The organism is Chitinimonas sp. JJ19, from assembly GCF_036961565.1.
Taxonomy (GTDB): Bacteria; Pseudomonadota; Gammaproteobacteria; order Burkholderiales; family Chitinimonadaceae; genus Chitinimonas.
In genome coordinates, this window is the sequence record NZ_JBAMDD010000001.1 from 397,364 (window position 1) to 453,646 (window position 56,283).

General features: G+C 60.5%; 55 protein-coding genes and 1 other RNA gene (2 of these 56 only partly in view). 29 read left to right on the plus strand and 27 right to left on the minus strand.

The window, feature by feature from the left end; all coding sequences use genetic code 11:
- A protein-coding gene (locus V7714_RS01705) for a hypothetical protein (protein ID WP_335387527.1) crosses the window boundary here: on the plus strand, positions 1-830 show its 3' portion. The gene continues 28 nt to the left of window position 1, outside the view; the window shows 830 of its 858 coding nt (coding positions 29-858); its start codon lies beyond the left edge, outside the window; it ends in the stop codon at positions 828-830.
- 240 nt (positions 831-1,070) lie between these two features.
- Here V7714_RS01705 and V7714_RS01710 read toward each other — a convergent pair whose 3' ends face one another.
- Positions 1,071-3,350, minus strand: coding sequence for an NADP-dependent malic enzyme (locus V7714_RS01710; RefSeq protein WP_284196521.1), 2,280 nt, complete (start codon positions 3,348-3,350; stop codon positions 1,071-1,073).
- A 501-nt stretch (positions 3,351-3,851) separates the two neighbouring features.
- On the opposite strand from V7714_RS01710, the gene V7714_RS01715 reads away from it, so the two are divergent.
- Positions 3,852-5,183, plus strand: coding sequence for a hypothetical protein (locus V7714_RS01715; RefSeq protein ID WP_335387528.1), 1,332 nt, complete (start codon positions 3,852-3,854; stop codon positions 5,181-5,183).
- 81 nt (positions 5,184-5,264) lie between these two features.
- Here the strand turns inward: V7714_RS01715 and V7714_RS01720 are convergent, their stop codons facing one another.
- The 5 genes from V7714_RS01720 to V7714_RS01740 form a co-directional block, all read right to left on the minus strand.
- Entirely contained in the window at positions 5,265-5,747 is a 483-nt protein-coding gene (locus tag V7714_RS01720) for a nuclear transport factor 2 family protein (RefSeq protein ID WP_335387530.1), read from the minus strand.
- Positions 5,748-5,767: 20 nt separating this feature from the next.
- Positions 5,768-6,097 (minus strand): YacL family protein, encoded by a 330-nt coding sequence (locus V7714_RS01725; protein WP_335387532.1) that lies wholly within the window; start codon positions 6,095-6,097, stop codon positions 5,768-5,770.
- 207 nt (positions 6,098-6,304) lie between these two features.
- Positions 6,305-6,826, minus strand: coding sequence for an EndoU domain-containing protein (locus tag V7714_RS01730; RefSeq protein ID WP_335387533.1), 522 nt, complete (start codon positions 6,824-6,826; stop codon positions 6,305-6,307).
- Between the two features lie 27 nt (positions 6,827-6,853).
- Positions 6,854-7,687: a hypothetical protein gene (locus V7714_RS01735; protein ID WP_335387535.1), complete on the minus strand. Its 834-nt coding sequence runs from the start codon at positions 7,685-7,687 to the stop codon at positions 6,854-6,856.
- A gap of 32 nt (positions 7,688-7,719) precedes the next feature.
- The gene (locus V7714_RS01740) at positions 7,720-8,373 is read right to left on the minus strand and encodes a hypothetical protein (protein WP_335387536.1); all 654 of its coding nucleotides are present in this window, start codon (positions 8,371-8,373) and stop codon (positions 7,720-7,722) included.
- 446 nt (positions 8,374-8,819) lie between these two features.
- On the opposite strand from V7714_RS01740, the gene V7714_RS01745 reads away from it, so the two are divergent.
- Together V7714_RS01745 and V7714_RS01750 are read left to right on the plus strand one after the other, a co-directional pair.
- A complete protein-coding gene (locus tag V7714_RS01745; RefSeq protein ID WP_335387752.1) occupies positions 8,820-10,460 on the plus strand; it encodes an electron transfer flavoprotein-ubiquinone oxidoreductase in 1,641 nt (546 codons plus the stop codon).
- Between the two features lie 154 nt (positions 10,461-10,614).
- Entirely contained in the window at positions 10,615-11,211 is a 597-nt protein-coding gene (locus V7714_RS01750) for a hypothetical protein (RefSeq protein ID WP_335387538.1), read from the plus strand.
- A 95-nt stretch (positions 11,212-11,306) separates the two neighbouring features.
- On the opposite strand, the gene V7714_RS01755 is transcribed toward V7714_RS01750, so the two are convergent.
- The 6 genes from V7714_RS01755 to V7714_RS01780 all read right to left on the minus strand — a co-directional run bounded on the left by V7714_RS01755 (position 11,307) and on the right by V7714_RS01780 (position 18,013).
- Positions 11,307-11,939 (minus strand): hypothetical protein, encoded by a 633-nt coding sequence (locus tag V7714_RS01755; protein ID WP_335387539.1) that lies wholly within the window; start codon positions 11,937-11,939, stop codon positions 11,307-11,309.
- A gap of 99 nt (positions 11,940-12,038) precedes the next feature.
- Complete coding sequence (locus tag V7714_RS01760) at positions 12,039-12,665, minus strand: hypothetical protein (RefSeq protein ID WP_290332697.1); 627 nt, start codon at positions 12,663-12,665, stop codon at positions 12,039-12,041.
- A gap of 187 nt (positions 12,666-12,852) precedes the next feature.
- On the minus strand, positions 12,853-13,482 hold the full coding sequence (locus V7714_RS01765) for a hypothetical protein (RefSeq protein ID WP_335387541.1): 630 nt from the start codon (positions 13,480-13,482) through the stop codon (positions 12,853-12,855).
- Between the two features lie 78 nt (positions 13,483-13,560).
- Entirely contained in the window at positions 13,561-14,184 is a 624-nt protein-coding gene (locus tag V7714_RS01770; RefSeq protein ID WP_335387542.1) for a phage tail protein, read from the minus strand.
- On the minus strand, positions 14,184-17,315 hold the full coding sequence (locus V7714_RS01775) for a hypothetical protein (RefSeq protein WP_335387544.1): 3,132 nt from the start codon (positions 17,313-17,315) through the stop codon (positions 14,184-14,186). Before V7714_RS01775 ends, V7714_RS01770 begins: the two co-directional genes overlap by 1 nt.
- On the minus strand, positions 17,312-18,013 hold the full coding sequence (locus tag V7714_RS01780) for an RNA polymerase sigma factor (RefSeq protein ID WP_335387545.1): 702 nt from the start codon (positions 18,011-18,013) through the stop codon (positions 17,312-17,314). The genes V7714_RS01775 and V7714_RS01780 overlap by 4 nt, the downstream gene beginning before the upstream one ends.
- Before the next feature lie 533 nt (positions 18,014-18,546).
- On the opposite strand from V7714_RS01780, the gene V7714_RS01785 reads away from it, so the two are divergent.
- Together V7714_RS01785 and V7714_RS01790 are read left to right on the plus strand one after the other, a co-directional pair.
- On the plus strand, positions 18,547-19,197 hold the full coding sequence (locus V7714_RS01785) for a L,D-transpeptidase family protein (protein ID WP_335387546.1): 651 nt from the start codon (positions 18,547-18,549) through the stop codon (positions 19,195-19,197).
- 75 nt (positions 19,198-19,272) lie between these two features.
- Positions 19,273-20,388 carry a serine hydrolase domain-containing protein gene (locus tag V7714_RS01790; protein ID WP_335387547.1) on the plus strand — a complete coding sequence of 372 codons (1,116 nt, stop codon included), beginning with the start codon at positions 19,273-19,275 and terminating at the stop codon, positions 20,386-20,388.
- Between the two features lie 35 nt (positions 20,389-20,423).
- Here V7714_RS01790 and V7714_RS01795 read toward each other — a convergent pair whose 3' ends face one another.
- Positions 20,424-21,341 (minus strand): LysR family transcriptional regulator, encoded by a 918-nt coding sequence (locus tag V7714_RS01795; RefSeq protein WP_335387548.1) that lies wholly within the window; start codon positions 21,339-21,341, stop codon positions 20,424-20,426.
- Between the two features lie 97 nt (positions 21,342-21,438).
- Between V7714_RS01795 and V7714_RS01800 the strand changes: the two genes are divergently transcribed.
- Positions 21,439-22,050: a GNAT family N-acetyltransferase gene (locus V7714_RS01800; protein WP_335387549.1), complete on the plus strand. Its 612-nt coding sequence runs from the start codon at positions 21,439-21,441 to the stop codon at positions 22,048-22,050.
- Positions 22,051-22,064: 14 nt separating this feature from the next.
- Here the strand turns inward: V7714_RS01800 and V7714_RS01805 are convergent, their stop codons facing one another.
- A complete protein-coding gene (locus V7714_RS01805) occupies positions 22,065-22,547 on the minus strand; it encodes an Lrp/AsnC family transcriptional regulator (RefSeq protein ID WP_284196503.1) in 483 nt (160 codons plus the stop codon).
- A gap of 170 nt (positions 22,548-22,717) precedes the next feature.
- On the opposite strand from V7714_RS01805, the gene hppD reads away from it, so the two are divergent.
- The 6 genes from hppD to V7714_RS01835 all read left to right on the plus strand — a co-directional run bounded on the left by hppD (position 22,718) and on the right by V7714_RS01835 (position 28,537).
- Positions 22,718-23,794: a 4-hydroxyphenylpyruvate dioxygenase gene (hppD, locus tag V7714_RS01810; protein WP_290332706.1), complete on the plus strand. Its 1,077-nt coding sequence runs from the start codon at positions 22,718-22,720 to the stop codon at positions 23,792-23,794.
- A 1-nt stretch (position 23,795) separates the two neighbouring features.
- A complete protein-coding gene (locus V7714_RS01815) occupies positions 23,796-24,335 on the plus strand; it encodes a VOC family protein (RefSeq protein ID WP_335387550.1) in 540 nt (179 codons plus the stop codon).
- 7 nt (positions 24,336-24,342) lie between these two features.
- The gene (gene phhA / locus V7714_RS01820; protein ID WP_335387552.1) at positions 24,343-25,245 is read left to right on the plus strand and encodes a phenylalanine 4-monooxygenase; all 903 of its coding nucleotides are present in this window, start codon (positions 24,343-24,345) and stop codon (positions 25,243-25,245) included.
- 168 nt (positions 25,246-25,413) lie between these two features.
- A complete protein-coding gene (locus V7714_RS01825) occupies positions 25,414-26,394 on the plus strand; it encodes a fumarylacetoacetate hydrolase family protein (protein ID WP_335387554.1) in 981 nt (326 codons plus the stop codon).
- Between the two features lie 225 nt (positions 26,395-26,619).
- On the plus strand, positions 26,620-27,267 hold the full coding sequence (gene maiA / locus V7714_RS01830; RefSeq protein WP_442890288.1) for a maleylacetoacetate isomerase: 648 nt from the start codon (positions 26,620-26,622) through the stop codon (positions 27,265-27,267).
- An 82-nt stretch (positions 27,268-27,349) separates the two neighbouring features.
- The gene (locus tag V7714_RS01835) at positions 27,350-28,537 is read left to right on the plus strand and encodes an acyltransferase family protein (protein ID WP_335387558.1); all 1,188 of its coding nucleotides are present in this window, start codon (positions 27,350-27,352) and stop codon (positions 28,535-28,537) included.
- 21 nt (positions 28,538-28,558) lie between these two features.
- On the opposite strand, the gene clsB is transcribed toward V7714_RS01835, so the two are convergent.
- The 3 genes from clsB to V7714_RS01850 are packed head-to-tail and all read right to left on the minus strand — an operon-like array spanning position 28,559 to position 30,755.
- Positions 28,559-29,719, minus strand: coding sequence for a cardiolipin synthase ClsB (clsB, locus tag V7714_RS01840; RefSeq protein WP_335387560.1), 1,161 nt, complete (start codon positions 29,717-29,719; stop codon positions 28,559-28,561).
- A complete protein-coding gene (locus V7714_RS01845) occupies positions 29,719-29,961 on the minus strand; it encodes a hypothetical protein (protein WP_335387562.1) in 243 nt (80 codons plus the stop codon). Before V7714_RS01845 ends, clsB begins: the two co-directional genes overlap by 1 nt.
- On the minus strand, positions 29,961-30,755 hold the full coding sequence (locus V7714_RS01850; protein WP_335387563.1) for an endonuclease/exonuclease/phosphatase family protein: 795 nt from the start codon (positions 30,753-30,755) through the stop codon (positions 29,961-29,963). The genes V7714_RS01845 and V7714_RS01850 overlap by 1 nt, the downstream gene beginning before the upstream one ends.
- A gap of 265 nt (positions 30,756-31,020) precedes the next feature.
- Here V7714_RS01850 and V7714_RS01855 point away from each other — a divergent pair, with 265 nt between their 5' ends.
- From V7714_RS01855 to V7714_RS01865, 3 genes are all read left to right on the plus strand, one after another.
- Positions 31,021-31,377, plus strand: a complete 357-nt coding sequence (locus tag V7714_RS01855; protein WP_335387564.1) for a hypothetical protein — start codon at positions 31,021-31,023, stop codon at positions 31,375-31,377.
- The gene (locus tag V7714_RS01860) at positions 31,374-31,877 is read left to right on the plus strand and encodes a GNAT family N-acetyltransferase (protein ID WP_335387565.1); all 504 of its coding nucleotides are present in this window, start codon (positions 31,374-31,376) and stop codon (positions 31,875-31,877) included. The genes V7714_RS01855 and V7714_RS01860 overlap by 4 nt, the downstream gene beginning before the upstream one ends.
- A gap of 112 nt (positions 31,878-31,989) precedes the next feature.
- Positions 31,990-32,391 (plus strand): hypothetical protein, encoded by a 402-nt coding sequence (locus V7714_RS01865; protein WP_335387566.1) that lies wholly within the window; start codon positions 31,990-31,992, stop codon positions 32,389-32,391.
- 64 nt (positions 32,392-32,455) lie between these two features.
- Here V7714_RS01865 and nudB read toward each other — a convergent pair whose 3' ends face one another.
- Complete coding sequence (nudB, locus tag V7714_RS01870) at positions 32,456-32,938, minus strand: dihydroneopterin triphosphate diphosphatase (protein ID WP_335387567.1); 483 nt, start codon at positions 32,936-32,938, stop codon at positions 32,456-32,458.
- Between the two features lie 176 nt (positions 32,939-33,114).
- On the minus strand, positions 33,115-33,867 hold the full coding sequence (locus V7714_RS01875) for an NUDIX hydrolase (protein WP_335387568.1): 753 nt from the start codon (positions 33,865-33,867) through the stop codon (positions 33,115-33,117).
- A 63-nt stretch (positions 33,868-33,930) separates the two neighbouring features.
- On the opposite strand from V7714_RS01875, the gene V7714_RS01880 reads away from it, so the two are divergent.
- Positions 33,931-34,881, plus strand: coding sequence for a TIGR02452 family protein (locus V7714_RS01880; RefSeq protein WP_335387569.1), 951 nt, complete (start codon positions 33,931-33,933; stop codon positions 34,879-34,881).
- A gap of 42 nt (positions 34,882-34,923) precedes the next feature.
- Here the strand turns inward: V7714_RS01880 and V7714_RS01885 are convergent, their stop codons facing one another.
- The 5 genes from V7714_RS01885 to V7714_RS01905 form a co-directional block, all read right to left on the minus strand.
- Entirely contained in the window at positions 34,924-35,115 is a 192-nt protein-coding gene (locus V7714_RS01885) for a YqaE/Pmp3 family membrane protein (RefSeq protein ID WP_335387570.1), read from the minus strand.
- A gap of 14 nt (positions 35,116-35,129) precedes the next feature.
- Positions 35,130-35,762, minus strand: coding sequence for a TetR/AcrR family transcriptional regulator (locus V7714_RS01890; protein ID WP_290332719.1), 633 nt, complete (start codon positions 35,760-35,762; stop codon positions 35,130-35,132).
- 131 nt (positions 35,763-35,893) lie between these two features.
- Positions 35,894-35,991: signal recognition particle sRNA small type (ffs, locus tag V7714_RS01895), an RNA gene on the minus strand.
- 43 nt (positions 35,992-36,034) lie between these two features.
- Positions 36,035-37,339 (minus strand): sensor domain-containing phosphodiesterase, encoded by a 1,305-nt coding sequence (locus V7714_RS01900; protein ID WP_335387572.1) that lies wholly within the window; start codon positions 37,337-37,339, stop codon positions 36,035-36,037.
- 23 nt (positions 37,340-37,362) lie between these two features.
- Entirely contained in the window at positions 37,363-38,382 is a 1,020-nt protein-coding gene (locus V7714_RS01905) for an asparaginase domain-containing protein (protein ID WP_335387573.1), read from the minus strand.
- A gap of 113 nt (positions 38,383-38,495) precedes the next feature.
- On the opposite strand from V7714_RS01905, the gene smpB reads away from it, so the two are divergent.
- From smpB to V7714_RS01930, 5 genes are all read left to right on the plus strand, one after another.
- Complete coding sequence (gene smpB / locus V7714_RS01910) at positions 38,496-38,945, plus strand: SsrA-binding protein SmpB (RefSeq protein WP_284196487.1); 450 nt, start codon at positions 38,496-38,498, stop codon at positions 38,943-38,945.
- Between the two features lie 561 nt (positions 38,946-39,506).
- Positions 39,507-40,820 (plus strand): IS1380 family transposase, encoded by a 1,314-nt coding sequence (locus tag V7714_RS01915; protein WP_335387574.1) that lies wholly within the window; start codon positions 39,507-39,509, stop codon positions 40,818-40,820.
- Positions 40,821-41,125: 305 nt separating this feature from the next.
- Complete coding sequence (locus tag V7714_RS01920) at positions 41,126-42,289, plus strand: GGDEF domain-containing protein (protein ID WP_335387575.1); 1,164 nt, start codon at positions 41,126-41,128, stop codon at positions 42,287-42,289.
- A 166-nt stretch (positions 42,290-42,455) separates the two neighbouring features.
- Positions 42,456-44,033 carry a glutamine-hydrolyzing GMP synthase gene (gene guaA / locus V7714_RS01925; protein ID WP_284196485.1) on the plus strand — a complete coding sequence of 526 codons (1,578 nt, stop codon included), beginning with the start codon at positions 42,456-42,458 and terminating at the stop codon, positions 44,031-44,033.
- Between the two features lie 75 nt (positions 44,034-44,108).
- Positions 44,109-45,377: a DUF6445 family protein gene (locus tag V7714_RS01930; protein WP_335387577.1), complete on the plus strand. Its 1,269-nt coding sequence runs from the start codon at positions 44,109-44,111 to the stop codon at positions 45,375-45,377.
- 30 nt (positions 45,378-45,407) lie between these two features.
- On the opposite strand, the gene V7714_RS01935 is transcribed toward V7714_RS01930, so the two are convergent.
- The 3 genes from V7714_RS01935 to amaB form a co-directional block, all read right to left on the minus strand.
- On the minus strand, positions 45,408-45,875 hold the full coding sequence (locus tag V7714_RS01935; protein ID WP_335387578.1) for a ribosomal protein L7/L12: 468 nt from the start codon (positions 45,873-45,875) through the stop codon (positions 45,408-45,410).
- A 190-nt stretch (positions 45,876-46,065) separates the two neighbouring features.
- Positions 46,066-47,460, minus strand: a complete 1,395-nt coding sequence (locus tag V7714_RS01940; protein WP_335387579.1) for a CoA transferase — start codon at positions 47,458-47,460, stop codon at positions 46,066-46,068.
- 49 nt (positions 47,461-47,509) lie between these two features.
- Positions 47,510-49,066, minus strand: coding sequence for an L-piperidine-6-carboxylate dehydrogenase (gene amaB / locus V7714_RS01945; RefSeq protein ID WP_335387580.1), 1,557 nt, complete (start codon positions 49,064-49,066; stop codon positions 47,510-47,512).
- A gap of 490 nt (positions 49,067-49,556) precedes the next feature.
- On the opposite strand from amaB, the gene V7714_RS01950 reads away from it, so the two are divergent.
- The 7 genes from V7714_RS01950 to V7714_RS01980 all read left to right on the plus strand — a co-directional run.
- Positions 49,557-50,234: a response regulator transcription factor gene (locus V7714_RS01950; protein ID WP_335387581.1), complete on the plus strand. Its 678-nt coding sequence runs from the start codon at positions 49,557-49,559 to the stop codon at positions 50,232-50,234.
- Entirely contained in the window at positions 50,231-51,562 is a 1,332-nt protein-coding gene (locus tag V7714_RS01955; RefSeq protein WP_335387582.1) for an ATP-binding protein, read from the plus strand. Before V7714_RS01950 ends, V7714_RS01955 begins: the two co-directional genes overlap by 4 nt.
- Before the next feature lie 169 nt (positions 51,563-51,731).
- Positions 51,732-52,394, plus strand: a complete 663-nt coding sequence (locus V7714_RS01960; RefSeq protein ID WP_335387583.1) for a MarC family protein — start codon at positions 51,732-51,734, stop codon at positions 52,392-52,394.
- 267 nt (positions 52,395-52,661) lie between these two features.
- Positions 52,662-53,981: a hemolysin family protein gene (locus V7714_RS01965; protein ID WP_335387585.1), complete on the plus strand. Its 1,320-nt coding sequence runs from the start codon at positions 52,662-52,664 to the stop codon at positions 53,979-53,981.
- Positions 53,981-54,787 carry a segregation and condensation protein A gene (locus tag V7714_RS01970; RefSeq protein WP_335387587.1) on the plus strand — a complete coding sequence of 269 codons (807 nt, stop codon included), beginning with the start codon at positions 53,981-53,983 and terminating at the stop codon, positions 54,785-54,787. The genes V7714_RS01965 and V7714_RS01970 overlap by 1 nt, the downstream gene beginning before the upstream one ends.
- Positions 54,780-55,358 (plus strand): SMC-Scp complex subunit ScpB, encoded by a 579-nt coding sequence (gene scpB / locus V7714_RS01975; protein ID WP_335387589.1) that lies wholly within the window; start codon positions 54,780-54,782, stop codon positions 55,356-55,358. Before V7714_RS01970 ends, scpB begins: the two co-directional genes overlap by 8 nt.
- A 65-nt stretch (positions 55,359-55,423) precedes the next feature.
- Positions 55,424-56,283 carry the 5' end (the start) of an HDOD domain-containing protein gene (locus V7714_RS01980; protein ID WP_335387590.1) on the plus strand. 1,378 nt of this gene lie beyond the right edge of the window, so 860 of the gene's 2,238 nt are visible here — the first part of the coding sequence; its start codon is at positions 55,424-55,426; its stop codon lies off the right edge, out of view.

Consider the following 56,283-nt stretch of genomic DNA (forward strand, 5'->3'; position numbering starts at 1 on the left):
CGATGAAAATTAATTTAAAGCTATCCATTTTATTACTTTCTCTAGGTGTTGCAGCAACGGTCTGGTGGGTCAATCGCCCCCGTCCTCCCGAGACGACTTGGGTCGTTTCACCCACGACACCTTACGAGAGTGATTCCGTCCCAATGGGGACATTCGACCCTGCACAATGCCGCGATGGGGGAGATGGCAATCTGTATTTCGCATTTGGGCGCTTGGTCATGAAGGCAAAGGCTAGCGAGATCTTGGAAGATCATGTGGCTTTTAGTCGGCTGAATGAGAAATTTCATAGCCAGGGGCTTCCCACTGCACCAGACCCAAGCCAGCCCAAAGGATGTTATGATAATCCCATGCAGGCATATGGATTCGGCCTTCTGTTCGAGTTTGATGGTGTGAATAAGTCCAACTATCCCGAAGATGATCGCCTCCAGGGTTTTGGCATGCGGAAAATCACACAGGGATTCACTGGCCTAGTCGAAGTCAATCAGACCACATATGCAACTTATCGGAACGGCGCAAAAAGTGTCTGTACCGAATCCTATGAGCTCATAGTCTGTGGCACGCCCGGCGCAAGTCAATCCGCCATGATGGCTCGACAGGACAGATATACTGCCCCCGACGGCCGCCCCTTCGTGACGATCTGCCTAGATCCCATCCTATGCCAGTATTCCTACGTGACCGAAGGTCACGAAGCCGTCGTCAGCAGAAGATTCTCAATGGTACATGTGCCATTGAACATGGTGATTCCTTCCGACAGGAAACTTCGACAACTGCTCGCATCCAGGCTGGTCGAAAATTATCCATGGCCAGAAAATAAGGAAAGCATTCACTAGGTATGATTCACGTACGTCGAAAACCAAGGGGGCGTTATGTAGATTTCCCCTTGTCAGGTTAAAGTGGTTTTTACCAACCTCTCCCTTGCTGTAATACCGGTGTTGCCAGCGATTAATCGACAAGGTGAGGGCGCTGGACGGTTACTGTGAACCGCTGCACGCCCTGCGGTGTTGCTTGTGAGGCGATACAAAACGGCGCCCCGTTGCGGAGGCGCCGTCTGCTTGCGACGGAACGACAGGTCAGGCTTGCTGGCCGGCCTCAACCACCGCCAGGGCCGTCATATTGACGATGCGGCGTACCGAGGCGGTGGGGGTGAGGATATGCACGGGCTGGTTCACGCCCAGCAGCATGGGGCCGATGGTGACGCCGTCGGCTGCGCTGGCCTTGAGCAGGTTGAAAGCGATGTTGGCAGCATCCAGGGTGGGCATGACCAGCAGGTTGGCATCGCCCTTGAGGGTCGAGTCTGGCATCACCATATCGCGTATCTGGCCCGATAGCGCTGCATCGCCGTGCATCTCACCATCCACTTCCAGCTCGGGGGCGCGTTGGCGCAACAGCTCCAGCACCTTGCGCATCTTCAGCGAGGTCGGTGATTCCACCGAGCCGAAGCTGGAGTGCGACAGCAGGGCGACCTTGGGGGCGATGCCGAAGTTGCGGACGGTCTGGGCTGCCATCAAGGTGATCTCGGCCAACTGCTCGGCGGTCGGGTCCTGGTTCACATAGGTGTCGGTGATGAAGACATTGCCCTTGGGTAGCATCAGGGCATTCATGGCGCCATAGGTGTGGCTGTCAGCCTTGCGGCCGATGACCTGGCAGACAAAGTCCAGATGATCCTGATAATGGCCGTAGGTGCCGCAGATCATGGCATCGGCTTCGCCACGACGCATCATCAGCGCGCCGATGAGGGTGGTCTTGCGACGGACTTCGCGCTTGGCGAATTCCTGGCTGACCCCATTGCGCTTGCGCAACTGGTAGTACTCGTTCCAGTACTCGCGATAGCGTGGGTCGTTCTCGTTGTTGACCAGTTCGAAATCCACTCCGGGGCGAATGCGCAGGCCCAGCTTCTCGATGCGCATATCGATGACATTGGGGCGGCCGATCAGGATGGGGCGGGCCAGGCCCTGATCGACGATCTCCTGTACCGCATGCAGTACCCGTTCATCCTCGCCTTCGGCGTAGACCACCCGTTTGGCGGCCTTCTTGGCGGCCGTAAAGACGGGTTTCATGAACAGGTTGGACTTGTACACGAACTGCATCAGCGATTCGTGGTAGGCAGCGATGTCGGCAATGGGGCGGGTTGCCACGCCGGATTCCATGGCGGCACGGGCCACGGCCGGCGCAATCTTGACGATCAGGCGCGGGTCGAACGGCTTGGGGATGATGTAGTCTGGGCCGAAGGTCAGCGACTGGCCGCTATAGGCGTCGGCCACCACATCGTTCTGCTCGGCCATGGCGAGGTCGGCAATGGCGCGTACGCAGGCCAGCTTCATCTCATCGTTGATGGTGGTGGCGCCAACGTCGAGCGCACCACGGAAGATGAAGGGGAAGCAGAGTACGTTGTTGACCTGGTTGGGGTAGTCCGACCGGCCGGTGCAGATGATGGCATCGGGGCGGGCTTCCTTGGCCAGCGGCGGCAGGATTTCTGGCTCGGGGTTGGCCAGGGCCAGGATGAGCGGGTGGGCCGCCATGCTGCGGACCATGTCCTGGCTTACCAGTTTGGGGCCGGACAAGCCCAGGAAGATGTCGGCACCGACCATGGCATCCTTGAGGGTGCGATGGGGGGTGTCCTGGGCGTAGCGTTTTTTCGATTCGTCCAGCTTGTCCCAGTCTTCTCGCGCCTTGTGCACCACGCCCTTGGAGTCGCAGGCAATGATGTTGGCCGGGTTGAGGCCCAACTGCACCAGCAGGTTGAGGCAGGCAATGGCGGCAGCGCCAGCGCCAGACACCACCAAGCGCACTCGGCCGATGTCTTTGTCGACTATGCGCAGGCCATTCAGTACGGCAGAGGCGGTAATGATGGCGGTGCCGTGCTGGTCGTCATGGAACACCGGAATCTTCATGCGCTCGCGGCACTTTTGCTCCACGTAGAAGCATTCGGGTGCCTTGATGTCTTCCAGGTTGATGCCGCCGAAGGTGGGCTCCAGCGCACAGATGATATCAACCAGCTTGTCGGGGTCGTTCTGGTCTACTTCGATATCGAACACGTCGATACCGGCGAACTTCTTGAACAGCACGCCCTTGCCCTCCATCACTGGCTTGCCGGCCAGCGGGCCGATATTGCCCAGGCCCAGCACGGCCGTGCCATTGGAGATCACGGCGACCAGGTTGCCGCGAGCAGTATATTTGTAGGCGTTCAGCGGGTCTTCGACGATGGCGTCGCAGGCGGCGGCGACACCCGGAGAGTAGGCCAGGGCCAGATCACGCTGGCTGGACAGCGGTTTGGTCGGGGCGACCTGAATCTTGCCGGGTTTGGGGAACTGGTGGTATTCGAGTGCGCTCTTGCGCAGTTCTTCATCCATCGTGGGGCTCCAACATCGTCGTTTTGTTATGCGGGTAGCTCACGATTATAGGCCTGCCGGGCCGAGAGGCCGAGGGGGAAATCCCGATTGGGCGCATGCACGCAATGCGATGCCGCTGGGGTGGAAATTCAAGCCCTTGATTCCTCGTTGGAAACAGGTGGCGGCCTAGCCTTGCCCCAGCCGGGGAAAGCAGTGTTGCACTTGTGGCAGGGCGGTGGACGGCGCTGTTTTGTGCAACTTATCTGATTCCCCGCACCTAAACCACTTGCGCGTACCGTGCCGCGCAGCCAGACTACAGCCCCATTTAGGCAGGCTGGGGTAGGCGGAGGCGTGCTTCGCGTACTTGGCTGATAGTAAAATTGCCGCTCCCCTCGGATGAGGGCTGCCACTTGCGCCGAACCTGGGTACACCAGGTGTACGGCAGTATCGAGTTGGATGTTTTCTGGCAACCCTAGCGGGCTGCCAAGGTGTCCCGGTAGTTTGTCAGGAAAGGATTCTGCAGTGCTTCAACCCTTCTATAAGACCCTTGCGCGCCTCGCGCTAATCCTGCCCTTGCTGGCCTTGGCGGCCTGCGGCGGAGAATCGGCCCCTACCGAGGCGCCGCAAGCGTTTACGGCGGTTGCAGGCGACGGGCGGGTTACGCTTACCTGGAACCAGGACCCCAATATGACCTACTGGGTATTTGCCGCTCAGGCAGATAGCGTGACACCCGACAATTACAACAAATTCCCTGAGTCCGTACTTCAGCGCGGCGCTTCATCGCCGTTTACCCTGACCGGCCTGACCAACGGCAAGACTTACTCGTTTACTATCAATGCTACCCGGAACGGTAGCCCTGCTGGCCCGGCTGCGCCCTCGCAGGCGATAGTGCCTAGGCCTGCAGGCACGACCTGGACGCCAGGCGCCCCCTTGGGTTCGGCAGACTTGAACAAGATAGGTGCGGGCTCCAGCCAGTATGTTGCTGTTGGCAATGCGGGCAGCATCTACACCGTCGGCACCGGTAGTGTGGGGTTGTGGGTAAAGCAGAATGCCAAGACCACGGCTGATCTGTACGCCTACCTTTTCAATGGCACCAACCACATGGCCATGGGTAGTGCTGGCACGCTGATATACAGCACCGATGCCAGCACCTGGACTGTGGTTGATACAGGCGCCGCTGCAAAGGCTGAGCGCTTCAATGCATTGGCAACTGGCGGCAACATTTACTTGGCAGTTGGCCAAGGAGGAGCGATCTATACCGGTGCGACAGATGCCTTGTCTGCGCCTAAGCCTTGGGTCAAACAGGTTTCAAATACCACAGCCAACCTCAATGCCTCGATATACAACGCGCAATGGAAGCTGGAAAACTCGGTGGCCATACCGCGCTATGTGGTTGTCGGCGACAGCGGCACCATCTTGGTGGGAGAGGTAATTGCGACCACTACAGGCAGCACGGTGAGCTACTCCACGGCTTGGACGCAGAAAACCTCAGGCACCGATGCCAATCTGTATGGCATTACCTACAACAGCGCGCTCGGCAGCTATTTCGTGGTGGGTAGCGGCGGCACCTTGTTGATGAGCACCGATACTGAAACCTGGACCAAGGTAGCCTTGCCGACCACGCAGAACCTGCATGCGATCACCATTGGTAGCCGTATCCTGGCTGTGGGTGCCAACGGCACTACCGTCTTGGGTGCCTACACCTCTAGCAAGGGCACAGACGGTAAGACTGTCTGGAGTTATGCCTGGTCGGTTGGCAGCGCTGGCGCGATCAGCAAGCTCAACGATGTGATCGCCGGCGATGGCAGCTATCTGGCCGTGGGTGCATCGGGTACCAATACCCGTTCCTTCTGATCCAGACAGACTGCTTGCTCATAAATGAACAAAGGCCCCCGATGGGGCCTTTGTCTTTGGTGCTATGCGATGCAATGCAGGTCATTCCTTGATGGCGGCGTCCCAGTGCTCCGCGATCTTGCCCTGCTCGATGCGGAACATGTCGAACCAGGTGGTGGTGTACCGCTTGCCAGCTTCCTTGGGGTCGACCAGGGTACGGACAAAGCTCAATATCACCTTGTCCCCCTCGGCGCTGATGGCCACCAGCGGAGCTTTGATCCTGGCTTCTACCGGCTTGGCCTTGCTGATTTTGCTGAAGAATTCGACAAAGGCGGCACGGCCGGTCGCTACATTGGGGTTGTGCTGGATATAGTCTTCGGCCAGGTATTTGTCGGCTTGATCCAGCCTGCCGGCTTCCAGTACCTCGCGCCAGAAGTCGTATACCAGCCGCTTGTTGCTGGCCAGCTTGGGGTCGGCACTGGCAAGCAGGCTGTCATGATCGGTTGCCGCCGTGACGGGAACCTGGGCGTGTACCGGATAGGACAGTAACAAGGCGCCCGTTAGGGCAAGGGTCTGCAGCTTCATGGTGCTCCGATAGAGAGTGGCTAGCCTGCAATCAGGCTGTGCCAGTCTCGCACGAGTATCGCCAGTTCTTCCAGCGTCAGTTCGGCGGGTGGGATGGTTTCGTCGTACACATTGGCGATGGCGGCACAGCGTGTGGACAGGCTCAGTTCGTAGAGATTGCCGGTGCAGGCCCAGACCGGTGTGGTGCCCTGTCGTATATCGGCAATGGCGGACAATATTTCCTCGCATCGCTCACTACTGCGGCGTATATCGGTGTTCAGGAAGTCTGCCACCTGGTCGATCTGGCCTGCGAGACTGGCGTGCGGCTGGCCTGTGTCATCCAGTTCGAATTGGTAGTTTGGTCGTGTCATCTTGCTGCTCCTTGTCGAGATTGCAGGCGCGGGCGGCAACCCACCGGCAAGTCTGGTGCTCGCGGTATTGCGTGTCTGTCGGTACCGATGAGCCTAGTCTACACATCGGTGTATTCCCCTAGGCATCAGGAGAAAAACCCATGCACCTTGCGGCACATGGGCAAAGCGCTCCCACAGGGTGGTGGCGCCAGGGAGTCGAGAATGGGTTCAGTAGGGGAAGGCGGTATTCACCGCGCTACCCAGCAGGCCCATCCGTATCTTGAAATGCTTGCCATCACTGTCCATGCATTTCCCGCTGTCGCCATCCGTGCCCGACCAGCCCCACACCCCCCACGGCTGCGCGGCGCCCTGCTGGTTGTTGGCGGCATAGACGATGGAGGCCAGTATCTGGTCATAGGTACAGCTGTCGGGAAAGAAGGTCGACATCTTTTTCTTGCCGTTGTCGAAGGTGACCGTTGCGTCGTAGACGCCCTTGCGCAGATTGGTGATGCCGCTGATGCTGGTGATGGGGGCACTGTCCTTTTTCTGGACGGAGTGGAAGCCCACAACTTTTTTGCTGCCCTTGATCTCGCCGCAGAACACATGCTGGATATTGACTGGGGGCGTGGTGGTGCTCCAGTCAAAGTCTATGCTGTTGCAGTCTGCAGCCCATGCGTGCTGTGACAGGCTGGCCATCGTGCCGAGCAGGGCGAGCGCGAGGTAACGGTAATGTTGTATCAGGCATGACATGATGTTTTCCTCCGGGCATAAACCGATTTATTGAATGGAGATGCTGCGCACCCAGGCACGGCGGTTCTCGTCGTACAGGCTGATCCGGCCGGTGAGGGGAAAGTTGGCAGGGGTAGCTGTGATGCCTTTGCGCAAGGCGGGAGTCCGCATGCTTCCTAGTGGGGCCGCCATGATCTGCGCTATCCAGTAGCGCGAGCCTGGGGGGAGCAAGGGGCGCCGGGTGGAGGCCTGCATGGGCAGGGCCGGTGCGGCACTCAGTGGTTTGATGAACCACAATCCCTGGCTGCCAGGTTCTAGGTCGCTGTCGGCCCATAAGCTGTTTAGCAGCCGTGTCAGGCCACCGTTGGAGTCGTCGGACACATTGGCAGGCCGGCTGAGATTCCAGCCATCCCGCGCGGCTGCCTGCATCAGGGCTTTCGACTGCTGGTTCAGTGCATCGCTTGGGGGGAGTAAGCTGCCCAGGATATAGGCGCCTGCCAAACCCATGGCTCCATCCACGTCCTTGCCATGGATGAACAAGCTGACATCCACGTTGGTTGACGACCCACTTGGATTGTTAAGGGTGACGTTGTAAACATCGATCTTCCAGGCGGAGTACACCGTACTCTTGACGTTGCCGTTCGGTGTACTGTCGGTCACCTGGACAAAGCGCGCACCCACTGTGGGCACGCCTATAGGTATGCCCAGGTAGTCGGCTGCCTTGCCTATGGCGACGGTGCTGCTGAAGGTAGGCGGGACGCCAGCATCGCGCCAGGTCAGGGTGCCGGCAGAGAACAGTGGGTCGGTGGCGGCCAGGGCCAGGCAGCTTAGCAAGCAGACCAGGCTATGGCGCACATAGTGATGCCATTGATATCGGTGCATGGTGGGATTTCCTCTGAGGTAGATGGCTGGAGCTAGTCTTCGGCGTACCAGGTACGCAGGGTGTTGGCTTCATCGCCCTTCTCTACGTGGCCGTTGGTGGCTTCCGGCAGCGACTGGATGGCCAGGGGGGCATCGGCATAGGCCACGCCGCGCCTGACCTGGGCCGCAGATACCTGGTTTTTGCTGGCGAGCGTGCCGGGGATATGGTCCGCAGGCGGGTCGTTGGCTTCTGCGGTGAATTGCGCTTTCATGAAGTTCACGGTGTTGAACTGGCTCCAGGGCACGGTTTTGTAGATCACGCCATCCCTTAGCCATTCCACCTGGTCGCCATTGCGCTGCTGCACATAGAGCGCCTCGGCTGCCGGCGCGATGTCTTCGCCCAGCTCCCACTGGCCATCTTTGTCCCGATATTCCCAATAGACCTTGGCGCTGGCATTGCCGCGCTTGCCCCAGCCACCCTGTATCCAGGCAATGTCGTCACCACGGCCGTCATCTATGCCGCTCCAGACGGCCACATCCACTACCACCACCGTGTCCTGATACTGTATGCGTGCGCGGCTGCCGTCATACCAGGGTGCATTCCCCAGTTCGTCCTGGTAGCCCTCGTAGCCTCGTGCCAGGGCTGGGGGGCTGCACAGCAGCAGCAATAAGCCACAGGCGCTGGCGCGCCGTTTCCAGATGTTCATGTTTTCCTCCTGCAATCACATTGACGTTATGGGGGCGGGCCTTGCCGGCTGGAGCACCTTGGGGTGCCGGTGCGGCCAGGCATGCCATCGGGCCAGCGCCTGGTCTGCTGTCGGGCAGGCAGGCCTATGCGCTGGTGGCAGGTAGAAGACGAGGCAGTGGGCTAACTTGTGAATTGCATGTCAGGCCTTGAACAGGCGCTAACACTCAGGGCAGGGGGCAAAGACGTACGGTGATGGTGCTTGGGGGATGCCGGTTGCAGGAAAGCGGTGTGCATTGCAGGCAACGCAATTTTGTAGAGCAAGCGCTTGGTATTTTGACGTAACCCCCTCCAGTCCCGCATCATTCGGAAATTCTTCTTCCCGCGGCACCTGGCAGAGTCGGGGTACACCGTCCCAGCGCCAGTCCGATAACAATAGCGAGGTCACACCCCGTGGAACGCGAATTCATGGAATACGACGTGGTAATCGTCGGCGCTGGCCCTTCGGGCCTGAGCGCAGCGATACGCCTCAAGCAACTGGCAGCAGAAAAAGGCTCGGACATCAGCGTCTGTGTGCTGGAGAAGGGCTCGGAAGTCGGTGCCCACATTCTCTCGGGCGCGGTGATTGATCCGATCGCCATGAATGAGTTGTTCCCGGACTGGAAGGAGCGGGGCGCACCGCTCAATGTGCCGGTTACCGAAGACCGCTTCCTGATACTGGAGGAAGACGAGAGCTACCGTATTCCCAATTTCCTGTTGCCGCCCTTGATGAACAATCACGGTAACTTCATCGTCAGCCTGGGCAATGTCTGTCGCTGGCTGGCCAGCCAGGCAGAAGAGCTGGGTGTGGAAATCTACCCGGGCTTTGCTGCCGCAGAGGTGCTCTACCACAGCGATGGTTCGGTCAAGGGCGTGGCCACCGGCGATATGGGCGTGGCCAAGGATGGCAGCCACAAGCCGGAGTACGCACGCGGCATGGAGCTGCATGCGAAGTACACCCTGATCGCCGAGGGGGTGCGTGGTTCGCTGTCCAAGGAGTTGCAAGCGCGCTTCCATCTTCGCGATGGGATAGATCCGCAGAAATTCGGCATAGGCATTAAGGAGCTGTGGAAGGTCGACCCCAAGCAACATCAGCCTGGCCTGGTCATGCATTCGCAGGGCTGGCCGCTCAACAGCAATGCGGGCGGTGGTTCATTCCTCTATCACCTTGACGATAATCAGGTGGTGGTGGGCTTTGTGGTCCACCTCAACTACGAGAACCCCCATCTCAGCCCTTACGATGAGTTCCAGCGCTTCAAGACCCACCCAGCCATCCGTGGCTTTTTTGAAGGTGGCAAGCGTATTGCCTACGGTGCCCGTGCCATCAATGAAGGCGGATTGCAGTCCATTCCCAAGCTGACCTTCCCCGGCGGCGCGCTGATAGGGTGTTCGGCCGGCTTCGTGAACGTGCCCCGTATCAAGGGTAGCCACAATGCCATGAAGAGCGGCATGCTGGCCGCCGAGGCCGCATTTGATGCCATCGCTGGCGGCAGCAATGGGTCGGATGAGCTGGTGGCCTATCCGCAAAAGGTGCGCAGCAGCTGGGTGTGGGACGACCTGGATTCGGTGCGCAATATCAAACCGGCGCTGAGCAAGTTTGGCATGTGGGGCGGCACGGTTTACGGTGGTTTCGATATGTGGTGCCACAGTCTGGGCATACGCCTGCCGTGGACCTTCCGCCACAGCAAGGCTGACCATGAATGCCTCAAGCCGGCGGATGAGTGCAGCCCTATCGATTACCCCAAGCCCGATGGCAAGGTCAGCTTCGACAAGCTCAGTTCGGTGTTTATCTCCAACACCAACCATGAGGAAGATCAGCCCAGCCATCTGCGGCTCAAGGACAGCAGTGTGCCGGTGGCCTTGAACTGGCAGGTCTATGCCGGCCCGGAACAACGCTTCTGCCCTGCGGGTGTGTACGAGTATGTGGGGCAGGAAGAAGGTAAGCCACGGCTGCAGATCAATGCGCAGAACTGTGTGCATTGCAAGACCTGCGATATCAAGGATCCGAGCCAGAACATCAACTGGGTGGTGCCGGAAGGTGGCGGCGGCCCTAATTACCCCAATATGTAATGCAGCAAACACGGCCGGGCGATTGCCCGGCTTTTTTTCCATCATCATAGGTATCGCCAGCAAACTTGGCCTCAGTACCGCCGTGCGCGTGGACATTTGACTCAGCGTGGATCGAGCACACTGTGGTTTCTGGTGATACTTCTATTTTTTAATTATGAATCTGAATCCCTATAGCCCTCCCCAAACCGCACTAGATCAACGCTCGCCAGGGGAGGGTACTAACCCTTCTAAGTCCGAGTTCTATGTGGTATCCCGGCGTAAATTCTTCCTACTTTTCTATCTGACATTAGGTTTCTACGATTACTATTGGTTTTACCGTAACTGGGCTATTTACAAAGCGCGTACTGGTGAATCCATCTGGCCTGTCATGCGTGGCATTTTCCCGATATTTTTTGTCTGGTCCCTGTTTGCAGGCGTCGATCGCTCTCTGAAGCGCGGGCAGCAAACACACTTTTTCAATCATGCACGCCTTGGCAGTGTTTATGTGGTGGCCAGTGTTGTTGGACATGCATGCAATAAGCTGAGTGACAAGAATATAGGCAGCCCGTACACCGACTGGATACCACTGGCCGTTTTCATTACTTTGGGATACACGCTGTGGCAGGCGCAGAAAGCGATCAATATCGCCTGCAACGATCCGCAGGGTGAGTCCAATAGCAGCCTGACCTGGGCGAATTACAGCTGGATGGGAGCAACCCTGCTGATCGTGGCACTGACGCTATACGCAATCGTTAGCGGTGTAGCCGATTAGCAATTGCGAGAAAGGCACTGCCATCGCTTCAATCCCCGCGAGTTGCTTTACGCAATTCAGTATGGGATTGATCCGTTCGCTATATGGCGAGTGGGCTAGTCCTCCGGGTCATACTCCGGGTCGAACACAAAATGCCAGGCATGGCGCTGGTAGCGTATATCGACCCTGAGTACGGTACAGTCCAGCGGTATGGGGCAGCGCGTCATGTCGGTAAAGGACTGCACGGTATAGGTGCCGTCACTAACCTGTTCTGCGGCCACCATAAAGAACAGGGTGGGCTCGAATTCAAAAGTGCAGGTCATACCCTGGTCGACATCGGGCGCGGTGACCATGGGCCGGCCACCCACATGCCAGATGCAATCGATGGTGGCGGGCGGCAGGGTCTGATTGCGTACGCCTACCTGTTGATGCGTCAGGCGCGCGTGGGCATTGCCGGTTGAGGCCATGCTCAGCTGGGGCGAGAGGCCAGAGGGCCGGGTTGCGAGGGCCAATTGGCCGGGGTGCAACACCATGAGGCCGGAGCTGGTACGGGTCTCGTTCCGGTGTTGCATCACCTGCAGGGAGATGGTCGGATCGAACTCGAAGACGCCGTGTGCGCCTGCCGATAGCGCCAGCGTCTGCCAGGCGTGAATACGGATGTTGCTCTCGGCTCTCATGGGGCGCAGGAACACCAGCACGACCTTGCCCCGCATATTGTCGATGTCGGCGGTTACGATGCATGTGGTCATTTTATCGATCCAGCATGAGATGGAGGGGGGCCAACCCGCCGTGCTCTGGCGGGTTGGCACATGGCACCGTTGTGTCAGCGCAGGTGCCGGTGGGCGGGCTTAGCTTGCATCAAAGTCGAAGGTCCACAGGCCTTGATCGCGCGTTACCCCGACATCGACGCTGGTGGCGGTGATGGGCATGATGTACTCGGTCATGTCGGAGAAGTTCTGCACGATATAGGTCTGGCCCACCATGGGTGGCGAAGCGACCATGAAGTAGAAGTGCGGTTCGTACTCGAAGCTCACGGTCATATTGAGATCGACATAGGGCATGGACACCACCGGTTTGTCGTTCACATACCAATTGCTCTGGAACTGGATGAAGGGGTTGGTCTGGTTGATCACGCCACACTGGGCTGGCGTGAGCTTCTCTTGGGCCATGGAAGTCGGCGCCAGTTGCAGCGATGGCGACAGGCCGGCAGGGCTGGTTGCCTGCAACAGCTGGCCGGGGTTGATGATGCTGCGGCCGGAGATGATGACATTGCTGGCGTTCTCGCCGCTGCTGGTGACGTCGGTGGAAATGACGTCCACATACTGGAACGATTCGGTCGAGCCGGCAGAGCCGGTCAGGACCTGCCAGGCATGAATGCGGTAGTTGCGCTGCGGGTTTTGCGGTTTCAGGAATACCAGAACCGTTTTGCCCTGCATGTCCGGGGCATTCATGTGTACATTGAATTGGGTACTCATTGCTGTCTTCCTTCTCGTCAGGCTCTGGTTGGAATCGCAACACCGGGTGAGCCAACCCGGTACTGCGGTTTGGGATCAAGTGATCCCAGCTAGGAACCGCTAGCAAAACCCCGCTGGCGAGGCGGCCGCCGCTGTTTTGGCCTGGCCATAACCACTAGCTGGCTTTTGTTAATGGTCCCTGGCATGTTTAGCTGGCGATAAAGCGATATCTAACCCCCAAGGGGCGGGTCGGGTCGGGGCTGGCAACGACCTGGACCAGTCTGGCGAAGCTGGGTATGCAGTAGGCTGAGGCTTGTTCCAGTTGCTGTTCTGTCACCGGCATGGGGGCGTAATCCGGCGGCATGGGTAGAAACAGCAACTCCTGCCCAGGTGCATAGCGACAGCTGCTACCCGGTTGCAGTCCTTCGTTGCGGCCGACCAGGTTGTCATCGAGATACCAGTCGATGGCCATGATGGCGTCGTTGACCTGGGCAGGCGCGCACACCATGGTGCAGGCAGGGTCTTCGTTACGCTCCACCCAGGCGATCAATACATCCTCGACCTGCGGGACCAGCAGGTAGGCATTGGTTGGCCGCACTGATACGCAAGGGCTGCAGTACTCTGTGCCACCGCGCCGTGCCCAGGCCTGTGCCGATACCCGGCCTGTCCAGCGAAAGCATTCGCGCGCATTGCGTGAGGGATTGAGCCTTAACCAGGGCATGGGTTTGAACGGTACTGCGGCGCTGTCTGTGGCAGCGTCAGGGTCGTACTGCTGGCTGACAAAGACCCAGGTAGCTTGTTCTACGCCGGTATTGGTGAATTCGAACTGCACATTCATGCTTTTCCTCCGGGCCGCTACAGCGGCTTGTCTTTGTAATGAAGACGAGACTCACTCGGGGTTTGTGACGGCTTGCCGCTATTTAATCCAGGCAATTGCAGGGTGGGCGGTGAAGCGGATCAGGAAATTGGCGTAAATGTTCTTGACGGTAGTCTCCGGGGCCGTGCGCACGGTAATGCTGGGTGTGTAGCCCAAGGGTGGGGCAATGCCCGTGGTCAGGGCTTCCGGCGTCATGTAGGTGGAAAACACTGGCGCACCGGTGCCGCCGGTACCTGCGGCAATGGCTTGCTGGTAGTTGTGCTCGTGGGCTTGCAGGGCGTCGTCCTGCGCCGAGCCCACCTGATTGCCCGACCAGCCGCCCGCTGCACTGGCAACACGCTCGGTGGCCTGTGGGTCTCGCAGCAGGCCATCTGGCCCTTGGGCCTGATAGTTCACCCCCCGCAGGAAGCGGCCACGGTAGTCGGGCAGGTTGAAATGGCCGGAGCGGGGTTTGCCGTAGACGTAACCGATGGCCAGGAAAAGCTCGTGGTACTGGGCCAGGCCCAGTGCGCGGCCGTCGCATACCAGCCAGCCTTGGCGTCGCAGATGCAGGTCGTAGGCCTTGCCGGCAGGGTTGGGAAAGGTGCCGCTGCCACCCTGGGGATCGTTGATCGGCCCGGCATATGGCACGATGGCGCCGACTGGAAAGACGGTATCGTCCATCAGCCCGCCTCGCCGCATTCGCGGGCCAGATTGGGCAGGTCGGCACCCTGCTGCAGCATCAGTTGCGAAGTGGCAATCTCGACTTCCCAGCAACTGCTGTCAGGTAGTGGGTGCTGGGTCTCGGGTGACTTGAGCGCGTTGGCCAACAGCAGATCGGCCTTGAATACCGGTGTGAGGTTGGCGGGGCCAAACCAGAAACTGCCTTTTGAGCTGAGATAGTAGAGCAGGGCCAGGCCATGTTGTGCCGGTGCTGCGACCAGCACACGGGCGCTTCCGGCTTCCAGGAAGGCGGTGAAGTCGCCCTGCTCGTTCGGTAGCTGAGTCATCTGCAGCCAGGCTGGACGTTCAGCGTCGTCAGCCGGGAAATAGCGGCCGTAGTAGGTGTAGATCATTTCCTCCCACTCCAGTGTGGTCTGGAAGAAGGGGATCAGCTGGAACTGCAGTACGTCCTGTTGCCAGCCTTGATTACCGTGACGCGCCAGGAAGGGGGCCATCAGACCCTCTATGGCAGTCTGCCGCAGTGCCGTGCGCTCGATCTCGTCGCGTCGCTCGTGGTTGGCGGTGGCCCATTGCCCCGCCAGCATACGCATGCTCTGCAGGTACTGGTCGCGCTGGATGGCATAGGCGGCCAGGATGGCTTGGTAGGTGCTCATCTGCCATTGCAGATAGGCGGGCGCATCGGTGTTGCAACTGCACTGCAGGGTCACTGACACGACAAAATTGACGCCGCTGGCCAGCGCTGCAAGATTCAGCGTGGTGGTGCTCTCCGGTGCCGTGGCTAGCGTCATCTGGCCCGACTGCGTCCCCGCAGTCAGGCTGATGGCCTGGACGATATTGCCCAGCGATATGGCCAGGATGGCGCCTGCCGGTGGGCTGGCTTGGCCATTGCTGGCCGACCAGGCGTAGGCCAGGGTGGCCTGGCTGATGCTATAGCCGGGCGGGATAGCCTGTACGCTGCTGGTCATGGGGGGGTCGTTGCGCAGCAGCGTATCCAATACCAGCTGGGCCGGTGGTGGGGCGACCACGTTGTCGGCCAGGTAGTAATTGGCCAGGGCCGCGTAATTATCCCGATTGATGTCGGCTGCGCTAAGGATGGGGCCGGTAGGGATGGTGGTCGCATCCAGCAGCCAGGGCGGCGTGGGTTGGGTGCTTTGCATGCCATGCAGGGCATTCTGGCGCGCGACATAGCTGGCGGCTGGGTGGGCAAAGACACACTCCAGCACCAGCCCTACGCCGCGATGCCGCAGATCTACCGCATAGACCTCGTCTATCCAGCGGTAGACGGCGGAGAGATGCTGCGGATTACCGGCATTATCGAGCCGACGACTGCGTCGCTCGATGATTTCTTCCTGGCTGCGGTAGCTCCGTTCGGTACTTACTCGCCGGGATACGCGATTGCTGGCCTGCTGCAGTTGCGATTGGGCGTGGCGCCTGGCCTGCTCGGCCAACTGGCCGCTGCTGCTGGTGCTGTCGGTCCAGCTGCCCGTGGTGGTTTCTGACAGGCCGTCATCGCTGTAGCTGCGGCTGAGGTCGTCAAATTCCCGTTTCAGTTGGGTGATCGGCGGATTGGCGGTACGTATCCTGCCATTGGAGTCGCCGCGGCTCTCCTGCCGCTGATGTTCGCTATCCTGGTTGGCCTGTTCTGTGTGCTCCAGCTGTTCATGCTGGACACGATGCTCCGAGCCGCGTTCGGCTGTCTCGCCACGCATCAGGTTTTCCACATGGGCCAGGGCGCCCAGCTTGTAGCGCAGCAGGCGCTGCCGCAGGGTCATCATCGCCGCCAGGCCCAAAGGCCGACAGTAACCTGGCTGGGCCTGGCTACCCGCGCTGCTGACGGGCACGGGTATGGCGTCCGGCAGCAGGATGCTGGCGCACAGCAGCGATTGCAGGCTGACGGCATCGTTGCTCCAGGGCGGCTGGCTGGCCAGCGCGACGGCAATATGGCAGGCCTGCAATGCCCGTATCAGCCCGTCCCTGTTGTCTGTCTCCGGTGGCGGGCCAGACAAACCCAGCAGCAGTAGCGCCGTCAGGCTGTCCTGCATTCTGGGCAGGCTGCTGGCGTAGGCGGTGGAGGCCAGAAATTCGGGCAGTGGCATGCCCAGCAGCAGTTCCAGTGCCTGCTGCAGTTGGCTGGCATGGTCTGGCCGCATATCCAGCACTGCGAGCAGGGCAGGGCCACACAGCTTGTCCATGGGCGGGGGGAGTTGTGCCACAGCGGCCACGTAGGCGCCGGGATAGTGTTGTGAGTTGGGAGAGATATAGTCGGTGGCGATAGCTTGCGCGTCGGCCGGGGTGGCCAGTAAGGCTGATTGAAAAGCACCCTGGTTGTCGATGGCGATAAAACGGGTCGCCAAGGCGACTGCGCAGGCAGGCCGTACGCCACGTGGGTAGAGCAGGCAGGCAAAGTCATGGGCAGAATCCAGCAGCACGCCGTCGGGTGGCGGGTGATGCGGCAGCAGCGGCTCGGGCGCCGGTGCGTCGATAGGCAGGCAGGCCAGTTCCAGCTCATCGCCCAGGGGGCAGCTCACCAGCCAGACCAGTTGCAGCTTGGCCTGGCCATTGGCTTCCACTTTGAGTACCACGGTGATTTCCAGGCAGATGCCGCTGGCTTCGATACCACTGGACCAGATAGGGCAGGCAGGCTGCAGAATGGCGTGCGCTGCCAGCAGCGTGCCATCGAGCCGGGCAGTCAGTGTCACCTGCAGGCGACTGTAGTCGCTACCGGCAATATCCCATTCCAATGCCAGTTGCTGGCCGCTGGGTAAGGGTAGGCAGATGCTGTCCTCGCGGTTCGCTATGCCTGCGTGGGGCAGGCTGATGTGCCAGTCGGCCAGGGCATGGGTTTCTTCCTGCGGCTTGCCTATGCCATGCAGCATCATCAGGTGCCAGGCGTATGGCGCCATGGCCAGCCATAGCCTTACCCAGCAGCGTTCCTCACCATCGCAGAGCTGCAGCAAGCAGGTAGGGTGCTCGGCATTGAGCCAGGCCAGCTGCACGTCCTGCCCCAGCCGTACCGTGCATTCCACCCGCCAGCCGCTGCCTATTGGGTGGGCATGCCAGCTGATGTAGAGCGGGCCACATTGCTGCTCACCCTGCATGGGCTCGCATAGAACAGGGACTGGCGCTGTCATTCTTCCACTCCGTCGGCGCTGGCATAGCAATTGGCGGTCAAGGAGGAGACGCCATGGAATATCTCGTTCAGGGTGTGCCGCACTATGCTGGTGTCGGTGGGGACCAGGGAGATATCGAGATAGCTCTTGAGGGCGCTGACCAGATGGCGCCTGGCTTCCTGCACCCGCTTACGTGCGTTGACCTGGGAGATGTCCTGCCAGTGGGCAATTTCTTCATACGAGAGATTGTCGACAAAGCGCAGCGTGGCGACGGAACGCAGGCGGTCTGGCAGCGCGGCAAAGGCGCGTTGTATCTGGCGTGCCAGTTCATCGTCCAGCAACTGCTGTTCGGGCGAGCTGGGGCTGCTCTGGCCGAGCATGATGTCCATGCCTTGCAGTCGCTGGGTTTCGGCGATACGGCACCGCTGCTGGTCGATGAACTTGTTCTGGGCGACCTGGCGTAACCAGCCGCCCAGATGCCGGATACGGCGCAAGGCATCGGGGGACTCGGTGTAGATGCGCAGGACGACCTGGCTGAACAGATCATTGGCGTCGTCGGTGTTGCCACCGGACAGGCGGCGGCAGTGATACAGCAGGTAGGGACGGTACTGCTTCAGGAAGTTTTCCAGGGACCTGTGCTCTCGCAAGGCCAGACTTTCGATCAATTGCTGTTCGGTGCGTGAGCCTGACGGCCCGTTCAAGGCGTGCTGATTCCCCACAATGATTTCCTCCGGCTTTTTTTCGTATCGGCTGGTATTGCCGTCCAGGACGCGTCAAGGCGCCTGGGCTACTCACGACGAAGAGCAACGGTGCGAGCAACTCAAAGACGAGTGGCCGTGGAGGGTTGTGAAGTATTTCTGGAGAGGGCGATCAGCAATCGCGGCGGTCGTGGCCTAAATCGGACGCTTGGCCGGTGCTGTGCCGGCTATCTCGCTGCCGTGCTTGCTGGCAGGGGGTAACACTGCGTAGAAAGAGGAGGGTCGCCTGCGAGAATTGGCAGGGTGGTGATGGCATGCTTTGTGCCCGCCGGATACGAAAGGGCGGCTTGACTGGCGCGAGGAAGTGGGCCGGTATGCTGCGCAAGGCGTTACACTGGCGGCCCCACAAACCAGTACCTCGGCTATCGTATTGACCATACGATGTGATACCGGCCGTGCTGTTGGATGAACTGCCGCAAGCGTGCCTGTTACCTGTTGCTATCCCTGTTTACGCCAGCGCCATCGCTGCGTGGCCTGTCGGCTGCCTAACCACCATGAGTGAGATCAACCAAGCCACGCTAGCGGGCCGCCATACCGTGGCGGAACGCGTGGCCCGGTTTTCGCCGGGGGTGGCATTGCGTCTGCGCCAGGCCGTGTTGCAAGCGGGCTTGCAGTACCCGCCACGGCATCTGGCCTACCTGGCCTTCAAGGCTGAGCGCGAGCTGTGGGTGTATGGGCGCGATGAGGCGCAGGGGCTGTGGCGGTGCATCAAGGCCTATCCGGTGCTGGCCGCCAGCGGCGAAGCCGGGCCCAAGCTGCGTGAGGGTGATGGGCAGGTTCCGGAAGGTTTCTACCAGGCGGAGTTGCTGAACCCCAATAGCCGTTACCATCTTTCGATCAGGCTGGACTACCCCAATGCATTTGATCGGCAGATGGCCATGCAGGCTGGCAGAACGCAATTGGGCGGCGACATCATGATTCATGGTGGCGCCCGTTCGACGGGCTGTCTGGCCATGGGGGACGAGGCTGCCGAGGATCTGTTCATCCTGGCTGCGCTGGCCGGCAAGGCGCAGCTGCGCATCCTGGTGGGGCCATGGGATTTCCGGCGCAAGCCTGTGCTGCTGCCGGCTGCGGCGCCAGACTGGTTGCCGGGTTTATATGCGTCCTTGCATACGGCACTGGCAGATTATCCGCTGCAGGACTGAGCACTCGACTGCATGCAAAGCCTCATAACAACACCCATAACAAAACCAGCTTCCCATAGGGGGCAGGAAGGAAACATGTTGAAACTGAATCGGCGCAACCGTCTGGGGGGCGTGCTACTGGCCTTGCTACTCAATGTGGGCGCCATGGCGGCGGACGTTGGCCGGCTGACCCAGGCTCTGCAGATAGATGCGCAAGCCATTGATGCCCACCTCAAGCAGTGGCTGCAGGCAAGGCAGATTCCTGGTGCTGCCCTGGCTATCGTGGAGCGGGGCGAGGTCAGATTGCTGCGCAGCTATGGCCTGGCCAATGTAGAGCACCAGGTGCCGGTCAGGCCGGAAACGGTGTTTCAGTCGGGATCTGTGGGCAAGCAGATGACTGCCGTCGCAGTCATGCTGCTGGTGCAGGATGGCAAGCTGAAGCTGGACGACAAGCTGGCCCGCCACCTGCCGCAAGTCCCTGCCAGCTGGCGCAACATGACGGTGCGGCATCTGCTTACCCATACTTCGGGCCTGCCGGAGGACTGGCCGGAGAAGTTTGACTATCGGCGCGACTACAGCGAGCCGGAGCTGGCGCGCTACATCATGGGTATGCCGCTGCAGGCCAAGCCTGGCGAGCGCTGGCAATACAGCAACCCTGGCTATGTTTTGCTGGGGGTGTTGGTCAGCAAGCTGGCAGGGCAGTTCTATGGTGATTTCCTGCAGCAGCGGGTATTTATGCCGCTGGGCATGGATACCGCCAGGGTGATCAGCGAACGCGATATCGTGCCGCATCGTGCTGCCGGTTATCAGTTGATCGATGGCCGACTGAAGAACCAGGACTGGGTGTCGCCCACGCTCAATACCACGGCAGATGGCTCGCTCTATGTGGGCCTGCAGGACATGATCAAATGGGATGCATCGCTGCGCAATGCCACCCTGCTGACACCTGAGCATCTGGCCGAGCTGTGGCAGCCGGTGCGGCTCAATAACGGCAAGCGCCACCCCTATGGGTTGGGGTGGGAGCTGGGCCAGCGCAGCGGGCGGGAGTGGCTCTACCATGATGGTGCCTGGCAGGGTTTTGAATCCTACGCTGCGCGCTACCGTGACGGCGGCCTGAGCCTGGTGGTGCTGCTCAACCGTAGCGATGCCGGCGTGGTTGAGCTGGCCGACGGCCTGATGAAGCTGCTGGAGCCTGCTGCTACTACGCCTTAGTGCCAAGGTGATGGCGGAGGGTGAACGCCTTTGCGCTAAGCGGCAGGCAGATGAGTGGCCAAGGCCTGGCGCCAGCCATGGCCTATCGCTCTTGCCGCCTGCAATACCAGTTCGCGGGCGGCATCGGGGCGCTTGCCTGCCCGATAGGCCATCATGACCTCCCATTCCCACAGCGGCAGATCGCTGAGTTCCAGCACCTTGAGCTGTCCGCGCGACAATTCGCGCAATGCGGCGATGGCCGGCATAAATACGATGAAACCGTGCTCCAGTGCCAGCTCGCAAGCCGTGGTGGCGGGCTGATTGGTATGCAGGGGCAAGGGCGCACGGCGGTGCTGGCGCAATAGCCTGACCAGTGCCTCTGCATCCTGCCCCCACCATTGCGGCGAGATACGGGCGTCGGCAATGGCCGCCAGGGGCAGGGGGCCAGACTGCGCCAGCGGGTGGTCCGCCGCCACCATGGCGACAATGGGGGAGCGCGCCAGCATTTCCAGCTGTATGCCGGTAATGGTGGGGCGGTTGAATACGAAAGCCACTTTAAGCCGGCCTGCCAGTACACGCTCCATCAGTTCGGGCGAGTGATCGGTGTGGCAGAACAATTCCACTGGCTGCTCGGCCAGGGCGGCCACCAAAGGGCTGAAAACCAGTGAAGCCAGCGAGGGAGGGCAGCCCACGCGCGCCTCGGGCAGCACGGCGGCGCCCTGTATGGCCTGTCGGCCCTGGCTCAATTCGGATAGCGCACGCTTGACTGACTCGAGGTACAGCAGGCAAGCCGGGGTGGCGACTGCACCGCGACGATGGCGTTGGAACAGCTGGGTGCCGAGGCTGGACTCCAGCTGGGCGATGCGCTGGCTGACCTGGGGTTGCGACCAGCCACGGGCGGCGGCGGCCTGGCTGAAGCTGCCACGCTCGGCGACATCCCGCAGCAGTTCGAGATCGCTGATCAATAGAGACATAATGATTTCTTATAAGAACTATAAGTGATGGTGGTGTTCCTGCATGGCAGGATAAGCCAGACAATACGGCCATCACAAGACCCTTGTCTGACACGCCATGCCTACCCAACCGTCATTTGCCCGTATCGAGACTGAACGCCTGCTGCTGCGTGCGCCGGTGGCGTCGGATGTGGCGGCGCTGTATGAGATATTCGGCGATGCGGCGACCTGCCTGCACAACCCTGCCGGCCCACTGGCTAGCCCTGAAGCGGCTGCCGATGTGCTGTGGCGCTGGCAGATGCACTGGGCACGCCATGGTTTTGGCTTGTGGGTGATCTGCCAGCGCGATGCGCCGCAGGTGGTGCTGGGTTTTGGTGGCTTGTCCTGGCGGGAATACGGCCAGCAGCAACGCCTCAATCTGGGTTTTCGCTTCCGCCCCTCGGCATGGGGGCAGGGCTATGCGACCGAACTGGGCCGCATGGCGTTGGCTATGGCGTTCGATACCCTGGGCGCAACCGAAGTCTGTGGCCTGGTTCGGCCCGGCAATACCGGCTCCCGTCGGGTATTGGAGAAGCTGGGCATGCTGCCTCACGGCGAACTGCGCGACTTTCCCTGGCTGGATGCCAGCCTGGTTTACCGGATACCGGCGGAGCGTCGGGCCAGCAACGAAGCTGAACCGCATGCGACGGGCCGCCCTGAGCGTGTGATGGCTGAACGCCTGGCTGCCTGAGCCAGCGTAGCCGTTTAGCCTTGCGGCCTGGCCAAGTGGGCCAGTGGCAGGGCGGTGGTCTGCTTGATGGCTTGCAGCACAAAGCTGGATTTCACATCCACCACCCCAGGGTGCTGCAGCAGCGTATCCATGACAAAGCGCGAGAAGTGGGCGAGGTCCTCGAAAACCACCCTGAGCAGGTAATCCATTTCACCTGCCATGGCATGGCAGGTGACCACCTCGGGCCAGCCTTGCACGGCCTGGGCAAAGGCGGCGAACTGTCGTTCACGTTTGTCCAGCATTACCCGTACAAAGGCTTCTAGCCCCAGGCCTATCTTGGCCGGTTCTAGCAGCGCCACATACTGTGCAATCACGCCTTCCTGTTCCAGCCGTTTCAAGCGCCTGAGGGTAGGTGAGGGCGAAAGATTGATCGCCTCGGCCAGCTCCAGGTTGCTGAGGCGCCCTTCTTGCTGCAGCACCGACAGGATTTTCAGGTCGGTTTTATCCAGCTCAATCATTTCTTTGCTCGAATTGGTTCAATATTGGCATTTTATGCCAATGCTGCGCTGCTTCCGAGCCCAATTTGCTAGCACATTGCGCGGCAGAATTCGTATCCTGTCGGCACAGACAAACTAGGATGCGCAGGCTATGTGCGTCCATTTCCCACACTGGATAGAGGGCAGCAGCAATGGCAGATCTTTATGAAAACCCGATGGGTCTGATGGGCTTCGAGTTCGTGGAATTCGCGTCGCCCACACCCAATGTGCTCGAGCCGCTGTTCGAGAAGATGGGCTTCACATTGGTGGCACGCCATCGCTCCAAGGATGTGCTGCTTTATCGCCAGGGCGATATCAACTTCATCGTCAACCGCGAGCCCAGGAGTGTGGCTGCCTATTTCACCGCCGAGCATGGTCCATCGGCTTGCGGCCTGGCTTTCCGGGTCAAGGATGCGCACAAGGCCTACAACCGCGCGCTTGAGCTGGGGGCACAACCTATTGATATCCCCACTGGCCCGATGGAACTGAAGCTGCCTGCCATCAAGGGTATTGGTGGTGCACCGCTATACCTGATCGACCGCTTTGAAGAAGGCAAGTCGATCTACGATATCGACTTCGAGTTTATTGAAGGCGTGGATCGCCATCCCAAGGGGCATGGCTTCAAGGTGGTGGATCACCTGACCCACAATGTGTATCGCGGCCGCATGAAATTCTGGGCCGAGTTCTATGAGCACCTGTTCAATTTCCGCGAGATACGCTACTTCGATATCAAGGGTGAGTACACCGGCCTGACCTCGCGGGCGATGACTGCGCCGGACGGCATGATACGTATCCCGCTGAACGAAGAGTCCTCCAAGGGTTCGGGCCAGATCGAGGAATTCCTGATGAAGTTCAACGGTGAAGGCATACAGCATATTGCCCTGTTCACCGATGACCTGCTGCGCAGCATAGACCTGCTGCGCGAGGCGGGTATCCCATTGATGACTGCGCCGCGCGATACCTATTACGAAATGCTGGAAGAGCGCCTGCCGGGCCATGGCGAGAATGTTGAGGCGCTGCGTACGCGCGGTATCCTGCTGGATGGCACTACCGAGGGCGACAAGCGTCTGCTGCTGCAGATATTCTCGGAAACCGTGCTGGGCCCGGTGTTCTTCGAGTTCATCCAGCGCAAGGGTGACGATGGCTTTGGCGAAGGCAACTTCAAGGCCTTGTTTGAATCGCTGGAGCGTGACCAGATACGCCGTGGCGTACTGAAGGCGGAGGCCTGACATGAAGATAGATCGCATCCATCACGTGGCGTACCGCTGCAAGGACGCCAAGGAAACCGTGCTGTGGTACCAGCAGATGCTGAAGATGGATTTCATGCTGGCGATTTCGGAGGACCATGTGCCTTCGACCAAGGCAGCTGACCCCTATATGCATATTTTCATGGATGCAGGCCAGGGCAATGTGCTGGCATTCTTCGAGCTGCCTACCCAGCCCGAGATGGGGCGCGACCCCAATACCCCGGCGTGGGTGCAGCATATTGCCTTCAAGGTGAAGGATCGCGAGACCTTGCTTGAGTACCGCGCCCATCTGGAAGCCAATGGGGTCGATGTACTGGGGGTGACCGATCACGGTGCTTTCCATTCGATCTACTTCTTTGATCCGAACGGCCACAGGCTGGAACTGGCCTGCCCGGACCCGGATGAGGAGAATATGCTCAAGCGCCTGGATGAGGTGAAGTGGGAGATGCTGGAGGAGTGGTCGCGTACCAAGCGTGCACCCAAGCAAGGCGCCTTCCTGCATGAGCGTGAATTCCGGAATTGAGCGGATCATGAGCACCTATATCGATTCTGCCGCTGCACCGGAAGAACGCGTCAAGCACGGCCTGGCGGCGGGCGATGCCGCACCGCCCAGCCCGGACTGGACCATAGACCAGGGTTGGGAGAACTACACCGCTGAAGAGCATGGTGTCTGGAAAACGCTGTACGAGCGGCAGACCAAGCTGCTGCCTGGGCGAGCCTGCGATGCCTATGTGGAGGGCATGCGTGACCTGCCCATGGGGCCGGATGAGATACCGGATTTTCGCAAGCTGTCCGAGACCCTGATGCGCAAGACGGGCTGGCAGATTGTTGCCGTGCCTGGCTTGGTGCCAGACGATGTGTTCTTCGAGCACCTGGCCAATCGGCGTTTCCCGGCGGGCAACTTTATCCGCAAGCCGCACGAGCTGGACTACCTGGAAGAGCCGGACGTGTTCCATGATGTGTTCGGCCATGTGCCCATGCTGATGAACAAGGTGTTCGCGGATTACATCCAGGCCTATGGCGCGGGTGGCTTGCGGGCGCACAAGCTGGGTACGCTGAAGAATCTGGCGCGGGTGTATTGGTATACGGTGGAGTTTGGGCTGGTGCAGCAGAGCGACGGCCTGCGTATCTATGGTGCGGGCATCGCCTCGTCCTATACCGAGAGCATCTTCTCGCTGGATGACGCCTCGCCCAATCGCATCCGCTTTGATCTGGAAAGGGTGATGCGCACCAACTACCGCATCGATGATTTCCAGGAAGTCTATTTCGTGCTGAACAACCTCGACGAACTGCTGGAGCTGGACCGCATCGACTTTGCGCCGCTATATGCGCGCATCCAGTCGCAGCCAGAGCTGCAGCCGGGCGACATACTGCCTGTCGACGAAGTGCTGCATCGGGGTACAGGCGTCTATCATGGCGCGAAGAAAGCATAAGGGGGCTGCTGTAAACCTCAGCTCGTCGCAACAGGATGTCGCACGCGAAGCATGTACATCGCCATATTCGCCATATCAGCGATATGCCGCGTTGAAATTTTTTGCTCGCATCCTGTCTTGCCTGGAAGCTGAGGTTGCTGCCCGTCCCCATAACATAGGAACTCAAGCATGAAACTCGCTAGTCTCAAGCATGGCCGCGATGGCCGACTCGTCGTGGTCAGCCGTGATCTCAAGCACTATGTGGCAGTCCCGGACATTGCGCCCACCATGCAGGCGGCGCTCGATGATTGGGCGCATATCGAGCCGCAGCTGCGCAAGGTATCGGAACAGCTGAACAGCGGCCATGAGGGCCGTGCCCAGGTATTCGACCCTGCACAGTGTGCGGCGCCGCTGCCGCGTGCCTATCAATGGGTGGATGGCTCGGCCTACCTGAACCATGTGGAACTGGTGCGCAAGGCTCGTAATGCGGAAATGCCGCCCTCGTTCTATACCGATCCGCTGATGTACCAAGGTGGCTCGGACGATATGCTGGGCGCCCGTGATCCCATCTCCATCCTGGACGAGGCCTGGGGTACCGATCTCGAGGCTGAGGTGGCCGTAATTACCGATGATGTGCCCAAGGGCACCAGCGCCGAGGAAGCAGCACGGCATGTGCGGCTGGTGATGCTGGTCAACGATGTCAGCCTGCGTAACCTGATACCGAACGAGTTGGCCAAGGGTTTTGGCTTTGTGCTGTCCAAGCCGGCCAGCGCATTCAGCCCCGTAGCTGTGACCCTAGATGAGCTGGAAGGCCATTGGCAGGACAATCGCCTGCACCTGCCGCTGCGGGTGTGGCTCAATGGCGAGTGGTTTGGCGAGCCCAATGCCGGCGAGGAAATGACGTTCAGCCACGCCGACCTGATTGCCCACCTGGCCCGTACCCGCAAGCTGGGCGCGGGTTCCATCGTGGGCTCCGGCACCATCTCCAACAAGGATCGCGCCCGTGGCTCCTGCTGTCTGGCGGAAGTCCGCATGATAGAAACCATAGAGCAGGGTGCGCCCAAGACGCCTTTCCTCAAGGCGGGCGATACCGTCAAGATCGATATGTGGGATGGGGCAGGCAAGTCCATCTTTGGCGCCATCGAGCAGACTGTCGTACTGGGTCAGTAGGCTTGACTGGTAGTACCGATCAGGGCGGGTGGGCATGGTGCGCAAGCGTGCCGGGCCTGCCTGCCCTGATTGTTTCTGCGGCTGGTTGCCCGTGTGGTGATATGGCCGGTGCATGGCATACACTATCGACCTCACCGTTGTGAGTGGGGAACGCTATCTACGTTGCGGGGGGCTGACCCCACATCCAGATCCGAGATACCAACAATACAAGCACACACCATGACCATGGATCGCAAGCTCTATACCTATTTCCGTTCTTCTGCAGCTTGGCGGGTGCGCATTGCCCTGGCATACAAAGGGCTGGACTACGATGCCGTGCCCATCCATCTGCTGCGTGATGGCGGCCAGCAGCGAAGTGCCGACTATCTGGCGCTCAACCCGCAGGGGCGGGTGCCTGCCCTGCTGGACGATGGTGTGGTGCTGACCCAGTCGCTGGCCATCTGCGAATATCTGGAAGAGCGCTATCCAACGCCAGCGCTGCTGCCGGCAGACCTGCTGGCGCGCGCCCGGGTACGCTCGCTGGCGCAACTGATCGCCTGCGACATCCACCCCCTCAACAACTTGATCGTGCTGCAGTATCTCAAGGGGACGCTGGGCCAGAGCCAGGAGACCGCAGATGAGTGGTACCGCCACTGGATAAGGCAGGGATTTGCGGCCCTGGAGCAGGAGCTGGTTCGCCTGGGTAGCGAGCGCTACTGCGTAGGCGACAGTGTCACGCTGGCCGATCTGTGCCTGGTGCCCCAGGTATTCAATGCCCATCGCTTCAAGGTCGACATGGCCGGCTACCCGCGTATTGCTGCAATCGATGCGCATCTGAGCAGCCTGCCGGCTTTCAGTCAGACGCATCCTGCCAGGCAGGCTGACGCCGAGTAAGGTACCCCGACGGGTAGTGCCACTTCTCTGACAGGCCCAGCCCGGTGCGGGGCCGTGCCTGCTATACGCTGATTGGATATGGATGACTGCCTACCCAGGCCAGAATGCGACTGGCGTAACCTTGTTACGTAATGACTGGATAGATGTGCTGCGCGGCTGGGCTGCCATTGCCGTGGTGCTGATGCACCTAAATATCCGGGTTCCGTTCCGGGATTTTGAAGGGGCTGCCTGGCTATCCAAGCGCGCCTACAATTTTCTGTTCTCCAGCGGCTGGCAGGCAGTCATGGTGTTTTTCGTGATTTCAGGTTTCTTGATCACGCAGGCTATGCTGGCCCGCTGGCGTAGTCTGGATAAAGTGCAGCCGCTGCAGTTTTACGGTTTTCGCGCTGCCCGGCTGCTACCCTGCCTGCTGGGTTTCATCGTGCTGCAGTCCTTGTTGCAGGCCTGGCAGATACCGGGTTTTCATGATGCCGCAAACACGACGCCTTTATGGCGCGCCATCGTTTCGGCACTCACTTTTCACCTGAACTGGCTGGAAGCGCAGTATGGTTATCTGCCGGGTGCTTGGGATGTGCTGTGGTCCTTGTCGGTGGAAGAGGCGTTCTATCTGGGCTTTCCGCTGCTTTGCCTGTTGGTGCGCTCACCGCGCTGGCTTGTGGCCATCTTGTGTGCCTTCCTCATCATCGGCCCCTATGCCCGCGTGGGCATGGGTAGCAATGAGATTTGGGCTGACCATGGTTATCTTTCGGGCATGGGAGAGATTGCCCTGGGCTGCATGTTGGCCATGCTGGCCCGGCATTGGACGCCAACCGGGCGCCGTGGGGTCTGGGTGCTGGTACTGGGGTTGGTGTGCATGGCCTTGCCGCTGTATTTCCGTGGCTGGGTGTACAAGTCTGGCCTCACCGGCTTGGGCTTGGACATGACGCTGCTGGCATTGGGTGCTGCCCTGGTGCTGATGGCCACACATGCCAACCCGGCCTGGTATCGCTATGCGAGCTTGCCGGGCATAAGCTGGCTGCGCTGGGTGGGGCGCAGCAGCTACGAAGTCTATCTGTGCCATATGTTCGTGGTGATCGCCCTGGTCGAGGCCTTCCGTGCCTGGGGTGGCGGGCCGCAGATGGTGCCCTGGCTATATGGCGGCGCGCTGGGTTTGTCGCTGCTGGCGGGCCATCTGGTGGCGCGGTATTTCTCAGAACCACTGAACCAACGGATACGCAGCAGGCTGGTGCGTGGTCGCAGTGTGGTGCCTGCGGTCGCTGCTCAGGGCTAGGGGCTACGCTAATCCAGGTGCTTATTCGCGATACTCGCGCTTGCCATACCCCGTCAAACCCAGCAGGCCACGCACCAGTTGGTAAGCCAGCCAGGGCAGTACACGGCGCCACCAGGGGGCGGCCATGATGCTTTCGGCGGGCACCGGTTGAGCGGCTTCATTGATGTGCCGCTGGATATCCGCCCGCAGTTCATGGGCCAGGGGTGCGTATAACGCGACGATATTGGCCTCGCGGGCCGTCAGCAGGCTGAAAGGGTCGATATTGGACGAGCCCACGGTCAACCAGGTTCGATCCACCACGGCCACCTTGGCGTGCATGAATCCTGCGGTGTACTCGTATATCTCCACCCCGGCCAACAACAGGGGGCGGTAGAGTACGCGGGTGGCGTAGTGCAGCAGGGCGTGGTCCAGACGCCCCTGCAGCAGGATGACTACCCGTACACCCCGGTTGGCAGCCGCCAGCAAAGCTCGCCTGAGGGTAATGCCGGGCAGGAAGTAGGCATTGGCCACGACGATCTCTTCGCGGGCCTGCTTGATGGCCTGCAGATAGGCAGCCTCGATGGCCCGGCGGTGGCGCAGATTGTCACGTCGCAGCAGCTTGGCGGGCATACGGCCTGTCGCCGGCGGTGTGTGATGCAGATGTGGGATGGCGGCCCATTCGTGCTTGAGCTGAGACCAGCAGGTCTGGCGCCACTGGCTGGCGGCAATGTGGCGCATCTCGGCCACCAGCGGGCCCTCTACTCGCGTGGCGTAGTCGTAACGGGGGGCGAGACCAGGGCCGTCCAGGTCTTCCAGGATGTTGATGCCACCAATAAAGCCCACCTGACCATCCACCACGGCCAGTTTGCGGTGCATGCGCCGCAACCGTTGGCGATCGAGTGAAAAACGGGTGGACTCGGGCCGAAAGAACAGCAGGCGCACGCCTGCCTGCAGCAGGCTGTGGCGCAGGCGTTGGGGCAGGTAACGGGCACCGAATCCATCCAGCAGCAGATGCACCTGTACCCCTCTGCGGGCCGCACGCATCAGGCTGGCAGAAACCTGCCTGCCTATCTTGTCGGGTTCGTAGAGATAGCTCTCCAGGAACACCTCGCGCCGGGCCGCCGCAATGGCCGCCAGCAAGGCGGGGAAATACTGCTCGCCATTGCGTAGCAAGGTGAGCTGGTTACCCTCCTGCCAGGGCATCAGTAGGGGGCTTCCTGTCCGGACGAGCGTTCATTGCCGAATTTGAACTGGCCGGTTTCGCGTGCGAGCAAGTGCTGCAAAGCCTGGCCTTCGAGCCGGCTGGCCTTGAGTTGAAAGCTGGTTGCTGCCTTGCCGGACAGGGTTTTCACCACGCGGCCGTGAGCGCGAAGCTGGACGCTGCCGTTCTTGCAGGCGAGGAAATCGAAAGGGCTTTCGGCCAGGCGGCCGTGTTTATCCTGCATCAGTTCAACCTGACAGTGGCGGTGAGGGGGGCATGGTCGCTCAACTGACCCCAGCTCTTGCCGCTGTGGGCTTCAGCATGTTCTACATGCAGGCCGCGCAGATAGATGCGGTCCAGGGTCAATAGCGGCAGGCGGGCGGGAAAACTGGCTGCCACGCGGCCATGCAGGCTATGAAAAGCTTCGCGCAGATCCAGCGCCTCGCGCAGAAAGCCACAGGCTTCCTGGCGCCAGTCGTTGAAGTCGCCGGCTACCACCAGTGGTGCATCGGCGGGGATATGCGCCACGACATAGTCGGCCAGTGCGGCCAGTTGCACGCGGCGGTCGGTAGCACGCAAGTTAAGGTGTACGCATAGCGCATGCAAAGGCAGATCGCGCCCTGGCAGCAATACCTGGCTGTGCAGCAAGCCCCGCCGTTCCAACTTGTTGAGGCTGATATCGTGATTGTGCCAGCTGCTGATGGGATGGCGGCTCAATAGGGCGTTGCCATGATGGCCATGCTGATACGCCGCATTGGGGCCGTAGACATGGTGCAATTGATCGTCGGCCAGAAAGGCATGCTGGGGATGCTCAGGCCAATCGTGATGGCGTTGCGCCCTGGCCTGGTGCTCGCCTTGCACCTCTTGCAGAAACACCAGATCGGCCGTCAGCCCACCCAGGGCGTGCTTGAGCGCAGGCAGGACATGGCGACGGTTAAAGGCCGACATGCCTTTGTGGATGTTGTAGGTTGCTATCCGCAATGTTTTCTTGTTTGACTCTGTCACTTGGGTGCCGTCCGTGCGGAGCGGTAAAGCCATGCGCGTGAGGGTTTGCCATATAAGGAATCATATAGCCATCTCAGGGTGGCGGTGGCGGAATAATTCAAGCTGGAAAGCGGTACGCAGGGTAGGCAAGACCATGGTGGGCTGCGCTGTGACGGCAGGTTGCGTTGTTGCCAGCGCGGAGCCTTGAGTTGGTGCAATGGGTGCTCGGCGTGCACGTGTGTCGTGCCGCTAGGTAGCTTGCGACTAGAATCCGGCTTTATTGTCACTGCACCGGGGCATCGCGCCCGGTATATCCATCATGTCCAAACTGTATCCACGGGGTTTCTTGCTGAGTCATCTGAGTGGCGAAGCCCGATTGTTTTCAGCCTGGTGGGTGTTTTATGTGCTGGGCAAAGTCATGCTCTATCTGCCGGTAGGGGGATTTTTTGCCTGGGTGCTGATCAGCAAGCGGTTTCATGAGCTGGACATGGTGCTGTTCAAGCAGGTGACATTGGGCTGGTTCTGCCTATTGGTACTGCATGGCCTGCTGGCATCCTGGGTGGTGTGGCGCTGTGCCAGGAACACGAGTAGCCCGGTGTGGACCTGGCTGGCCAGAGGCGTGGTGATCCTCGGTCTTCCCAGCCTAGCCGGGGGCTTGCCGGAGTTCCTGCATTGAGCCCGTCAGGCGAGGCGCTGCTGGTTGAGCTGGCCGAGCTGGACCTGCTGACCCTGACCCAGCATACCGAGGCCGCTGGCGACACAATCAGCTTGGCGCAACGCATAGCTCAACTGACGGCATCGCAGCAGGCCGGCCACCCCTTTGTGCTGGTGCGGCGCGAGGACAGGGTGGTGGCTTATGCCAATTATTCGCCCCATGAATCGGTTTGCTGGTTTGTCCTGATGCTTAATATTCATCCTGCCTGGCGCACGCCTGCCGTACTGGGAGAGTTGCTGCGTGATTCCCGTGCCTTGTTTGCAGAGCGTGGTGTTGAGCGCCTGGTATCTCATGCCTACCGCACCAATGTGGCATCGGTACGTTTTCATCGTCGCTTGGGTTTTACGGTAGCGAGGGAAAATGCGCGCGGCTTTGAGTTCCATGTCCGAGTGGCGGATCTGAGACTGCCAGAGCGCTTGGGCGGGTTGCAGCCCGCAGCGCCAAGCCCAGCCCTAGGTTAGGGCGCGTTGTAAAGCGGTGCGATGGGCGTACACCATGCCGGGTGCAACGGTATGGTGGTAATGGAACGACATCGGCATACTTCGGCTGATTCCAACTCTTGATGGCAAGATCATGAAGCAAATTTTCGCCCTGGCCCTGTTACTGCTGCCAGCGACTGCGCTGGCTGAATGCAAGGAACTGCTGGACCGGGCCACGCCGCAGATACAGGCGGCCTATGATGCGGACGTGCGCGTGCAGGGCCGGCTCAAGAGCCTGGCCAACAGCACCGTGGAGCAGCTGTGCCAGGCAGCCCCCACCGTGCAGGCAGAATTGAGCCAGGCCTGGTGGCTGGCTACGCAGGTGGAGAAAGTGCTGGGTGAGGTGGTGAACAACGCCAGTTGCAGCGCAGGTATGCGCAAGCAGGCTGAAACTACGCGCAGCAGCTACAGTGCGGCAGCAAAACGCCTGGTGCTGGCGCGCAATGGCATGGAAGACAAGGCGGGCCTGCACTGCAAGGCAACGGCTACGCCTTGAGTTAGTCGCCCTGTGTGGCAGGCCTTTGCGCTAGTCCATGCGGGTGCGGGGGCGCTTGTATGACTTAGGCGTGGCCTTGGGGAAGCATGCTGGCGCCGAACTTCTCGGCCATCTCGGGCAGCATGCGCAGGGCATCGGCATTGGAGGGTGAGAAGACCGCCTCGGCCGCTACGTTCCAGTCGCGCCACAACCAGCCTGTATGCTCGCGCGGTGCCAGTTGCGGCTCAAAGCGTTCGCTCACCAGCAGGCCGAATACATGCTCGGTATTCATGGTGACACCCGGTGCATAGCGATGGCGCCAGATCTCGAAGATTTCCCACTCATTGGTAATGCCCCAATCCTGCAGTTCATGCTGGCTGGCATCTATGCCTAGCTCTTCCTGCAGTTCCCGTATCGCGGTCTGGCGAGGTGTCTCATCGCCCTCCAGACTGCCCGTCACGTTCTGCCATGCATCCTTGTAATCGGTACGCTCAATGATGAGTGATTGCAGTTCAGGGGTGTAAACCACCACCAGGACAGATTCGGGGCGCTTGTAGGGCTTGGTCATGAGGCGGAGGATAGGGCGTGGGAAGTAGCGCTATTCTAGGGCTTGTTGAGGATGTACGGACAGCTGCAGCTTAAAAATGAACACTGCCCTGCAAGGCAGGTTTGCAGTTTGCCATGCTGACGATGACAGAGCTTGCCCAGATGGGCACGGTGCTACTTGCCGTGGATCGGGGTTGATCAGCCTGACCCACTACCCTGGCGCTCTCCCAAGGCGCGGCTGAAGTAAACCGTGGATTTGTCAGGCCGGCATCGATACAGCTGCGCGGGCCGGTTGCTGCCCAGGCGTTGCTGCCCTGGGATTTCCTCGAGGTAGTCGCCGTCCTTGATACGCTTGCGGAAGGCACTCTTGTCCAAAGTGCGGCCGAGTACGATCTCGTGCATGCGCTGTAGTTCCGACAAAGTAAACTGGCTTGGCAACAGGTGCACCAGCAGGGAGCTGTATTCGACCTTGCTGCGCAGCCGGCTTACTCCGCAGGCCAGGATTTCAGCATGGTCAAAGGCTAGGCTGGTGGGGATGGCAGACAGTGGAAACCATTGTGCTGCTTCGGTTCCTGCGCCGTGGACGAGCTCGAGCTTGTCTGACGGGATCAGTGCAAAGTAGCCGAACGTGGTCGACCAGCCGCGTGGATCGCGTGTCTTGTTGCCGAATCCTTGCAGTGGCTCCAGGTAAGGGCTGAGTACACCGGTTTTTTCCTGTAGTTTGCGTAGTGCGGTTGCCTCGAGATCCTGATCGCGATGGATGTCGATAAATCCACCGGGCAAGGCCCACCATCCTCTGTATGGATGCTCGCCGCGTTGTACCAGTAGCACCTGCAAGGTTTCTGCGCGGACGGTGAAAATCACCAGGTCCACACTGGTAAGCGGCACCTCATAGTCATGGATGTTGTACTGGCTCAAGAACGCCTGCTCATCCTGATCGACTGCATGCATGTAGCCATTCCCGGTTTTGCGCTTTATCCATTCTACCTTGGTTGGTCATTTCCACTAACTTAGTTGATTAATACAACTAAGTTAATTATAGTGCGGGCACACATTGCCGTTGAGGTAACGTGGAAACTGAAACGACCAATAACAAGAAAAGGAATGGCGATGAACAATCGCGAGCAACGCGTATCGATCGCGCAGGAAACCCTGGCGCTTATGGAGCGCGGTAGCTACCAGAATAGGCTGGGCCAAACGGTTTCTATCAAGCAGGCACTCGCCGCTGCGGTGCGCGGCTCCATCCATTATCGTGGAGAGGATTTACAGCCGCTACTGGGTGTACAGCAGACTGGTAAGCGCTACGCTACCCGCTTTCTGGTTGCCAACCAGACTAGCCTCGCAGCAGCGCGGCAGTTGCTGGCGCAAGGCCATGAAGATGTGCTGTGCCTGAACTTTGCCTCGGCCCGGAATCCGGGTGGCGGTTTTCTTGGTGGTGCCGAGGCGCAAGAGGAAAACCTGGCCAAATCGTCTGGCCTTTATCCGTGCATCGTACAGATGTCAGGCATGTACGAAGCCAATCGGCGCATGAAATCCTGCGTGTATCTGGATGACATGATCTACTCGCCAGGCGTGCCCGTTTTCAGGGATGACAACTATCAGTACCTGGATGAGCCATGCCTGGTATCGATGGTGACTGCGCCGGCAGTGAACAGGGGCGCTGTTGCGCAGCATGAGCCTGGGCGTTTGCCAGAGGCGGAGCTAATCATGCAGCGCCGGATAGGGTTGCTTCTCGCACTGGCCAAGCAACACCAACATAAGGCGCTGGTGCTTGGGGCTTGGGGCTGCGGTGTATTTGCCAATGACCCGGTGGCGATGGCGCAATGGTTTGCCTATCACCTGCTGGAAAATCCGGATTATTGCGACACCTTTGAAGTGATCAGCTTTGCTGTGCTGGATCGCCGCGATGGCCGTACGTTTGCAGCGTTCGCCGATGCATTTGGTGCTGTCGCTGCAAGGGCATAGTTCCCGCTAGGCGGGGCGCCCCGCAGGCTGCCCTTGGCTTGCCTAGCGCTTGCCCAGCGCGGCCTCGATCTTTTTGTCGGTCTTGTATTGGGACAAGGCATAGGCGGCCCAGATGGCTGCCGGTATCCAGCCCAGCACGGTCAGTTGCAGGACCAGGCAGATAAGGCCGGCAAAGGGGCGGCCTATGGTGAAGAACAGCAGAAACGGCAGAAAGATGGCGATAATCAGGCGCATGCGGGAGGTCCTGGTCAGGCGGGTTTGTAGCGGGCTTCGATTTGCTCGAACACCGGCATGAAGCTCGGCTGTACATAAGGCTTGAACAGGGCCAGTACATGGCGGGCGCCTTGCTTGCCGGTTTCTTCGCTGATGGGGCGGTCGGGATGGATGGTTTGCTGGAAGGCAAACCAGAACTTCACCACCATCCAGGTATTGGTCGCTAGCGGCATGATTTCATCCGGCTTGATATTGATGAAGCCGATGGCGGCAAATTCGCCAAAGGCCTTGGCCAGGATGGGGGCAAGCTCGTTCTTGACGTAGCTGTGGTAGTCGGTCTGGAGCTGCGGGCTGCGGCTGAGCAGGCCGGGCAGGTCGTAGAACATAAAGCGATACTGCCACATGGCGGCAAAGGCGGCATCCAGGTAGCGGCCCAGATCCTCGGGCTCCAGTACCCGGTGTTCCGGCACCTGCAGGTGCTTGCGCATGTAGTCGATATAGAGCTGGAAAATCTGGTAGACGATCTCTTCCTTGTTGCGGAAGTGATAGTAGAGATTGCCAGGGCTGATACCCAGGTGGGCCGCGATATGGTTGGTGGTAATCGGGCGCTCGCCATGCTCGTTGAAGAGCATGAGGCTTTCCTGGACGATACGGTCGTAGGTCTTCATCACGATAGGTGGTGGCGTAAGGATGACGTAATCTTACTAGGTTTGAGCTGCAGCTCTAGAAAAAGCTGCACAAACAGGCATCGAGCGACGCAATGGCTGCGTGAGGACGGCTGTTGAAACTGAGAAGGGGAGGTGGCGAGCCCGACCCCCGGCACTTGCCTGCACCGCTGTGGCTGCTTCCTTCCGGACCTGACCAGATTCACGACTTGGCAATGCGGGGAGACCCGCCATTGAGACAACACTCGCCGCCAGCGCGACGAACAGACAGCATTCTACACACTGCCGGGCCGTACGTCGAATTCGGAAGGGCCTTGCCATAGTAAATCGCCGCAAAGCACATGCTGCTGGCCGTGCAGGGTAATGCCCAGCGATAGCGTAACGCACTGCTCTTCGCCCACGATGGATAGATAAGGGCGTGAAATCTGCAGCTCGCCAAAACGCTTCATGGCTTGGCGAAAATAGTGCCGGCGCGACCAGATGGCGCCACGGGCATCATCCAGTGGCGAAAAGCGCGGGGCTTGCTCGCTGGTTGGTGCGGCGGGAGTCAGGTTGGCGCCCACCTGTCGGCCCTCTGCATCAAGCAGAAAACAGCGTATGGCGGCGGGCTCATCCATGAACGGTTGGGCAGCCAGGCCAAATTCATCGCCATCGGCCAAACGGGCCGCGCCTTTCAGTAGGGCGGTGCGATAGGGTGCCAACTGCCGTTGCGTCTGATCTATTTCTTCACGCACATGGGTGTTGAAGTGTTGCCAGAGGGTATCGAACACCGGATTGGCTGGTTCGGCGGAGAGGATGCTGGGGCTGGGGCGGGCGAAATAGTAGCCCTGAACCAGATCACAGTCAGCCTCCAGTGCCAGCAGGGCTTCCTCTTCGGTTTCTATGCCCTCGGCCAGAACCAGGGAGCCGGCCTCATGCAGCAGGCTGACCAGGCCTGGCAGTATCAGCCGCGCTTCGCGGTTTTCCGAGGCATCGGCAATCAGGGTGCGGTCGAGCTTGACGATATCGGGGCGCAGGCGCCAGACGCGATCCACATTGGAGTGGCCGGCGCCAAAGTCATCAATGGCGATAAGGCAGCCCATGTCGCGAAAGTAATCCACGGCGCGGCTGAGGGCGCGATTGTTTTCTATGGCGGTTTCCAGTACCTCCACTACCACCTGTTGTGGCGGCAGCTGCAGCTTGTCCAGCATCTCTGGGAAGAAGCGGCCGTATTGGCCTGCATGGGCAAAGGCATTGGGTTCGGCATTCAGGAACAGCCAGTGCGCGGGCTCCTGGCAGGCCTGCATCTGGGTGACAAAGTTGCGGGTATGCAGCAGGCGGGAAAGCCGATCCAGTGTCACCAGCTCGGATTCGGAACGGGCGGAGGCGAATACGGTGTAGGGCGACAGCACCTTGCCTGCATCGGACCAGGCTCGCATCAGGCCCTCATGGCCGACTACCCGGCGGTGGGCAAAGCTGTAGATGGGCTGGAAGTGGCTATGCAGCACGAAGCTGGCATGGCGGGCAATATGCTGCCCACCCTCTGCCTGGCAGAGGTCGAGCAAGGTATCGAGCTGGTAGGGTGCGTGGATGGGTGGCATGGACTATGACGGTTCTATCCCATTCAGCTTGCGGACAATTCACCACGTAGATTGACAGGCAGGGTGTCCTCCCAGCCTAGCACGCCGCGTGGCTGCGATAGCAGGAAGTACAGCTTGGCCAGTGCGGCTTCGGGCGTGAGATCCTGGCCTGAGATCAGGCCGGCTCGGCTGAGTGCGGTGCCGGCGGCATAGCTATCGCTGACCTTGCCGGAGATGCACTGGGTGACATTGAGCAGTACCGTGCCTCGCCGGGCCGCACTGGCGAAGGCGGTCAGCAGCGCCGTATCGGCGTCGGGCGCGTTGCCTGCGCCAAAGCTCTCGAGTACCACGGCTGCGAGGGCGGGTTCGGCCTGTAACAGATGCTCCATCATTCTCGCTGTATGGCCAGGGTAGAGTTTGAGGCCAACGATGGCGAGATCCGGGTTGATCTGATGTGCCTTGAATGGCGCGGCAGGCTTGGGCAGGCAGAGTGCCGGGTTGAATTCATGGTGCCCCTGCACCCGGCCCAAGATGGGGTAGTTGGGCGAACCAAAGGCGCCGATCTCGGCCCCCCAAAGCTTGCGTGCCCGGTTGCCACGCAGCAACTGGCGATTGAAGGCCACGCAGACTTCATAGAGCTTGGATTCGCTAGCCCAGTGGAAGGCATCCACCAGGTTTTGCTCGGCATCGTTGGGCTGCTCGGCCAGCGGCACCATGGCGCCCGTGACGATGACCGGCTTGGCCAGGTTCTCCAGCATGAAGCTGAGTGCCGAGGCGGTGTAGGCCAGGGTGTCGGTACCGTGGATGATGACAAAGCCGTCGTGGCTGTCGTAGTTGGCCGCAATATCGGCTGCCATGGTGTTCCAGTGGGCCGGCTGCAGGTTACTGCTGTCTATCAGCGGGGCGTATTCCTTCAGCGTATAGGCGGGGAAGCCTGGGGTACGCCCGGCAATGCGGGCCAGCTCCTGCGGCAGATAGCCGGCAACCGGGGCATAGCCGCTGGCGGTGGATTGCATGCCGATGGTGCCGCCGGCATAGATGACAAATAGGCGCTTGTGGGGCATGGCGTTGTCGATTCAGTTAATATCGGCGCTTTGAATTGTTATGCGCGGAAGTGCGCGGTCGTCCACGGTGGCGACGGCGGGACTTTACCGCGCTCTGCAGAACGCATCCAGCCATGTCCATAGTTGATAACCGTAAAGCGTTTCACGATTACTTCATTGAAGAGAAGTATGAAGCCGGCCTTGTGCTTGAGGGCTGGGAGGTCAAGTCCATCCGCGCCGGCAAGGTGCAGATCAAGGAAGGCTACGTCATCTTGCGTAACGGCGCCTTCTACTTGGTGGGCGCCCATATCTCGCCGCTGACCAGCGCCTCCACCCATATCGTGCCAGACCCGACCCGCAGCCGTAAGCTGCTGCTGAACCAGGCCGAGATCAATAAGCTGATAGGCCGGGTGGAGCGCTCGGGTTATACCCTGGCGCCACTGGACATGCATTTCAAGGGTGGCCGCATCAAGCTGTCTGTGGGTCTTGCCAAGGGCAAGAAGCTGCATGACAAGCGCGATAGCGAGCGGACCAAGGATGCCCAGCGCGAGATACAGCGGGCGATGAAGGTGCACAAGCGGTGAGAGCCTACATCGGGCGTACAGGCGTCATAGGGTAGTTACGTGCGGCTCATGCACCCGGGCAAGCCGGGCGCTTGGCGTTGGCGCTTACTCAAGCAGCGGCTCTCCCTGATTTAGCCCCACCCCTACACCCCGCCCGCCGGTGGGGAACCTCGCTGCGCTCGACGGCGCCTACTTCGGGCGTACAGGCGTCAAGGGTAGTTACCTGCAGCGCGGGCACCCGGGCAAGCCGGGCGCTTGGCGGTGGCGCTTACTCGAGCAGCGGCTCTCCCTGATTTAGCCCCACTTCTACGCCCCGCCCACCGGCGGGGAACCTCGCTGCGCTCGACGGCGCCTACTTCGGGCGTACAGGCGTCATAGGGTAGTTAACTGCAGTGCGGGCACCCGGGCAAGCCAGGTGCTTGGCGTTAGTGCTTGCTCAAGCAGCGGCTCTACTTGATCTAGCCCGTTCTATGCCCCGCCCAGCGGTGGGCTAGCCCGGATATTTCACGGGGGTAGGGTCGGCGAAGGGCCGAAGGCCGCATAGAATAAGGTTCTCACGCCAATATTCATGCAACTTCGCCGATGCCAAATTGTACAGCGGACCGGATGGAATTTGGGCGCCTCGGACGGCGCAAGATCGAAGCCAACTTCGAGGGGGTCGCACTCAGCTCCGATGGCGGGTTGATGCTGTTGCGACAGGTGGATCGTCGCATCGGCCTCTCGACTGCAGTAGCGGGCGCGCTTCATGACCCACGTGATCAGAGTTTGATTACGCACGAACTGCGAAACCTGGTCGCGCAGCGACTGTATGGATTGTGCTGCGGCTACGAAGATCTGAATGATCACACTGCGCTACGTCGCGACCCCCTCATGCAAACGGCAGTGGGCACTGGCGACGATCTGGGCAGTAGTCCGACACTATGCCGGATGGAAACGCGGGCGACGCGTGCCGATATCGTGGCCCTCAATCGCGTGCTGATCGACCAGTTCGTTGCGGCCCAATCCGTTGATCTGCAGGAGCTGATTCTCGACGTCGATGCCTCGGATATTCCCTTGCACGGCGATCAAGAGCGCAGTGAATTCCACGGCTACTATGACCACTACTGCTATCTGCCGCTGTATGTGTTCTGCGGCAAATTCATGCTGGCTTGCGTCCTGAGGAACAGCCGGATCGATGGGGCCAAGCATGCGGCGGCTGTCATCAAGCTGCTGGTTACTCGCTTGCGACAAGCTTGGCCGAAGGTACACATCATCGTTCGCGGCGACTCAGGATTCTGTCGCCAGCGTCTGATTCGCTGGTGCGAACGCCAAAACGTCGGCTATGTGATTGGCCTAGCACGCAATGCACGCCTGCAGCGCTGCGTCACGGCCTGGGAGGCGGACTTGGAACAGCGCTACGCGAAGACCCAAGTGAAGCAGAGGGCGATTCACGAATTTCGCTACGGTGCTGACAGTTGGGACTGCGAACGGCGGATTGTGACCCGCTTGGAATTTGGTAGCCAAGGGATCAATCCGCGGTTCATTGTCACCAACCTGGATCGGCAGGCTGATCTTCTGTACGACGATCTCTATTGCCAACGGGGTGAAGCGGAAAACCGAATCAAGGAGACGCAGCTCGACCTGTTCGGAACCCGTACCAGTTGCAGTAGATTCCTGGCGAATTGGTTCCGGGTGCTGTTGGCAGCGTTGGCCTATACGCTGATGCATCGGCTTCGGCAAATCGCGCTGGCGGGTACAGAACTGGCCTCCGCTACCGCTGCCAGCATCCGGGTGCGGCTACTTAAAATTGGCGCCGCAGTGATTCGAAATACCCGACGCATCAGTATCCTGTTCGCCTCGCACCATCCCTTGCGCGATCTCTTCCTCAGCGCATCCCGGGCATTGGCCTCACCGTAACTCAAACGAGTGCGTCCCCGACACGTTGACGCTTCGGGGGTTGGGGGTACTGCGCCCAAAAACCGTCCAAGACGCCAAATTTCCAGGATCAACTTCGTCTCCCACCCCAAACCTGGGATATTAGCGGTCCGCCTCACCCGTCTCAGTCAGGCGTGAAACATCCGGGCTAGCACGCCTTGGCCTGTGTGTGGGTTGTTAGATTGGTGTAATTGTTCATACCGGTGACGGGCTGATTTTAGCTATAACACGGGCATGAACCCTGTATTACACCCCTTGACCAAGCCGCTTGCCGGCACCTGCCGTCCATGAGTTTTCTCAGCATCCCCACCTTGTTGCTGGCCGAGTCGTTGATGCTGCTACAGCTGGCAGCGCTGGTCTATGTAAGCGGTATACGGGTACGCAGCATCATGAGCGGGCCTCGTGTCTGGGCGTTTGGGCTGTTGGCCTATGCTGCCTCACTGTTTACGTTTTCGCTGGTGCTGACCAGCCTGCCGCGCTGGGGGGCGCTGCCGGATTTTCTGGCCAGCCTGGGTTGTGCCGGCATTTTGCTGGGTATCGATGATTTCTTCGAACGCCCCAGGCGCTGGCGATTTGTGTTGGCAATGCTGGTGTGCAATACCCTGGCGCTGCTGCTGGTAGGCGTGGTCTGGCCCGATTACCACGCCCGCCTGACCCTGTTCTCCATCACCCAGGTCGTGTTTGGCATCGCTGGTGTACGCGCACTCAGGCAGCCGGTGCAACCGCAGCGACGGTTGGGGCATACGCTGTTCCGCGGCATCATCTACTGCTGGTGCCTGGTCAATCTGCTGCGGCTGGTGCTGGGGGTGATTTACCCGACAGAGACCGGGGATCTGCATGCCTTGCGGGAGTTGGTGTTCTATGTGCTGGTGCTGTTCTTCGGCATCTGGCTGGCGCTGGGTTGCATGTTGCTGATACACGAGCGCATAGCGGCCGAGCTGATGTATGCCACCAAGCAGGACCCCCTGACCAACTGCTTCAATCGGCGTGGTTTTGGCGAGATCGTGCAGGCGGAGGCCCGGCGCATAGAGCGTGCCTGGTCGCCGACATCCATGTTGCGGGTGGATATCGACAACTTCAAGCATCTGATCCAGCGCTATGGCATGAATGCGGGTGACGAGGCCTTGCTGCAGTTTGTTCGGGTGGTGCGCGAGGAATTGCGCGATGTAGACAGCTTTGCTCGCCTGGGCAGTGATGCCTTTGCCATTCTGTTGCTCAATGCGCCTGGCGATGGCGCCCAGAAGGTGGCGGAGCGATTGCGGCGACGGGTGGAGGACCTGGTGATCTATACCCCGAATGGCCCCCTCTGGTTTACCGTGAGCATCGGTGTGACCAGCCTGGCGGACGGGCAGAATGATGTGGACTTGTTGCTGGTGACGGCAGAGAAGGCGCTGGAAGCGGCGCAATCGACAGGACAGAACAGGGTGCAGATATTGGCGATGCCGGTCTGAACAGGCTGGCTGCGAGGCGGCTGGCGGCATGCTGATCGGTTTTGGCAGGGGGATGGCCCATGTTCTCAACGTCATCCGGGCGGGTAGCTGCGTATGCCCTGTGTAATCCGCCCTTCGCTTGCTCGCCGGGCTCCTGTAAAATCCGGTTTTTGCACGGAAGGCCGCCATGGACAAAATCCTTATCCTCGACTTCGGCTCGCAAGTCGCTCAGCTGATTGCCCGCCGCGTCCGCGAGGCGCATGTCTACTGCGAACTGCATCCCTATGACATGCCCTTGGCCGATATTCAGGCTTTCAATCCCAAGGCCATTATCCTGTCTGGCGGCCCTAACTCGGTGTACGAGAGCGACTACCAGGCCGATGCCGGCCTGCTGCAGCTGGGCGTGCCCGTGCTGGGTATCTGCTACGGCATGCAATGGATGGCGCAAGTATTGGGCGGTAAGGTAGAGGCGGGCGCCAGCCGTGAGTTTGGCTATGCCGAAATTCGTGCGCGTAGCCACTCGCAGCTGTTTAACGGCCTGCAAGACCGCACCAACGAAGCAGGTGATGGCCTGCTGGATGTATGGATGAGTCATGGCGACAAGGTGACTGCCATGCCTGCCGGCTTTGGCTTGATCGCCGAGACCGCCTCGTGCCCTATTGCCGCCATGGCTGACGAGGCACGCAAGTTCTACGCTGTGCAGTTCCACCCCGAGGTCACCCACACCAAGCGCGGCACCGATATGCTGCACCGCTTTGTGCTGGGCATTGCCGGTGCCCAGCCTAGCTGGACCATGCCTAACTACATCGACGAGGCGGTCAAGAAGATACGCGAGCAGGTTGGCAGCGAGGAAGTGATCCTGGGTCTGTCGGGTGGCGTGGATAGCTCGGTTGCTGCGGCGTTGATACACCGCGCCATCGGCGATCAACTGACCTGCGTATTCGTTGACCATGGTCTGCTACGCCTGAACGAAGGCGATATGGTGATGGAGATGTTTGCCCGCGGCCTAGGTGTGAAGGTGATACGCGTGGACGCCAGCACCGAATTCATGGGCTTTCTGGAAGGGGTGACCGACCCCGAGCAGAAGCGCAAGATCATCGGCCGCGAGTTTGTGGAAGTGTTCCAGCGCGAGTCGGTGAAGCTGCCAAATGCCAAGTGGCTGGCCCAAGGTACCATCTACCCGGATGTGATCGAATCGGCGGGCTCCAAGACCAAGAAGGCCCACACCATCAAGAGCCACCACAATGTGGGTGGCCTGCCTGAGACCCTGAACCTCAAGCTGCTGGAGCCCTTGCGCGAACTGTTCAAGGATGAGGTGCGCGAACTGGGTGTGGCGCTGGGGTTGCCGCACGACATGGTATATCGCCATCCTTTCCCCGGCCCTGGCCTGGGGGTGCGGATATTGGGCGAGGTGAAGCGCGATTACGCTGAGCTGCTCAAGCGTGCCGATGCCATCTTTATCGAAGAACTGCGCAATACCCGCGACGAGCATAGCGGCAAGACCTGGTACGAGCTGACCAGCCAGGCGTTTGCGGTGTTCCTGCCGGTAAAGTCTGTGGGCGTAATGGGCGATGGCCGCACCTATGAGTGGGTGGTGGCACTGCGCGCGGTGGTGACCAGCGACTTCATGACTGCCCATTGGGCTGAGCTGCCCTACAGCCTGCTGGGACGGGTATCCAACCGCATTATCAACGAGGTGCGTGGCATCAACCGGGTGGTGTATGACGTTTCGGGCAAGCCGCCGGCAACCATAGAGTGGGAATAAGTCTGGGCTGCATAACGACTTAGGCTCTGAGACAACGGCTCGCTGCATAGCGGGCCGTTGTTACGTGAGGACAGCATGAATAAAGCGCGCCAGATGGCCGAGCAGGGTATGGGCCTGCAACAGCAGGGACGCTTGCGAGAAGCGACCGCCTTGTACCAGCAGGCGCTGGCCCTGGAGCCTGGTTGTGGCTTGGCGTTGCACTATCTGGGCCTGTGCGTGGCCCAGCAGGGTATGGCCGATATGGCCAGGGTGATGCTGCAGAAGGCGTTGGCGGCTGGCGAGGACACGGCAGCCTTGCATGACCATCTGGCGCAGATGCTGCAAGGGGCGGGCAAGCTGCAGGAGGCACTGGTGCACCGGCAGCGCGCAAGCGCCTTGGCCCCCGGGGATCTGGCGTATGGGCGGGCATTGGCCGCCTTGTACCAACGTATGGGTGACCTGACCGGCGCACGGCAAGCCAGGCTGCAGTTGCTGCAGCAGCACCCTGGCCACACCCAGACGCTGATGGCGCTGGCCTTGGCGGCTTACGACAAGGACGATGCCGCCGAGGCCATGGATTACTACAGGCAGGCATGTGCGGGCGACCCGTGCCTGCCTGAGCAAACCTATATGGGCTTTGCCTCGCCCGCCGCAACGGTGGCGGTGGGTGATCCCTATCCCTTGCTGCAGTTGGGGGAGGCGGTAGAGGAGAAGCTGGTGCGCACGGTGTTGCATGATGCAGACCTGCATGTGCTGGATGATTTTCTGCCCGACCCTGATGCGGCGAGAGCCTGGGCTGCTGGCTTGCAATACGGCGTAGCCAGGAGTAACTATCCGGGGTCGCAAACCGGGCTGTTGCCCTGCGAGGCTATCATGCAGGCGCTGGCTGACCGTTTAGGGCGCCGGCTCAAATGGTTGTCGCCCGACAACGGCGTGATGCGCCTGACGTTGGCAGATGCCACGGCACGTACCGATATCCATGTGGATGACGAGCAGGCGACGGAGACCCGTCATTATGCCGCCGTGCTCTACCTGACGCGACCTGAGCACTGCCAGGGCGGCACCAGTTTCTGGCGCCATGCCGCCACGGGCTGGCTGCGCCGGCCGGAGGATGCGTTGCTGCGGGCGGCGGGCTATGCGGATTTCAAGACCTTTCTACGACGCGAAATCCCCTTGGGTGAGCCGCGCGCCTTTGCTGGTTTTGCGGCTCAGCGCGACCGCTGGCAGCGGCTATTTACCGTGCCCATGCGCTACAACCGGTTGGTGCTATACAAGGGCAATCACTTTCATGCGGTGGACAATGTGTTTGGGGATAGTTTTGACAACGGTAGGCTGACCCGCCTGTTCAGTTTTGAAATGCCATGAACAAGCACCTGCCTTATGTATCGCCAGGGTCTAGCCAGACAAGCTGCCGCTGAACCACAGGTAGAGCAGTGCCCCACCCACGATGACGGCCAGCCAGAATCCTGCCCCAAAGCGGCTTTCGGCCACTTGGCCCGACCCTAACCGGGGCTTGCGGCTGGCCGGCACCTTGGCCGATCGATGGCGTTCTACCAGATCCTTGGCCTCTTTCAGGCCCAGGCCTGTTTCGGCGCGCACCTGCTTGATGGCTTCGATGATGTTGCCTTGGCTGAGTGCGGCCATGGCAGCGGGGGACAATGGGTCGCCTAACTGCGATGTGGGCGAGCCAGGCTGGAGGCTGCCCAATATCGGCTTGCCAGACTGATACTGCTCGACCAGGTCCTTGGCTTCCTTCAAACCCAAACCGGTATCGCCCCGAACAATCTTGATGGCTTCAAGCAGATTGCCGTTCTGGATGGCGCTTACCGCCTGCGGTGACAGTGTGGTGTGACCTGATGCCATGACGCACTCCTAGTCGGGGGGCTCCGGTGGGGGATAACCAGCAACTTTGATGTCGTCGCAATACTGCGTTGGGCGAGAGGGGCTGCTTCTTGCTGATCAAGTATAGGCTGCGCTGTGTTTTTAACCCTCGCCTTGCCTGGAGGGCGACGCTTCTTAAAACCCTCCTATCGTCCCTTGGTGCGTAGGCTGCTTACCACCAGGCGGCGGGATCGTGCCCCAGCGGCACGGCCGGCAGTGACCAATGAGGCGGTAAGCCACTCAGCGTGGCCGCATGGCGTACTGCCGTCAGTTGGCCAAAGCCTGATGGCGCGGTCTCGCAATAGGGCTGTGCCTCGGCAGCCGAGATGTCCGGCGCCTGCAAACCACCAGGCAGGCGGCCCAGGTGTCGCAGCCAGTGGGCAGTTTGTGCCAGTGATACCCGCACATGCCAGCTACCACCGACCGTGGCGCGGCGATGCAGTGCCGCCATGGCGCCCAGGGCCATAAGGTAGCCGCTGGCATGGTCCAGTACCTGCATGGGCAGGGGCTTGGGGGCTGCCTCACCAGCAATTGAGGACTCGGCATGATTGAAGCCCATGGCGGTTTGCACCAGCGAATCGAAACCCCGCTTGTGCGCCCAGGGGCCTTGGTGACCATAGGCGCTGAGCGAAACATAGACCAGACCAGGCCGCGAGGTGGCCAAGGCTTTCGGCCCCAGCCCCATATCGTCCATGCCACCGGGACGATAGCCTTGCATAAAGATGTCGGTATGGGTCAATAGCTGCAGCAGTTGTGCGTGCTCGGCAGCTTGGGCCAGATCCAGCGCGGCACTGCGTTTACCCCGGCCGGTGTCCATCACCAGCGAGGGAATGGCGGGCAGGCGCGGCGAGGTGATCATCAGCACGTCGGCGCCATGGGCAGCCAGTGTACGGCCGCACACCGGGCCGGCTATCACACGACTTAGATCGAGCACCCTGATGCCAGATAGCGGCCTGTCACCAGGGGGCAGGGCTTGCACAGGCGCATCGCCTATCTGCTCCAGGGTAAAGGTGGGTAGGGCGGCAATGGCTGCGGCCTGCGGGTGTGCATCCCATTCGGCAAAGCTACGCATGGCCGCCACCACCATGCCGCGTTCGCTGGCTGCGGTTTCGAAGGCTTCGGCCTGCCAGTTCAACAGCGCTTCTGCCACCGAGGCGCGCTCGTTGGCACAACCCAGCAGCGCTAGCACGCCGTCGCGATGATGGGGAAAATTGGTATGCAGCCTTACCCAGCGTCCATCGCCACAGCGATAGGCGCCAGCCAGCTTGTCCCAGGGGTCGGGCGGCGGCGCACCATCGACCAGCAGGTAGCGTTCGCTGCGGCATTCAATGGCGGCATGGCGCATATCGACCTGGACAGCAGGCCAGTTACCCTTGCGCAGTTGCCATAGCGTAGCTGCGGCCAATGCACTGGCCGCCAGGCTGGCCTGGGCGGCACAGCCCACGGCAAAGGTGGAGGGGAGGATGGGGTCGTCGCCCTCAAGGTGTATATGCTCGAGTGCCTGCTGCGGCAGGCCGGCCAGCGCCCATAGCTGTGCCAGGGCGTGTTGGGGATGGGGAGCTTGCATCGGGTTCCTTGTACGGCGCGACAAGGCCTGAGCAACCTTGTGTCTGAGGCTAAACCTCGAATTTTACACCCTGGGCCAGCGGCAAGGCTGTGCCGTAGTTGACGGTGTTGGTCGTGCGACGCATATAGTTGCGCCAGGCATCAGAGCCGGATTCGCGGCCGCCGCCGGTATCCTTGTCGCCGCCAAAGGCGCCACCTATCTCGGCACCACTGGTACCGATGTTGACGTTGGCGATACCGCAGTCGGACCCGGCTGGCCCCAGAAAGGTCTCGGCCTCGCGCACGCTGTCGGTGAAGATGGCTGAACTGAGTCCTTGCGACACGGCGTTATTGAGGTCGATGGCATCCTGCAGTTCGCTATAGGGCATCAGGTAGAGGATGGGCGCAAAGGTTTCCTCCATCACGATAGGGAGGTTGCCAGGTACCTTCACCAGGGCGGGCCGCACATAGTAGCCATGGGCTGGTACACCCTGTTCCAGCCGATTGCCGCCAGCCAGACGCTGGCCACCTTGCTGTTCGGCAGCCTGCAGGGCTTGCTGCATGGCCCAATAAGCCTCGGCATCCACCAACGGCCCTACCAGCGTGCCTTCCTCGCCGGGATGGCCTATGGGCAGGCTCTCGAAAGCCTGGGCGAGGCGTTGGCACAGGGTATCCAGCAGGCTCTCGTGCACGATCAGCCGGCGCAGGCTGGTGCAGCGCTGGCCGGCGGTGCCAGCGGCCGAAAAGACAATGGCGCGCAAAGCCATTTCCAGGTCGGCGGTCGGGGCGACGATCAAGGCGTTGTTGCCGCCCAGTTCAAGCAGCGAACGCCCCAGCCGTGCCGCTACCGCTTGGGCGACACTGCGGCCCATGCGGGTGGAGCCGGTGGCGGACAGCAAGGGCAGTAGCGGGTGGGCTGCCAGCCGCTCGCCTGCTTCGCGCTCGCCCAATACCAGTTGGCAGAGGTGGGCAGGTACGCTCTCGGTCATCTCGTCTATGGTTGATTCGACCAGCCGCTGCAAGGCAATGGCGCACAGGGGCGTCTTCTCTGAGGGTTTCCAGACCACGGCATTGCCGCATACCAGGGCCAGCATGGCGTTCCAGGCCCAGACTGCCATGGGGAAATTGAAAGCTGTGATGACGCCTACCGCGCCCAGCGGTTGCCATTGCTCCATCATGCGGTGGCTGGGGCGCTCGCTGGCGATGGTAAGCCCATGCAGTTGCCGCGACAGGCCGACGGCAAAGTCACAGATATCGATGCACTCCTGCACCTCGCCTTCGGCTTCGCTGCTGATCTTGCCGGCCTCCAGGGTAATCAGGCTGGCCAGGGCCTGCTTGCGCTGGCGTATCTGCTCGCCTATGCGCCGTACCAGCTCGCCGCGCAAGGGGGCAGGTACGGTACGCCATTTGAGAAAGGCACCATGTGCGGCTTCCACGGCGTGGTTGACCAAACCGGCTGAGGCGGGGGCATAGCTGCCGAGCAGGGTGTGGTCGATGGGGGAACGCATGTCGCGTGGGGCACTATCGGCATAGTGGGCTGCACCGGCGACCAGGGCAGAGGGCCAGAGTGGCTCGGCCGCAAGGTCTGAGAGACGCAGGTCGGCAATCAGGTCTGGGGGTAGGCGCATGGCAGTTCCTGGGGTGCTGTTCGCACAGGGTCGGTGATGCGGTTGGGCCGAGCGGTATGCCCTCTGCGGGGGGCTAGTATCAATTATTCAAAAGGTAGCTTATAGAGCGCAAGCAAGTTTTGCAGGCTTATCTGCGGTGGCCGGTTTGTCCACGTCAGCCTGGGGTAAGCCTGTGGGCGGCATGTTGATAAGTAGGGCAACTGCTTGAAGCATGGCGCTTTCTGACTACTGCCTGTTTTTCGGGCAGGTGGGCCAAACATGGGCTTAAGTTTGGTTTAAGCAAGTCTGTGTCTAATGCTTACGCCAGGGCTGTTACTGCAAGGAGCTTGCACAAGCTAATTGCAGGGGCGCTCGATGGCGACAAGCAGGGCAACCCGGCACACTGTGTATACAGGCCTGGCGGCCGCCAGGGGGAGATAGGCTGCTGCCTTATACGTGCCGGAAGGCGGCCAGGTTCTGGTGACATTTAACTATTGAGGTGGCTTGCTGGATGCGCATATTGCTGGTGGAAGATGATGCCCTGCTGGGAGATGGCCTGAAAGCTGGCTTGAGCCAGGCGGGCTATGCCGTGGATTGGGTTTGCGATGCGATGGCGGCAGATGCCGCCCTGGCGGCAGAACCGTTCGCGGCGGTGGTGCTGGACTGGAACCTGCCACGTGGTGATGGTCTGTCGCTGCTGAGGCGCTTGCGGGAACGGCGTCTTTCTACGCCAGTACTCATGTTGACCGCTCGCGATGCGTTGGAGGACCGCATTACCGGCCTGGATGCGGGAGCGGATGACTATTTGGTCAAGCCCATAGCCCTGGGAGAGTTGGCTGCCCGCTTGCGGGCTTTGCTGCGCCGCGCTGCAGGACGCAGTGAACCGCTCTATCAGCATGGTGAGCTGGTACTGAATCCGGCCACCCACACGGTGACGCTGGCAGGTGAGCCGTTGGCCTGTGCCGGGCGCGAGTTTGACCTGCTGGCGCTCTTGATCAGCCAGCCGGGCAGGCCCATGTCGCGCGAGCAGATTGAGGCGGCGTTGTATGGCTGGGGGGAGGAGCTGGAGAGCAATGCTGTGGAAGTCCATGTCCACCATTTGCGCAAGAAGCTGGGGAGCGACTGGATCAAGACACTGCGTGGTGTGGGTTATATGCTGAACCCTGCCAAAGCGGCTGCAGCACCATGATGGGCAGATCGTTGCGTGGACGGCTGATACGGCTGTTGCTGGGGGTATTGGCGCCCGTCTGGTTGCTGCTGGCGGTAGCGTCCTATCTCTATATGCTGCAAGAGGTGGACGAGCTGTTTGATCACCAGCTGGAGCAGGTGGCTGCTACCTTGTTTTCACTGGATATGGGGCAGATACAGGCGGCGGTTGATGCACCTGGCTTGCATGCCTTCAATGATGACGATGCCTTTGCCGCCTGGGCCTGGGATCTGCAGGGCAGGCCGGTGTTTCGCAGCCAGGCTGCGCCGGCGTTGGCGTTCCGGCAATCGGGTGAGCGGCTGCAAACACTGGAGATAGGCGGGCAGCGTTGGCGCGTGCTGTGGGTGAAGGAGCCCTTGCGTGATCGCTGGCTGGCCGTGGCCCGGCCCTGGTATGAGCGGGACGAGTTGGCTGCAGGGCTGGCTGTTGGGCTGGGCTCGCCGTGGTTGCTGTCGCTGATGGTGATGGTGGTACTGATCTGGATGGCGGTGGGCCGTGGGCTGGCCCCGCTGGAAGACCTGTCCCGCCAGATTGCTGCCAGGCGGCCGGAAGACTTGTCTCCGGTGCTGGCAAGCGCCATACCGGACGAAGCGCAGCCCTTGATGGCGGAAATCAATCTGCTGATGACGCGACTGCAAGCCGCGCTGGAAAACGAACGGCGCTTTACGGCGGATGCCTCGCATGAGCTACGCACGCCATTGGCGGCTATCCGCGCCCAGTTGGAGGTGGCTATGGCAGAGCCTGTTGCTGCTGCGCGGCAGCATGCGCTGGCACAAGCCCTGGCCGGCGTGAGCCGTGCGACGCGGCTGACCGAGCAGTTGCTGTTGCTGGCGCGGCTGGATCACCTTGCCGCTGTGCCAGATGCAGGTGTGTTCGATTTGCTCCTGCTGGCGCGGGAGGAACTGGCTGATTGCGCCTGCCAGGCCATGGGCCGGGGTATTGAGCTATCGCTGGACGGTGAGTCTTCCATGCTGTTTGGCTCTGCCAGCCTGTTGCGCCTGGCGGTGCGTAATCTGCTGGACAACGCTGTCAACCATGCGCCGTCAGGAGGGCATGTGGCCGTGTCGCTGGCGACAATGGCGGGACGGCTGAGTCTATCGGTGCAGGATAATGGCCCTGGTGTACCCGACGCCGCCCTGGCGCGCTTGGGTGAGCGTTTCTACAGGCTGGATAGCGTATTACAGGGGAGTGGGCTGGGTCTATCCATCGTCCGGCGGGTGGTGGCCTTGCACGGGGCTGAACTCGATTTCAGCAATCGTGGCGGCCTCTGCGTCAGCTTGGTGTTTCCGGTTAGCGCATCCACAGCCTGAGTGGGACAAGCCTGTGGGCGTCCTGTGGACAGCTGCAACAAGCTGCTGAAAGCAGACGGGTTTTGGTGGCTGCCTGTTTTTTGTGCAGAGCGGTGCCGGAATACCCCCAGTTCACAGCGGCATGTCATGCTGCCATCATTGGCTGATCTGACCTATATAACAAGTTGCCATGACAACCGATCTGATTGAATTCATCAAAAGCATCCTGCTGGTGTTGACGGCCCTGCTGCCTATCATCAACCCACCCGGGGTGGCGCCCATCTTTCTGACCTATACCCATGGCGCCAGCGACCAGGAGCGACGGCTGATTGCCAAGCGCATCGCCATCAATGGCTTCTTCCTGCTGCTAGGGGCCATGTTTGTCGGCAACTATGTGCTCAAGTTCTTCGGTATCTCGCTGGCTGTGGTCAAGATAGGCGGTGGCTTGGTGGTAGCTGCAGCTGGCTGGAAACTGCTGGAGGCCGACGACCATAGCAGCGAGGCAGCGGCCGCCAAGCCTACCGGGCCGGCCATCATACGGCGGGCATTTTTTCCCCTGACTTTCCCGTTCACCATCGGGCCGGGTTCGATTTCGGTGGCGATTACCTTGGGGGCGGCATTGCGTACCCGCAACGGTATCGATGAGTTGAACCTGGCAGGCGGGGTGATCGGCATCGTGTTGCTGACGGCCGTTGTGTATTTCAGCTATCGCTACGCCAACCGCTTGCTGGCAAGGCTGGGTGAAACCGGCATTACCGTGTTCCTGCGGCTGTCGGCGTTTATCCTGCTGTGCATCGGCGTGCAGATTTTCTGGAATGGTGCGTCGGAGCTGTTGCGTGGCTTGCTGGTTTGAGTGGAATCACCCACAGCGGCACTGGAAAAGCTTGTGGGTGGCTTGTGGATAATTGCAGCAAGCGCTTGAAAGAGCAGGGCAGGTGCTGGCTTGCCTCTAATTTATGCAAACAGGCCAGCTGTGGCGTAGATACTAGGGGTTGGTGGCGGGCCATGGGGTTTGGGTGGGTGCTGAAAAACCCCGATTTTTTGGGGAATTTTGCGTAATCTGCCCGAATGGCCTGCTGGCAGGTAAACTAGCGGCTTCGCCACAACTAGTTATTCCATAATGGAGATTGCCCTTTTACTCGGACTGATCATACTCAATGGCTTATTCGCCATGTCCGAGATTGCCCTTGTCGCGGCTCGCCGTGCCCGTTTGCAGGTATTGGCAGAGACCGGTGATGCCGGGGCTATTGCAGCCATCAAGCTGGGCGAAAACCCCACCCGCTTCCTGTCTACCGTGCAGATCGGCATCACCTCCATCGGTGTGCTGAACGGTATTGTTGGTGAAAGCGCACTGGCCGGCCCGTTCTCTACCTGGCTGGAGGGTTTTGGGATGGGGGCGGAAGCCGCTGACCTGCTGGCGCTGATCCTGGTGGTGGTCAGCATCACCTATGTGTCCATCGTGCTGGGTGAATTGGTGCCTAAGCGCATAGGCCAGTTGAACCCCGAGCCGATTGCTCGCCTGGTTGCCCGCCCCATGAACTGGCTGGCGGCCCTGACCAAGCCCTTTGTACGTTTGCTGACGGTCTCGACCGAGGTGGTATTGCGCGCCTTGAGTGTGCGCACCGATCAGACCAATACCGTGACACAGGAAGAAATTCACGCCCTCCTGGCCGAAGGTTCGGAATCAGGCGCCATCGAGCAGCATGAGCACGAGATGGTGCGCAATGTGTTCCGACTCGATGATCGCCAGATTGGCTCGCTGATGACACCACGTTCGGAAATCGTGTTCCTGGACGTGGAGGATGAGCGCGCCGTCAACCTGGAGAAGATTGCCGAGACCGATCACTCGCGTTACCCGGTCTGCAAGGGTGGCCTGGATGAGGTGCTGGGCATCGCCACCGCCAAGCAGATACTGGGGCAGACCTTGCGCGGTCAGCAGGCTGATTTTGCTACCCATCTGCAGCAAGTGGCTTACGTGCCGGAAACGCTGACCGGCATGGAGTTGCTGGAGAATTTCCGGACCACTTCGGTGCAGATGGCACTGGTGGTGGACGAATACGGCGAGATTCAAGGCCTGGTGACCTTGCAGGACTTGCTGGAGGCCATTACAGGTGAGTTCAAGCCGCACGATATAGAAGACGCCTGGGCGGTTCAGCGCGATGACGGCAGCTGGCTGCTGGATGGTTTGATACCGGTGCCCGAGTTGAAGGATAGACTTTCCCTGCGTGATGTGCCGGAAGAGGACAAGGGCCGCTACCACACCCTGGCCGGCATGTTGATGTTGTTACTGGGGCGCCTGCCGCAGACAGCGGACAAGCTCGATTGGGGTGGCTGGATTTTTGAGGTGGTGGACATGGATGGCAAGCGCATCGACAAGGTGCTGGCCACCCGTGACCCCAGCGCCGATGACTCTGCGCCAGTGGAACCTGGGACAGACTGATGAATGGCATGGCCGAACCGCTGGCCTTGCTGTTTGGCCAGCCGGTTACCGAGCTGCCGCAGGATCTGTATATCCCCCCGGATGCACTACGGGTAATGCTGGAGCGCTTCGAGGGGCCGCTGGACCTGCTGCTCTACCTGATACGCAAGCAGAATCTGGACATACTGGATATTCCCATGGCGGTGGTGACCCGCCAGTACATGGACTATGTCGAGGTGATGCATGCGCAGCAACTGGAGCTGGCTGCAGAGTACCTGCTGATGGCGGCCCTGCTGATAGAGATCAAGTCGAGGATGTTGCTGCCCCGGCCTGCTGCGCAGGAGGGAGAGGAGCATGACCCGCGCGCTGAATTGGTCCGCCGCCTGCTGGAATACGAGCAGATGAAGCTGGCGGCCTTTGAGATAGACCAGTTGCCCCAGGCGGGGCGTGATTTCAGCTGGGCTGCTGTATGGTTTGACCGCGAGATGGTGGTGCGCCTGCCCGAGGTCACCCCGGTAGACCTCAAGACCGCCTGGCTGTCGCTGCTGGCGCGTGCCAAGCACACTCGCAGTCATATGGTAAAGCCAGACGAATTGAGTGTGCGCGAGCAGATGGGCGAGATACTGAAATTGCTGGCCGGTGGCCGCTATCTGGAATTCTCCCAGTTATTCGATACCAGCCGGGGGATTCCGCTGCTGGTTGTGAGCTTTATTGCCATGCTGGAGTTGACCAAGGAAGGCCTGATTGCCGTTACCCAGGCCGAACCTTACCAGCCCATCTACGTGCGGCTGGCGGGCAGTGAGGCCTTGGAGCACGCGCATGTCTGAAACACGGGAATCGGCCCTGCATGATAGGCAGCACTTGCAACTGGTGATGGAAACCGCCTTGCTGGTCGCACAGGAGCCGCTCAGCCTGCACGATATCAAGAAGTTGTTCGCCGAAGAGCTGCGTGCCGAATTGCTGAACGAGGTGCTGGAAGCGATACAGTCCGCCTGGGTGGGACGTGGCGTGGAACTGGTCAAGCTGGCCAGCGGCTGGCGTTTTCGGGCCAGGCTGGAGTTCCAGCCCTATCTGGATAGGCTGAGCCCGGAGAAGCCGCCACGGTATTCCCGTGCGGTGATGGAGACACTGGCTATCATTGCCTACAAGGGCCCGCTGACACGCGGTGAGATTGAAGAAATACGTGGTGTCGCCGTCTCCAGCAATATCGTCAAGACCCTGGAGGAGCGGGGGTGGATAGAGGTGGTGGGGCACCGCGAGACACCTGGCCGGCCCGGCCTGTACTCGACCACGCGTGCCTTCCTGGACGATATGGGGTTGAAGAGCCGCACTGAACTGCCGCCGTTGGCTGAGTTGGGACGGCTGGTGTTGCCTGAGACGGTGGAAACGCCCGAATAATTGACCGTTGGTGGCTTTCTTGGCTGCCTCTGCTACGCTCGGAATATAATCTAATTCGAATACCCATGACCGATCCTGAGATTGGCATGGTCACCACTGGGCGTGGCATGGACGAGACCGTTTATACCCTGATTGCTGACGAGGGCGGTGTTTGGCATGCGCATGGCGAGGACGGACGTCCTGCCTTGCTGGTGCCGGATCCTGGCCTGGATGCCGAATTATCGCCGCAGGATGCAGGCCATGCGGTCATGCTGCCATTGGATGGCGCCGCCGAGATTGATGGCGAGCCCTGGCTGGCATACCGCTGGGGCGAAGGCCAAAGTCTGGCGGCCCGCTTGCAATCGATGCCGCTGGAGCGAGGGGAGGCGGTGCAGCTGGCACTACGCCTGCTTGATGGGGCGGCGCATGCCCGCCTGATGGGTTATTCACTTGGCTGGATCACCGCCGAGCGTGTGCTGCTGGATAGGGATGGCCGCCCCAAGCTGGCGGCACTGCTGCCCAAGGGCGAGGTCAGCGAGGATGCGCTGCGGGGCATGGGCGAGTTGCTGTTCCATATGCTGACCGGACAGTTAGCGGTACCGAATGAGCGAGGTGAGCTGCCTGCCCTGGCTGATCTGATTGCCGATATGGATCCTCGGTTGGAGTTGATTGTCCAGCGTGCGCTGGGTGAGCCGGGTGTGCCACCCTTCGAGCACCTGCTGGCGCTGCGGGCAGCCCTGACCGACTATCAAGCCGAACTGGCTGCGCTGGACGGTGTGCCGGAGGAGGATGAGAGCCCGGCCGGCCTGCTATTGCGCCGTATCGAGCGGACGGAAGATTTTCCGGCGCTGTCGCGGGCGATAGGCGCGATAGGGCGGATTGCAGATGGCGATACCGAGCGGCTGCAGTCTTTGGCCACGGTGATACTGCGTGACTTTTCGCTGAC

Coding starts and splice junctions, on each gene's coding strand:
- V7714_RS01710 (WP_284196521.1), bottom strand. CDS start 3,350: ATGGATGAAGAACTGCGCAAGAGCGCACTCGAATACCACCAGTTCCCC.
- V7714_RS01720 (WP_335387530.1), bottom strand. CDS start 5,747: ATGAAGCTGCAGACCCTTGCCCTAACGGGCGCCTTGTTACTGTCCTAT.
- V7714_RS01725 (WP_335387532.1), bottom strand. CDS start 6,097: ATGACACGACCAAACTACCAATTCGAACTGGATGACACAGGCCAGCCG.
- V7714_RS01730 (WP_335387533.1), bottom strand. CDS start 6,826: ATGTCATGCCTGATACAACATTACCGTTACCTCGCGCTCGCCCTGCTC.
- V7714_RS01735 (WP_335387535.1), bottom strand. CDS start 7,687: ATGCACCGATATCAATGGCATCACTATGTGCGCCATAGCCTGGTCTGC.
- V7714_RS01740 (WP_335387536.1), bottom strand. CDS start 8,373: ATGAACATCTGGAAACGGCGCGCCAGCGCCTGTGGCTTATTGCTGCTG.
- V7714_RS01745 (WP_335387752.1), top strand. CDS start 8,820: ATGGAATACGACGTGGTAATCGTCGGCGCTGGCCCTTCGGGCCTGAGC.
- V7714_RS01750 (WP_335387538.1), top strand. CDS start 10,615: ATGAATCTGAATCCCTATAGCCCTCCCCAAACCGCACTAGATCAACGC.
- V7714_RS01755 (WP_335387539.1), bottom strand. CDS start 11,939: ATGACCACATGCATCGTAACCGCCGACATCGACAATATGCGGGGCAAG.
- V7714_RS01760 (WP_290332697.1), bottom strand. CDS start 12,665: ATGAGTACCCAATTCAATGTACACATGAATGCCCCGGACATGCAGGGC.
- V7714_RS01765 (WP_335387541.1), bottom strand. CDS start 13,482: ATGAATGTGCAGTTCGAATTCACCAATACCGGCGTAGAACAAGCTACC.
- V7714_RS01770 (WP_335387542.1), bottom strand. CDS start 14,184: ATGGACGATACCGTCTTTCCAGTCGGCGCCATCGTGCCATATGCCGGG.
- V7714_RS01775 (WP_335387544.1), bottom strand. CDS start 17,315: ATGACAGCGCCAGTCCCTGTTCTATGCGAGCCCATGCAGGGTGAGCAG.
- V7714_RS01785 (WP_335387546.1), top strand. CDS start 18,547: ATGAGTGAGATCAACCAAGCCACGCTAGCGGGCCGCCATACCGTGGCG.
- V7714_RS01790 (WP_335387547.1), top strand. CDS start 19,273: ATGTTGAAACTGAATCGGCGCAACCGTCTGGGGGGCGTGCTACTGGCC.
- V7714_RS01795 (WP_335387548.1), bottom strand. CDS start 21,341: ATGTCTCTATTGATCAGCGATCTCGAACTGCTGCGGGATGTCGCCGAG.
- V7714_RS01800 (WP_335387549.1), top strand. CDS start 21,439: ATGCCTACCCAACCGTCATTTGCCCGTATCGAGACTGAACGCCTGCTG.
- V7714_RS01805 (WP_284196503.1), bottom strand. CDS start 22,547: ATGATTGAGCTGGATAAAACCGACCTGAAAATCCTGTCGGTGCTGCAG.
- hppD (WP_290332706.1), top strand. CDS start 22,718: ATGGCAGATCTTTATGAAAACCCGATGGGTCTGATGGGCTTCGAGTTC.
- V7714_RS01815 (WP_335387550.1), top strand. CDS start 23,796: ATGAAGATAGATCGCATCCATCACGTGGCGTACCGCTGCAAGGACGCC.
- phhA (WP_335387552.1), top strand. CDS start 24,343: ATGAGCACCTATATCGATTCTGCCGCTGCACCGGAAGAACGCGTCAAG.
- V7714_RS01825 (WP_335387554.1), top strand. CDS start 25,414: ATGAAACTCGCTAGTCTCAAGCATGGCCGCGATGGCCGACTCGTCGTG.
- maiA (WP_442890288.1), top strand. CDS start 26,620: ATGGATCGCAAGCTCTATACCTATTTCCGTTCTTCTGCAGCTTGGCGG.
- V7714_RS01835 (WP_335387558.1), top strand. CDS start 27,350: ATGACTGCCTACCCAGGCCAGAATGCGACTGGCGTAACCTTGTTACGT.
- clsB (WP_335387560.1), bottom strand. CDS start 29,719: ATGCCCTGGCAGGAGGGTAACCAGCTCACCTTGCTACGCAATGGCGAG.
- V7714_RS01845 (WP_335387562.1), bottom strand. CDS start 29,961: ATGCAGGATAAACACGGCCGCCTGGCCGAAAGCCCTTTCGATTTCCTC.
- V7714_RS01850 (WP_335387563.1), bottom strand. CDS start 30,755: ATGGCTTTACCGCTCCGCACGGACGGCACCCAAGTGACAGAGTCAAAC.
- V7714_RS01855 (WP_335387564.1), top strand. CDS start 31,021: ATGTCCAAACTGTATCCACGGGGTTTCTTGCTGAGTCATCTGAGTGGC.
- V7714_RS01865 (WP_335387566.1), top strand. CDS start 31,990: ATGAAGCAAATTTTCGCCCTGGCCCTGTTACTGCTGCCAGCGACTGCG.
- nudB (WP_335387567.1), bottom strand. CDS start 32,938: ATGACCAAGCCCTACAAGCGCCCCGAATCTGTCCTGGTGGTGGTTTAC.
- V7714_RS01875 (WP_335387568.1), bottom strand. CDS start 33,867: ATGCATGCAGTCGATCAGGATGAGCAGGCGTTCTTGAGCCAGTACAAC.
- V7714_RS01885 (WP_335387570.1), bottom strand. CDS start 35,115: ATGCGCCTGATTATCGCCATCTTTCTGCCGTTTCTGCTGTTCTTCACC.
- V7714_RS01890 (WP_290332719.1), bottom strand. CDS start 35,762: ATGAAGACCTACGACCGTATCGTCCAGGAAAGCCTCATGCTCTTCAAC.
- V7714_RS01900 (WP_335387572.1), bottom strand. CDS start 37,339: ATGCCACCCATCCACGCACCCTACCAGCTCGATACCTTGCTCGACCTC.
- V7714_RS01905 (WP_335387573.1), bottom strand. CDS start 38,382: ATGCCCCACAAGCGCCTATTTGTCATCTATGCCGGCGGCACCATCGGC.
- smpB (WP_284196487.1), top strand. CDS start 38,496: ATGTCCATAGTTGATAACCGTAAAGCGTTTCACGATTACTTCATTGAA.
- V7714_RS01915 (WP_335387574.1), top strand. CDS start 39,507: ATGCCAAATTGTACAGCGGACCGGATGGAATTTGGGCGCCTCGGACGG.
- V7714_RS01920 (WP_335387575.1), top strand. CDS start 41,126: ATGAGTTTTCTCAGCATCCCCACCTTGTTGCTGGCCGAGTCGTTGATG.
- guaA (WP_284196485.1), top strand. CDS start 42,456: ATGGACAAAATCCTTATCCTCGACTTCGGCTCGCAAGTCGCTCAGCTG.
- V7714_RS01930 (WP_335387577.1), top strand. CDS start 44,109: ATGAATAAAGCGCGCCAGATGGCCGAGCAGGGTATGGGCCTGCAACAG.
- V7714_RS01935 (WP_335387578.1), bottom strand. CDS start 45,875: ATGGCATCAGGTCACACCACACTGTCACCGCAGGCGGTAAGCGCCATC.
- V7714_RS01940 (WP_335387579.1), bottom strand. CDS start 47,460: ATGCAAGCTCCCCATCCCCAACACGCCCTGGCACAGCTATGGGCGCTG.
- amaB (WP_335387580.1), bottom strand. CDS start 49,066: ATGCGCCTACCCCCAGACCTGATTGCCGACCTGCGTCTCTCAGACCTT.
- V7714_RS01950 (WP_335387581.1), top strand. CDS start 49,557: ATGCGCATATTGCTGGTGGAAGATGATGCCCTGCTGGGAGATGGCCTG.
- V7714_RS01955 (WP_335387582.1), top strand. CDS start 50,231: ATGATGGGCAGATCGTTGCGTGGACGGCTGATACGGCTGTTGCTGGGG.
- V7714_RS01960 (WP_335387583.1), top strand. CDS start 51,732: ATGACAACCGATCTGATTGAATTCATCAAAAGCATCCTGCTGGTGTTG.
- V7714_RS01965 (WP_335387585.1), top strand. CDS start 52,662: ATGGAGATTGCCCTTTTACTCGGACTGATCATACTCAATGGCTTATTC.
- V7714_RS01970 (WP_335387587.1), top strand. CDS start 53,981: ATGAATGGCATGGCCGAACCGCTGGCCTTGCTGTTTGGCCAGCCGGTT.
- scpB (WP_335387589.1), top strand. CDS start 54,780: ATGTCTGAAACACGGGAATCGGCCCTGCATGATAGGCAGCACTTGCAA.